The sequence below is a fragment of the Coleofasciculus sp. LEGE 07092 genome, assembly GCF_015207375.1.
Taxonomy (GTDB): Bacteria; Cyanobacteriota; Cyanobacteriia; order Cyanobacteriales; family Coleofasciculaceae; genus LEGE-07092.
Window position 1 is genome coordinate 1 of the sequence record NZ_JADEWY010000007.1, and the last position, 57,671, is coordinate 57,671.

A 57,671-nucleotide genomic window follows, 5' to 3' on the forward strand; every position below is an offset into this window, starting at 1 on the left:
GAGCTGGGGTGCTGGGGTGCTGGGGAGATGAAAAAACCTCAACAATCTCTTTGTTTCCGCATCTGTGCGTCCTTATCTCTTTCCCCACACCCCCCACACCCCCTATCCTTCCATCAGTCTGTTTGCTGCGGTTGAGGATTCTTTCGAGTCTTCTTCTTTTTCCTTTCCAATCCCCTTTCCTGAGTTGCTTTTTTCTCAATACCACTGATTCTCAGCACATCTGTGAAAGTGGCGCAGTAGGTTGGCAACCCAAACGTCTCTGGATTCACAGGGTTTTGATAAGTAAAATGTCGGTAGTTGAGGCAGAATCGATCCCAAGCCGCCATCTGAATCCGGAACAGTACAATCAAGAGATTGGCTAGCCCCATAGATAACGGTATTCGGAAATAGATTTTTTTATCTAAGAAAGCACAAACCTCATCCACAGCCTGGTTGACAGTCACTTGCGGATTGCCCAAGACTAGTCGTTCAGTAGAGTTTTCGTCACTCTCCTTGGTCAACCCTAAAAGAGGGGGATGCTCAATCAGGTATAGCACCACCTGAGCAATGTCACGGGCGTGGATAAAATGGAAACTGCCGTCTGCTTTGAACCACCGAATCAAGTCAACCCAGTTCACTACGTCAGCGATGCCAGAGGAAAGATGAGAATAAGGTTTATTCGTGTCTCCCCCCAAGACTAAGGTAGGAAACAGAGTGGTTACTTTATCTGCGATCGCTAACTTCGGTAATCGCTTCAAACAGTCATACTTAGAGCGGATATACTCTGTTCCTAGCTGACCTGCTTCCTTGAGTAATTGGTTGTTACGATCCAGAACGCTAGCGGTAGAGAAATAAATGACCTGCTCACAGACTTGAGGATCGAGCAACTCCATCAAGCGAATGGTTTTAACCACGTTGATGTCAAAAACTTCCTGCGCCCCTCCCCAAGTGGTTGCTGCCAGAATTGCGGCATCTATGGTTTTCAGCAGGTCACCCAAGTGTTCAATTTCTCGCAAATCTGCCTGTAAAATCGTCACACCGGAACGAGCTTCCCAGTCGATTTGCAGTTTATCAGGATTCCTAACCAAAAAGTACAGATCGTGGTCGGTTTCCTGAATCAGGGCTTCAGCAATGTAGTGACCAATGCAGCCACTGGCACCCGTCAAAAGAATCCGTTTGGGGGTCATGCTAGGCAGGGGTTTGAATTTACCAGAGGAATTCAAGGAACTCAGACACGAACGGACAGTAATTGATCGGCTTGTTTGGCAGTTTCAAAGAAAAACCTCACATTATCTTCCGGGGTTTGAGCTAAAACACCGTGACCAAGATTGAAAATATGACCTCGATTACCGGCTTTGCGAATGGTGTCGAGAATGCGATCGCGGATAAACTCCTGGGAGCCGAACAGCACCCCTGGGTCCATATTTCCCTGAACCTTCATCTCGGCACCCAGTTTTGCCCTTGCCTCTGCCATATCTACAGTCCAGTCTACACTGATCATATCGACGCCAGAGCGTCCCATCCGTTCCAGAACACCAGCACTACCGCTGATGTAAAGGATTAGAGGAGTATCGGGGTGAGTTTCTTTGACTTGTCGCACAACCCGCTGCTGATAGGGTAAAGCCAAGGTTTCGTAATCTTGAGGACTGAGCTGACCTGCCCAAGAGTCAAACAGTTGGATGACTTGAGCGCCACTGTCAATTTGGTAACAGGCGTAGCGAGCGATCGCATCTGCCAACTTACCCAAAAATTTGTGAAGCATACTGGGTTCTGAGAACGCCATGCTTTTGATGATCGAGTAATCTTTGGAACTTTTGCCCTCGATTGCATAAGCGGCTAGCGTCCAGGGAGCACCAACAAAACCCAGTACGGCAGCTTTATTATCGACTTCCCGTCGCAGCGTCTGCAAAATTTCCCCAACAAAGGTTAGTTTCTCTAGGTCTAGGGGATGCAGTTGGTCAATTTGTTCTTGAGTGCGGATGGGTGGGTCGATAATCGGTCCTTTACTCTCGATAATCTCAAAGGGAATGCCCAACCCTGGCAGGGGTGTCAGAATATCGGAAAACAGAATAACCCCATCCGGCTGAAAGGCTCTCCAGGGTTGCAGGGAAATTTCAATAGCAATTTCTGGAATTTCCGAGCGATCGCGGAAACTGGGATACTTCTCCCGCAAATCTCTATAGGCTTTCATATACCGACCTGCCTGCCGCATCATCCACACTGGCGGACGGTCTAACACTTCACCGCGAGTTGCCCGTAGTAAATAAGGAATCTGGGTTGACCCAGTCATATTTAAACCCACCCCACATAAGATTTTTTAGCGCATTTGCTAGCTTACCATTCCCTGATTACCTCTGTAGATTTCTTGGCTCTCTCCTTTCAACGAGTCCGTTAAGTTTTGCAAAACCTGATACGGATCTATCTAGGTGTAGATGCAAAGCGTCCCAGCTTTTGAGGAGATAGATAGGTGTAGTTCATTGGCAAACGTCTGCCAAGTGGGTCAACGACCCAAACTGCATCCAGAATCACAAAAAATAGGAGAAAGAACCTATGAAATCTATGCGTAACCTGTCTACTCTGTGGCGTCCCGTGCGTTTTTTGGTAGCTGTTTGTGTATGTGCTTTAATTTTGTTCTCGTATAGCTTGCCGGCTTACAGCCTTCCCAATCCGTTTAGCTCAAATACATCAACAGCCACTAGCTCCCCCACTGACGGCGAAGATAATCTTACCCAGATTGAAAAGGAAGCACAGGATATTACAGCTCGATCTGAAACGGCTACACCCAAGCAACAAGAAAGCATCAAGAAAACAAATCCGGGAATTAACGAAGTTCAAGGAACCGCTGATGCCGAGAAGATGAAGCGACCGGAAAATACAACATCAACTTCAGTAGAAGAGATGGTAGGAAAAGCGGTAGAAAACATGAAAGGCAAGGACTAAAATTCCAGAGTGCCTTGGTCAGCGTCGAGGTGAACGTTTTGTCCGACGGGTAGCGCTGCGTTGACACCATCGTGACCGAAGGGAAGGTTGCTGACAATCGGTATCTTTAAGTCACTAAAGCGATCGCGCAGCACTTCTTCCACCGTCCAGCTCGGCAGGTTTTGGGGTGGATCACAACGGCTAAAGCGTCCTAAAGCAATGCCTCGAATCTTCTGAAAAGCACCACTCATGCGCCACTGAGTCAGCATTCGATCAATGCGGTAAGGAGCTTCTGTAACATCTTCTAGAGCAAGAATGGTGCCGTCCAGTGAAGGCAGTACTGACGTACACAGTAAGTGAGTGGCTACGGTAAGATTTGCGGGTAACAGTCTGCCACTGATTTTGCCCCCACCCCAACCAACACCCGTCAACGGTGCAAGTGGGCGTCCTTCTACACAGTTAAATAACCGATCAAGCGACCACTCTGGCTCATCAGCCAGGGTGGTTAATACGGCTCCATGAACACCAGAAATCCCAAACTGAGCTAGACTCCAGAGCAAACCAGTAATGTCAGAAAAACCAATGAGCCACTTGGAAATTGGGGGTTGGAAATTCCACGTCCAATTTTCTAAAAGCCGAGCGCTGCCATAGCCACCTCTAGCACAAAGAATGCCTCGGCAGTTGGAGTCCTGCCACGCTCCTGCCAACTGCTGGCGTCGTTCTCTATCTGTACCGGCAAGGTAGCCTTCCTTAGTATTCCAATTGGCTGCCAGTTCAACCCTGTAGCCCCTGCGTCGCCAAATCTCTACGCCGTTTTGGAACGCTTCAAATTCTCGCACAGCACCGCTAGGAGCGATCGCTCGCAGTAAATCTCCCGGTTTTAACGGTGGCGGTAGCTGCGGCTGCCAATTATTGGTCATCGGTTATTGAGAATGGGTCATGGAGCAATAGCGAATTATCAGCGATCGCATCGACAAGGGGTATTCAGCTCAACCGCGTCGTACATTCGAGAATTAATTTTTGATTGATCAGGGCATAGGGTTGGATTTCTAGAGCTTTGCGAAACCCTTGAATCGCAGCAGTGTAATTTCCTAAGGCAGCATGGCACAATCCCAAGCCGTGGAGTGCACCAAAATGCACAGGATTAAGTTTGATAACTTGTTCGCAGTCGTCTCTTGACTTTTCGTACTGCTTGAGAGTGTAGTAAAGGACTGCCCGTCGGTTCCACGCTTCTGCGAAATCAGGCAAATCCTGAATAACTTTTGTTAGCAGGGCTTCTGCTTGTGCCATTTCTCCAAGTTCCAGCAAAAGTTGAGCGCGTTCGAGCAACTCCACCCCAGCGATACCCTTTTGATAAAACCAAATACGCCACAGTTGGGCAGTTGCCTGCTTGCGAACGGTCTCATCAGCATTTTTCAAGTTTTCTAGTAATGAATTGATAGATGGTTCACTCATGAAGATAGGGTTAGGGGGATCAGCACTATCCAAACTCAGCTCTTCTACTATTGTGTACTCTTCTAGCTGTCCTAGATGGCACTAGTACTCTGTCAAAGCTAGTTTGACGGGTTACTTTTATCTCCGTGTCCCTCCGCGTACCCGCGTCCCCAAGTCCCCACGTCCGTCTTAACCCGTCAATTTAAGGTTGACAGACCACTACAACGAAACAATAACAATTTCTCTTCTTGTGCTCTTGACTCCCTCTTTTTAAGAGAGAATTTTAACTAGGTGCAAATTTTCTCCATTAAAGATTCCGTAAACTATTCGGATATACCAGCTATCTCCCTGCATTCTGTACAATGGGCAGACTGATACCGACTTCTCTCACCTTCAAGTTTTTTGATGGGCAACAGACCTAGGACAGTGTTTCTAGGGAGCTGCACCAACTGGCTAGATGGTGTTGAACAAGCCGGAATTCGACAAGTCAGCCTTAACTCCCATACGGGAATGTGTCTCCGCCGCTAGGAGGTTATATGAGTCCTTCTGTGAATCGGTTTTCCGACTCACCCCAGTCTTCTGGCGAAACGCCGCCAGAAACATCCAGTGTGCATTCGCCACACCCAGCCGAGCCAATCGGTGATTCTCAAAACGCGACAAACTCAGCGATTACAGCTAATTCCACCGGGACAATGCCATTAGAGGTTCAGCGACAACAACCAATTCCGCCGCCAAGTGAACCCATGCAGTATCGAGCCATCGGCTTGATACAGGGACAGTATATGCCCTCCGCCGATCAATTAACGCGGGGCACCCTCCTCTCATCCGATGGGACATTGATTGATGCAGTTCTACTCGGTCGGGTGATGAGTCTGGTCAAGAACCACCTTGACTTAACTCAATCCCATCTCTGGGTAGTTTATCCCCGAACAAGGCAAGAAGACGGCAATCTGCACGTTCAAATTGTCGGTGTCTGGGAACCAGAAACACTCAATCGAGAGTCAACTGAGTCAACTTCACCCTCCGATTCTGAGGAAGCCCCGTTGAACTCAGACTCCGAGGAGTCCTCGAACGATTCTCAACCGGATGATTTATCGGTTCTTCAAACTGGTTATTTTTCTATTCGTGGTCAGGTAATCTACCAATCGCGGGAAAATGGAGAAGTAGTCGTAAAAATCAAGCAGTCTCCTCGTAAAGAGTCGGACAGGACAAAGTTTTTCAAGTTAACCCTCAAAGGTTTACTGGGAGATAAAGCCATTCGTCACTTTTGGGATCTGCACGTGAAACTTCTGGCGAATGACCTGCTGATTGAGCAAGGGAATGATATCGGTCCGGTTCCGATGCAGAAATTCTCGAAAAATAAATTTCAACCCCACAAGCGTTCAAAACCCAGAAATTTCAAAAATCAGCGACCTATTGGTAAAGGAGAGCCATCGTCACCATCACCCAAACGCTCAGAACCGCTACCCAAACCCATTAAGCGCAAGGAACAGCAGAGCAAGGGCGGTGCCTCTGGGAATTCTTCGTGACTGGGGAGCCGACGGAAAAGAAGTTGAACACTCAAACGTGTGGGAGATTGCTCTCGTCATCGTTTTGCCCAATTTTCATCCGTTATCCTTCACTGGGTTTTGGGTTGGTAATGGGAGAAATGAAAGCCTCTGTTGTTCACCCATGAGGAGACAATTTCTCCCTTGGGGTTTAACAACTGTTCATAACCCTATCGCAATTCCTTAATCAATCCAGCGTAATTTGAGAACCCCAGCGGTCTTGAGGCAGGAAGGATCGGTTTGTGGGAATGGGGGCTACGGGTTCAGTGAGGGTAAATTTCCCTTCCTCAATCCATTGCTTCAATTCCACAGCAACCTGCCTCGAAAGAAAAATACTCGCTAGGGGGGCTACCCGTACTGATTTGCCATCAATAACGATCCGACCTGCCTTCAGTTGAGCATAGCTGACTAAACCGAAGGTAGGGCGGACACGCCTGGGAATGGAGAAGTCTACGACAGGAGCAACGATGTCTTTATCCTGTACGGTACAGTGTTTAACCACCTCTTCGCTCAAAACGGGTAGAGGTATACCAACACCCAGCATTAGAGAAGCACCATAATTTTTGAAGTAGCAGCCCCGCACCCATTTTGGGTTCATTTGCTTGGCATCTCCTATTAAAGCTAGGGTTGCTGCCGGTCCGACAGGTGTCCGATTGGGAAGACGTTTTTGTAAAGGGAAATGCTGAGTACCTTCCCAAGCAATGTAGCCAATACCTCCACCTAGAAAAATTTGACTACCAATGCCAATTAGCTTAAGGTCGGGGTCATTCAGGAGCGGAGAAATTGCACCTGAACTGGAGTACACGGCGTTGGCAAGTCTCGGTTGTAGGGGACCGAGATAAGTGAATAAAGGGCGATCGCCACCGTTGACGCCTACAATAAAATTTTGATAGAGATTGCGAGGATTGTAGAGATAAAACTGGTTAATCGTCTTGCGGGTAATCGTTGTCTCAAAAGACGCTCTGGGATAACAGTCTGTGATTTGTCCGAGCGATCGCAACTGCACGGGCTTGCCAGCAATTAAATCTTCAATTACATGAGCACCACCACGCTCTCTAGATTCCTCAGCGTCGGGAACATCCCCTACGTCCGTGTAATCCACCATTTGGGTTGCCCCCAAATACAAATCCACCGCTCCAAAGCCAGCGTAAGCGGGTACACCATCCAACCAACACTTGCGAATCTTGATCGGGGGATCGGTGTGTCCCAAATTAATAATTGCTCCGGAAGACTCCATTGGCTCAAAGGTGCCTGTGGTAATCACGTCCACTTCTTTTGCTGCCCGAGTCACACCAATGTCTGCCACCCGTGCTTTTAGTTCCTCGACAGTGCATACCACTACACGACGATGGTGGATTTTCTCATTAATTTCTGCAATAGTTCGCACAGTAGATTGATTTTGGTAGTAGGAAATTTAATGATTCCAGCGATCAAGAACATCTTTAATTAAAACTTCTTTTAACCAAACCTGAACAACAACCGTCAGGGGTAGAGCCAGAAATAACCCTAAAAATCCAAAGATGGTTGCAAAAAACACTTGGGCTAGAAGCGTCACCGCTGGTAGCAGTGATACCTGTTGCGCCATAACATAGGGAGTCAGTAAGTTACTTTCAACCTGCTGAATCAAAATGTAGAGCAGTAATACGGTGATGGCTTTCCATGGGGAATCGAGCAGAGCGATGGCAATGGGTGGCACCACACTTAATGCAGGTCCAATATTGGGGATAAATGTGAAAATACCAGCTAACGTTGCTTGTGCTAGTGCCAGTGGAATTCTCAGGATTAGCAACCCGACAAAACTCAACAGGGCAATCACTGCCATATTGAACAAAACACCCCCTAACCAACCCCGCAGCGATTTGTTGCATTCGTCTAAAATCTCGTCCACTCGACGCCGATAGAACGAGGGGAAAAGGCGTATAAAGCTTTTCCGGTATGATTGGGGATCGGCGAGTAGCATCAGGGTTAAAATGATAACCAGCAGGCTGTTCAGCAGGACACCCAAAGCGTTATTAAAAAAAGAAAAGCCGCCACCTAATAGTCGATTGACAAAGGGTTGTAGCTGTTGAATGAGTTGGTTGATATCTGGAATATACCGATCCAGTAACTCGTCAGGAAGGTCAGCCTCCAACGCTTCGAGCCAATTGCTTAACTGTTCTATACCCTTAGGAACCAATTCACTCAGTTCTAAAAACTGCTTGGTAAAGGGTGGCACGATTATAAAGTAAAATCCCACAAAAATTGCCAACAAAAGAAAAATCGAGAGCAGGACAGCAAAAACTCGCTTGAGTCCTGATCGCTGAAACCGTTCCACTAGAATATTGAGGGCATTGGCAATCACAATGGCAGCAAAGACGAGCATGAGTATCTGCCGGATTTGCCACAGAACATAAAGGGAAACAATAAAGACAAGTAAGCCAATCCATTTACCTAGACTCACATCACACTCTCCTATCGGCTCTGGCTTGACAATGTATGAATTTTAATGTATAGCAAGTATTCATTGATGCTGCGGGCATAATCGAGCCAGCCTATCCTGATCAGAATAGTAATAACTGCTCTTAACTGAGCCGTGTTGGTTACTGCCCTATCTCTCTAGTCATCTGTACCAGATCGTCAACCCGAAAGGTTTTTCTTGAGAGTTTGTTTACAAAAATTGTTTTTAATTTATTTTTCTTCACACTATTCACTTCAGTGGCATCATCTTGTAAAACTACTGAATTGCCTTCAACAGAGGTGATAATTGCGACAAACACGCTTGCATATAGATGTCTGTGAAGTATTTTTTTCTCTCCGATGGCTGGACTGTAGGTCGGGTTTGGGAGTTTGGAGGGCTTTGGAATGTAAACGCTTGGCGGCGCGAACCCGAAATTTTATGTCAGAACCTCTGTATCTTGGAGCATGGGGAAAAGTTATGGCTCTATCGAGTTGAAGACGCTGTTCTAATGGTGGAAGTCAAACCGACGCCGAACGCTTCGCCTGAATCAGCGAAGACAATCGGTCAAGTTGTCCTCAAACGCCTCATTACTGCTGAACAGGTCATCGAACGATTGAAAACGGCGCAAACTGTCTTAAACCAATCGGCAGAGTAGTCGGGCTATCTCCTCAACAGAGGTAAAGTGCCGCTCATCTAGGCAAGCTTTGTCACCCTAGTTTTTGATTCTCCTGGCTGTTTTCTGGGATCGGAACTGCTCAAGTGGCTTGCAATCGGTTCTAACAAAAGTTACACTTCTTTAAACAATCTTTAGTTTCCAGGGACGCTGCGTCCTCTGAACTTTTTGTTTTCCTGCCAGATGTTCATCAATTAACTCAGGACGGATAACAGCAAGTTCTAGCAAATAAAAGAAGCGTCAAGTAGAAACTCTATTTCTAGGAGGAGCGTAGTCAATGGGACTACCTTGGTATCGAGTACATACAGTCGTTCTGAATGATCCAGGACGCCTGATAGCCGTGCATCTGATGCACACTGCCCTCGTAGCAGGTTGGGCTGGTTCTATGACCCTGTACGAACTGGCGACATTCGATCCCAGTGACCCAATTCTCAATCCCATATGGCGTCAGGGTATGTTTGTAATGCCCTTTATGGCACGTCTAGGGGTAACTGATTCTTGGGGTGGCTGGAGCATTACAGGGGAAACTGTAACAGATGTGGGATTGTGGTCATTTGAAGGTGTTGCCGCTACTCACATTATTCTTTCGGGTTTGTTATTCCTGGCTGCCTGCTGGCACTGGGTTTACTGGGATTTAGAACTGTTTAGAGACCCACGCACCGGCGAACCTGCCCTTGACTTGCCAAAAATGTTTGGCATTCACCTGTTTTTGTCCGGTCTTCTTTGCTTTGGCTTTGGTGCGTTTCACCTGACGGGGTTATTCGGTCCAGGAATGTGGGTGTCTGACGCCTACGGACTTACCGGTAGCGTTCAACCCGTAGCTCCTGCATGGGGTCCAGAAGGGTTTAACCCCTTTAACCCAGGTGGTATTGTGGCTCATCATATTGCTGCGGGTACGGTCGGTATTATTGCTGGCTTATTTCACTTAGCGGTTCGACCCCCAGAGCGGTTATTCAAAGCGCTGCGGATGGGGAATATAGAAACCGTACTCTCTAGCAGTATTGCTGCCGTATTCTTTGCCGCGTTTGTGGTCGCTGGAACCATGTGGTACGGTTCGGCTGCTACACCCATTGAACTGTTTGGTCCGACTCGCTATCAGTGGGATGCGGGTTATTTCCAACAGGAAATTAACAAACGGGTGCAAACATCGATGGCAACGGGAGCGAGCCAAGAGGAAGCTTGGTCAGAAATTCCTGAAAAGCTGGCGTTCTACGACTACATCGGTAACTCTCCTGCCAAAGGCGGTTTGTTCCGCACCGGTGCAATGGACAAAGGTGATGGTATCGCTCAGGCTTGGCTAGGTCATCCTGTGTTTACCGATAGCGAAGGTCGGGAGTTGTCCGTGCGTCGTATGCCCAACTTCTTTGAAAACTTCCCTGTTGTGTTGACTGATGCTAGCGGAGTGGTTCGCGCTGACATTCCTTTCCGTCGGGCTGAATCAAAATATAGCTTTGAGCAGACTGGGGTCACGGTTAAATTCTACGGTGGCGCTCTGGATGGTCAAACCTATGATGATTCTACCCTGGTGAAAAAGTATGCTCGTAAAGCCCAACTGGGTGAGCCTTTTGAATTTGACCGCGAAACCCTGAACTCTGACGGTGTATTCCGTACAAGTCCACGGGGTTGGTTTACGTTCGGTCATGCGGTGTTCGCCCTTTTATTCTTCTTCGGTCACATCTGGCACGGCTCTCGGACTCTTTTCCGAGATGTGTTTGCTGGTGTTGAGGCGGACTTGGAAGAGCAAGTTGAGTGGGGACTCTTCCAGAAGGTGGGCGACAAGACCACCCGACGGAAAGAGACTGTCTAGAATAGCAATTGTGTAAAAGTCAAAAGGCAAAAGAAGAAAAATTTTTCCTCTTGCCTTTTGGCTTTTTACTGTGCTTTGGCGAGGTAGACTGGTAGTTGAGCAGATAATCAGGAAATATTGACATGGAAAGCGTTGCTTATATCTTTATTTTGATCTGTGCATTGGGTGTTCTCTTTTTTGCGATCGCTTTCAGAGAACCGCCTCGAATCGGAAAGTAGTTCACCGAAATGGGGCAGTTCCGGCGAAGCCCATCGGCTTCGCAAGCCTTGGCTAACCTGATATGCATTGAGAGGGATGCTCCTCAACAAATTTATAGCTCTGGTTGAATGCTCTGAGCCGCCAAAGTCTATTCCAAGCCGAAACAGCAAGGACACTAGACGGACAAAAATCGGCTCAGATTTTCACGTTAATTAACATATCAGGTAGTCAGAGCTTTCCCTTCGACTGGTTACAGCCTTTGATTCCACATAAAGTTGGAAGAAAGGACTTTATACTTACTACTATGCTATGCCCTTACTGTCAGCACACCGACAGCCGCGTTTTAGAGTCCCGTTCAACAGAAGCAGGACAAAGCATTCGGCGGCGTCGAGAGTGTTTGCAATGCAAACATCGCTTCACCACTTACGAGCGCATTGAATTTGTGCCTGTCACCGTCATCAAACGGGATGGCAAGCGAGAATCCTTTGACTGCTCCAAATTATTGCGTGGAATTGTGCGTGCCTGCGAGAAAACTGGCATTCCTCAACAACGCCTTGAAGTCTTAGCTGATGAGATTGAAGCTGAGTTACAGCAACGGTTTAGGCGGGAAGTTAGTAGTAATGAAATTGGTGAGTTGGTACTGCGATACCTGCGCGATGAAAGTGAAGTGGCTTATGTGCGTTTTGCTTCTGTCTACCGCCAGTTTCAAGGTATCCGGGATTTTGTCGAAACCTTAGATCATCTTAAGAGTGATGCTGAGTTGATCGAAATGTCACAATCGTCGCAAACTGCCCCTGTTAAGTCAGGTGAACGAGAAAACTCAACATCTGTGATGACACCCTCGTAAAAGTTTGGACGGTTTCTAAGGTAGTTAGTTAGATCAGCTACCGAGACTATTCCCGCTGAAAGTCAGGCAGCACACCGAAAAACCAAAGGATTCCGATTAAGTTATAATTAACTGTCTGGACTTTATTAAATCTTTTAAAATAGGGTTTGGGACTAAGTAAACTCCCCCGCCCATGCTTAGTCATGGACGAGGTATTCAGTAGGTTAAAAAAGATGAATGTAGGTGTAGGTGGCACAATAACGACGTGCAAGTACATCGACAGGAGGCAAAGTTATTAAGGAGATCGAACAAGGAAACGCAACGCACATGGTCAGTCAGAAAACAAGCACGATAGATATTGGCTTCACTCACGACGATTTTGCCGCTCTTCTGGATAAGTATGATTATCACTTCAGTCCAGGAGATATCGTCGCTGGTACCGTATTCAGTCTGGAGCCAAGAGGTGCTCTGATTGACATTGGTGCTAAAACTGCCGCCTATATTCCGATTCAGGAGATGTCAATTAACCGAGTTGACGCTCCCGATGAAGTCTTACAGTCAAATGAGACGCGAGAATTTTTCATTCTGACGGACGAGAATGAAGATGGACAGCTTACTCTTTCCATTCGTCGCATTGAGTATATGCGAGCTTGGGAGCGGGTGCGGCAGCTACAAGCAGAAGACGCTACCGTGCGCTCTCTAGTCTTTGCTACCAACCGAGGTGGGGCGCTAGTACGCATTGAAGGATTGCGTGGCTTTATTCCTGGTTCTCATATCAGCACTCGCAAACCGAAGGAAGATTTAGTAGGGGAAGAACTGCCCCTGAAATTCCTAGAGGTAGACGAAGACCGTAACCGTTTGGTACTCTCTCATCGCCGTGCTCTGGTTGAGCGCAAGATGAACCGCCTAGAAGTTGGTGAAGTGGTTATCGGCTCGGTACGCGGGATCAAACCCTATGGTGCCTTCATTGATATTGGTGGGGTCAGCGGATTGCTGCACATCTCTGAAATTTCCCACGATCACATCGATACGCCCCACAGCGTTTTCAATGTCAACGATGAACTGAAAGTGATGATCATTGACTTGGATGCCGAGCGAGGTCGGATTTCGCTGTCAACCAAGCAGTTAGAGCCAGAACCGGGCGACATGATCAACAACCGCGATCGGGTCTATGAAAAAGCGGAAGAGATGGCTCAGAAATATCGGGAGAAAATGCTGGCACAACAGCAAGGTATTAGTCCTGAATCTGAAACGCCTGAAGAACCAGAACAAGAACCAGAACAAGAACCAGAACAAGAACCAGAAATCGCGTCCGCAACTGAGGAGTAATCCGTTCATTGATAGAGGGGAGTTATACACTCACCTCTTACAGAAAGAGGGACTTACCCTCTTTTTTTTATGTTGGAGCTATCTGCCTAGAGAGTCGAAGATAAGCAATAATACCTAAATTGCGCTAGAATGGCGGTAAATTAGGGGAACTCACGACACAAGAGTGTTAGAGAACTGGAGAAACTTCCCCTAAGACAATCAAGGAATACCAAAAATGTCGGGAGAAACAATCATGATGAAAGCTCAAGACATCATGACCCAAGAAGTGGTTAGCATTCGCGGTTCGGCTACCATAGCTGAAGCGGTGGATCGGATGAATGATATGGGTCTGCGGGCTTTAATTGTAGATCGCCGTCACGACCAAGATGCTTACGGTATCATCACTGAGACAGATATCGTTTATAAAGTAACGGCTTATGGAAAAGACCCCAAAAAAGTGCGCGTCTACGAGATTATGACCAAACCTTGCATTGTGGTCAATCCCGATCTGGGTGTGGAATACGTGGCTCGCTTGTTTGCTAATACGGGTATTCGCCGCGCCCCCGTGATCAAAGATACGCTGCTCGGCATTATTTCTGTCACTGATATCCTGACGAAAGGTGATTTCGTAGAACAACCGAAAAGTATTGTCCTTGAGGACGAAATTATCAAAGCTGTGGCAGAAGCCCGAGCTGTCTGTGCTGAAAAAGGTCCCACGTCCAAAGAATGTGCGGCTGCTTGGGATATTGTAGAGGAACTGCAAGCTGAGGCAGCTCATCAACGAGCCGAAAAGCCTGATCAAACGGCATTCGAGCAATATTGCGAAGAGTATCCAGAGGCGGCTGAATCCCGAATTTACGAAAGTTAAGCTCACAGTTGAGTTGGAGCTTTTCCTTATGTATTAATAAAAGTTGCTGCCGTGAGATATACTCTACCTCAATTGCCTCTATCCTTGAAATTTATCCAAGCTAAACGATAGTAAGGCGGCATCAATGGATATTAATGAACTACTACAGCGATACGCATCGGGAAAACGCGATTATCATTATCAAGATTTTGTCGGCTAATATTTGCACTGATGAAAAATCATGTGACACTCGAACATTGACCAGTAATTAAGCAATTGTGGGCAACTAACTGTGAGTGTCAACCGAAAAACTAACCGCGACCACGCCAAAAAGACAAACAAGCGCTATCTCAACGTTTCTTGACATTTCCCGCTTCCTTATTTGAGAAGGTCTTTAAAGATTTATTGCCACATTTAAGAGCAGCTTGGTACACCAGGAAGGGTCGTCCAATACCTGAAAGTGTGCAATTTACTCTCTCAAGGTTTGAGAAGATTTGGATAGAGGCTTTTATCATTTCAGCTTTTGGCTGTTGCTGATTGAACAAAAAGTTGATTTTATTACTCGCTTAAAGAAGGGGGCTTCCCTTCATGGCTATTTTATGCTATCTTGGTTGACTTGGGTGATGCTGTAGCGGACGAACTCTCTTTACCGTTTGAAGACATTTCTTTAGAGATGATTTATCGGGGTCTTTATCATTTTGGCTCTTCCGTACCTGTTATGCTAAATTGCCTCAGACGATACCCAAAATTATTGCGTAGCAATGATTTTGGGTATTAGTTCGAGTTAACTTAGGATGTTGAGGCATAAAATCCCGGTATAACTGGCTTTGGAGTCATTTTGACTAACCGTTTGGCATAGTAAGTCCGGAAGAACCAAAAATTCTTGATTGAACACTAAATTGTTAACCAATGTCTTATAAATTGGAGAATTAATTATGCTTGGTAATTTCAGAGACAAATTTGGCAAACTGGGAACACAAATTGGTGATATGACATTCACCAATTTACTTAGAGTTCAGCTACATGGGGTGCTAACCGGAAATCACTTTGATCAATACTACTTTGATGCAACAGCAGAGAATTATAGTAATTACAATGCTTATTCATTAGCACTAGCTAGTTTTTTAGCTTATTTGTTAAATAGTGAGCAGTCAGGAAAGCTCCAGCTAGACAAAAAAGCTATCGAAAAAGAAATAAAAAGAATAGACCAACAAAACTCACAACAAACCGAAGAAATCTATACCAAATTAGAGAATTGGTTGAAAAATTTTCCAGATAGCTACTTTATTACGGGCAACGAATTCGGGATAGCTGGAAAAAAGGGGCTGACTGTTCTTTGCTCAAATACTCAAGCTTTAATCCTCAAAAACGATGAAGTAATTATTGTCGCTTTTCGAGGGACTCACCAGGTAGCTGATTGCTTCACCGATCTTCAATTGATCCACTCTAGGGAATTTGCTGGTGGATTCGGTGTACATAACGGATTTTATGAATCTATGATGTCCGTTTGGCCTGAGGTGTGGGAACAGATTAAACCAGAAGCAAGGGGAGAAAGAACAGTCTGGTTTACAGGACATAGCTTAGGAGCAGCTCTAGCAAAACTGGCTACTGCTATGTGCCTCTTTGACGAAAAATACAATGGGAAGATTCCTAATGGTTTGTATACCTACGGGCAGCCCAAAGTTTGCGATCATAAATTTTGCACAGTATTTGACGAGAAGTTTAAACACCGAACATTCCGTTTTGTTAATAACAACGATATAGTGCCTTTTCTTCCCCTTGGCCCTTCAGATTTTGAGGTTAAGCTGCCCAATGTCTTCCATTCTATTCCCAAGTTCGACTATACACTACTCAATACTCTTTTCATCATTGACTACCACCACTCTGGACATTTCAAATTATTTGATGCTAATGGCGTTCTTCAAGATGAGAGCTTTGGGATTGTCGATAAGTGGTTAGACAGGGTGGCTGGACACCTCCTTAATTCATTTAAACTCGATCCAGCTTCTCTGAAGATCGTGCTTTCATTAAATCCTATTGAGATTGTGAAGAGTGTAATGTGGCGTGCAATAGAACGCCATGATGGCATATACGATCATTTTATAGCTCAATATGTTATCCATTTGAAAAAACATCTCGACAAGTGGGAAAAAGAACATCCATCAGCCGTTCCTAGTTCACCGAGGGAAAGATAGTTCACCAAAAGGAGGTTAAACTAGCGAAGTCTTGGTGATGTTAACATCACCTGCACCGGGATGTATACTGTGGCGTAAGCGTCCTCGGGCGCAACACATGCAAGGAGAAGTGATACTATGATGACATCAACGACCGATTACATTGCAGGCTTCAAGACTGTGCGCCATTTCGGCGTCGTGGACGTCATGTCAGTGAACGCTGTCGGAGCCGCCGGCAACATCATGGGCGGCATCAAAGCCCTGACGGGCGGCAAGCTCGACGCCTACTACGAGCTTAACGATAGCACGCGCAAGGAGGCCTTTGATAAAATGTGCGATAGTGCTGGCAAAATGGGTGCCAATGCGATCATTGGTGTGTGCATCCGAACACAAGGCTTCGAAGCGGGGGTTCTCGAAGTCCTCTGCTATGGCACTGCGGTGTTGGTCGAACCGCTGTAACCGGCTCTAGTAGCCATCATGGGTCGTGCGTCAAAAGACTGTGGGTGCTGTGAAAATATAACCCCGAAGCGGCAATAGCGAGCGCCCCCGGTAGGCTATCGCCAACGCAGTTCGTGAGTCCGGCATATGGATATTAGCATCAGTAGCTGTTAAGCCTCATGCACACAGAAAGCTCTAAAAACACAGCATCTGACATAATTTTTCTTAATGAATCATTGTCAACAAGCGGTAGTACAGTACCCTTTCTAATTCCCATCTAATTTCTCCTACATCATTGGTGACAAGTTAAGGTGGCGTAATTTTTGTCAATGAGTCAATGTGCTTAGTTTATTGCCTATAGAGAATGATAATCAAACGCTTAGAGTGGGGAGAAAGGCGAGCGCCGCTCGCCTTTCTCCCCCTTTATCGCGATTATCATTATCAAGATTTTGTCGGCTAATATTTGCACTGATGAAAAATCATGTGACACTACCTGTGGCGACAAGTAATTGAGGTACTGGGAGCAGAAAGCTTATGGGTGTCAACCGAAAAACTAACCGAGACCATGCCAAAAAGACGACCAGACCGATGGTGGAAGAGGAAGTCATTGCTGGTGAACTGGAAGCCGTACTGACACCAGCCATCACCGCACAAGAAAACTACTATGGTTCTGGCACAAAAAGAACGCCAGTTATTACCTTACGTCTGATTGAAGTTCGTTCAGGAAAGATTTGGCATTCTTATTTAACCAGCGTGCTTGATCCAACTATCTGCACCAGTAGTACCCTCTAGACAATTCCTTACCAAAGAAGTTTACCACAAACTACCTTGGCTGCCATTCCTTTTGCTGTGGCTGGGGTATTTTTTCTTTGGTCAGCTACTATCATTTCTCGAAGCTCCTTGGTGGGCTTGGCTAGTAGCTTGGGGGGGGTCTTTGATTTGGGTGCTGGATGACTCCCTGACTTGGTTTGTTCCCATAACTGGAGCGATCGCAGTCATGGGTTCCACAACAATATCAGTTTTTTCTATTATTATCGCTGGAGCAGTAACGCTCCTACTGATGGGCGTGATGATTTTCCTCCTCGATTTTGGTGTTCGTAAGGCTCTGAAAGATGGGCTTTGGGTTGGAGGGTTTGTGATGGCTGGGATGCTCATCGCCAACTGGCTGTTTGACGGCAGTAGCGCGTATAGTGGCGGTGGCATTGTCCTCACGGGTACATTTCCCCTCGCTTTAGCACTGTTGCTGGCAATTGTGACAACACTATTTGGGTCAATGGCTTGGATGGCAATGCGAGATGATGGGTTGGTAAAAAAGCAAATTATCCAAACTTTTGTGGGCGTAACTGGGCTAGGATTGTTTTGCGGTTGGATTGTAGAAATCCTGTTTTAAGCGCATCAGGTCTTAGGAGAGTCTTCGGCATGAGTAAGATAGTCAGGCGATCGCTAGTTATGGCGGCAATAGTTAGTGGTGTGTGGAGTGCCATGATTAGCCCCAGCAGGGCACAGAACATCAGCGATCGCAAAATCGCCCAACTGTTTTACCCTCAAGTCAGCGAACAAGCAACCCTACGAGTTATTGGTAAAGGGCGAGCCAGCCAACCGGCGGATCGGGCAAGCCTACAATTTAAATTCATAAGCAATATTCCCTTCGAGTCACCTCCTGAAGGGGTTCTATCCCAGTTTGATACACCGGGAGAACCCTTGTCTGAGGAGAGTTTGCAACCCATTGTTGACGCTTTAGTCGCCATTGGAGTCCCTGCTAATGCGATTGAGGTCAAAATCGTCGAACCGACTGGCAGTATTTTGCCATTTCCTTTCCCCTCTACAGCAACGGAAGGGGGCGCTGAAGTCGCCGTCATGGTGGAACAACCCACTCGCGATCGCTTAGACCAAATCGTCGATACAGCTAGTGATGCGGCGAATAACCTGGAAGATATTTTACTGAGTACCATCAACGTGCAGTACGCTGTGGATGATTGTCAGGCACTAGAACGAGCCGCTTATCAGTCAGCCGTGGAAGATTCTCAGAATCGAGCTAGAGCGATCGCTGAAGCGATGGGAGCCGACCTTAGGGGCGCACCATCTGTAGCGGAGCCATTTTACGGGATTTTTTTACCAGGGTGCAACTCGGAAGGGAATTTGCCCTTTGGGGGTAGTGCCGCAACTCCTTACGATCCAAATTCACCTGTGGAAGTTGAGGTAACGAAAGAGATTTTTACAAGTTACCCTGTTCGCTGACGTAGAATTAATCGTGTTAGGATGACTTGAATAAATTCAGGGGTAAATGACCATACATTTCATTAATACCCCCTTCAAATGAAGATTGGCAGGAGACTAAAACGCCGCGATGGTCGCCTGTGTAGGAGTCAATATAACACAATCCCGTGTTAGGGTTGAATTTGATATAAACTGAACCATCAATTGGGGTGAGGTCAAAGTTGGGTTGATACCCTAATGCTTCTGCATAGGTGGCTAGGGCAGATACCCCTTGAGCTGTTGTATCGGCGCAAATCCCCAAGATTTGGTAATCGGAATGTTCCGATAGTAACAGTAAAGCTTGACGAATTCGGGCTTTTTCAGATTCAGAGATTGCAGGTTGACTTTCAAGGCAGTTGAAAGGTTTGAGAACTTCTTGGGCTTCTTGAATGGTAAGGTTGGGAGAATTTAGAGGAGACATTGTTGATAATTGGGTTAAAAAATAAGAATTCCTAACTACTGAAATCGCGGCTAAACAACCATAGACGCGCTAGGGGCTTCCCTAGGAGAAGCCTGCCCAGACTCCACTATCTTTACCTCAACTACTGCTTCTTCAACCAGCTAAACATCGCCCGTAAATCTTTTCCAACTTCCTCAACCGGATGTTCAGCTTCCTGACGGCGCATTGCTGTAAATCCGGGCTTACCCGCCTGATTTTCTAACACGAACTCGCGAGCAAATTGACCACTTTGGATTTCTTGAAGAATCTTCCGCATTTCAGCGCGGGTTTGGTCGTTAATAATTCGAGAACCGCGAGTATAATCCCCATATTCAGCCGTGTTAGAGATGCTGTCCCGCATCTTTGCCAAACCACCTTCTACGATTAAATCAACAATTAGCTTGACTTCGTGGAGGCATTCAAAATAAGCCAGTTCCGGCTGATAGCCAGCAGCTACTAACGTTTCAAATCCAGCTTTAATTAATGCACTCAAGCCGCCGCACAAAACTGCTTGTTCGCCAAATAAATCTGTTTCTGTTTCTTCCCGGAATGTCGTTTCCAAAATGCCAGCGCGGGTTCCACCAATACCCTTAGCGTAAGCCATGGCGCGATCGCGAGCTTGACCCGTAGCATCCTGAAACACCGCAAACAAGCAAGGGACACCTTCTCCCTGTTCGTAAGTTCGCCGCACTAAATGCCCCGGTCCTTTGGGTGCCACCATCATTACATCCACCTCCGGCGGGGGAACTACTTGACCGAAGTGAATATTAAAACCGTGGGCAAAAGCAAGGGCGTCGCCTTCTTTCAGATTCGGTTCGATTTCGTCTTTGTAAACTGATTTTTGCACCTCATCCGGCAGCAGAATCATAATCAAGTCGGCAGCTTTGGCAGCATCGGCAACCCCGTGAACTTTTAAACCTTCTGCCTCAGCCTTACCAGCAGATTTACTGCCCGGATACAAGCCGACAATGACTTCCATGCCACTGTCTTTCAAATTGAGGGCGTGGGCATGACCTTGAGAACCATAGCCGATAATTGCGATCGTTTTACCGGACAATAGGTCTAGGTTAGCATCCGCGTCATAATACATCCGGGCCATAAAAGCATCTCCTTGGTACAAGCATCGCGATTAACTGCAAGTCCTTGATTTTACCCCAAAATTTGTACCAATCTAAAACACCTTTGGCGTCCAGCTACCATGCAAACCATAAGGGATGTGATGTTTTAAGTGTAGTCGCGCTACGGGTTCTAAACAGCGACCGTCTAAAACAACAACATCTGAACGGTGGTTATTGGAATCGTAGACTAACACAAGTACCCAGCCATCATCTTCTTGAACCCCATCCGGTCGGGGAACGAAAATAGGTTCGCTGACAAAACCGTGAGGTGCTGCACTCCAAAGTCGCTCATCACCGTTTGTCAAGTCCAGTTTGATAATGGCTTGTAGCGGTGCGTTACCCGTCGGGTTGTGGGCAGCGCCCATGAATACATAGCGGTAAGGGCGTCCGACGTGATTGGGATGGACGCTAGGAAACTCGCAGCAGCGCTCTAGCAACAACCGACGTTTTACGGTTGACTCTCTCAAATTTACTGTAAACCGCCAGAGTTGCCCTGGTGCGATCGCATCAAAATCAATTTCACGAAAATCTTTACCGGATTCAACTTGATTCAAAGAAGCATAGCAAATCGAATCGATACAAATCTCATCCCCTTGTTCAAAAGCATTCGCGTGGTGGAAAATAAATCCCGCTTGGGTTTCCAGCACCCTTGTGGGTTCGTTCCCATACCGGGGAATCACCACGATTCGAGTCGGCTTGTTTGATTGAAACTGCACGCATTCACCAGCACCCTGCAATCCTAGTGCAAAAGGAATCGGATTGAAGCTGACGGCATTTTGGAAAAAGATGCAGTAGTTGGGCGTAATCGCAAAATCGTGAATGAATGCAAAACCCGGAATGGTATGAGCGTGACGCCGTAGGAGTTTGCCTGCTGGGTTGAACTCGTAGAGGGTAATCGTACTGGAAAGACCCGCTTTGATATGAAAGTTTACCAGACAGGGAAGACCTTCATCTCGTGCGCTACTGGGGTCAATCCGAGGATGGGCGGAAAAAGCATCACCCTCCGCCAAAACACCATTCAGATAGTCTTTCCCAAGGGTATCCAGGGTTTTTGGGTCTAGGCGATAGGGTTCGGCAGCTTCCCACAGCGCTAGGAGTTTGTCTCCCCAGTAAATGACGTTGGTGTTAGCAATGTTTTTAATATTCAAATCGAAAAGATTAGCCAGCCAACCCCCAGGCTTTTGGGTGCCGAAAACGCCACGATAGAGAATACTTCCCGCCTCTTGTTCGCGGAGGAAGCCTTCGGTACGCACAAATCGATTGCGAAAGTGGGCGCGACCTTCATCTAGTGCGATCGCACAAATCATACCATCACCGTCAAAGGGATGGTGAAGTGGCTGACCGTTAATATCCAGCAAACCCGGACCGTTGCGATACAACGTGCCGCGCAGTTCTACTGGAATCTCTCCTTCAACGTCATCAATCCAATAGGCATATTCGTTGGGCTGGGATAGATATCCTTTTTTCCAACCTTCACGGTCATAAGATACCGAGGAACTAGATACTGATGTGCCTTCTATCGTTATCATTTTTGTTATTTGCTATGTATTATTTGTCCTTTGTCTTTTGTGAAAAACCAATGACAAAAAATTAAGGTTCTTCAACAGCCTTTGACCCAACCGGAGTCCGCAAGAACTCTGGCATCAGGTCAGGTAGGAACGGTTGTTCGGTTTGAGTACCGGGGGTATGATGTTCAAAAATTTCGACTGGAGGCAATGGTCTAGAAGTGCCTTCGCCTTGGAATTCTTTTTGGGGGTCATCTGCTGGTAGCCAGTGTAAGAATGGCAGGGGCAGCAAGCTGGAGAGGTTTGTGATGATGACCAATAGCCAAAGCTTGTCAAAGTTGTGTTCAGTAACGCCCAGCCAATGAGTCAGTAAAGCTCCCAGTTCGTGAGATAAAAGCCCTGACAAGTTCCAAATCGACATTAACAGGGCAAACAAGCTGGCTTCCACTCCCGGTGGGCAGAGTCGCGCTGACAGAACCAGCACGGGCATAAAGGCAATTTGTCCCATCACGGTGAGAATCAAGCTATCTCCCAGGCTGAACCAATGGTCATCAATACCCAGCGTGCGATTGGCATGGGTAACGAGGAGCAAAGCACTCATCCCCAAGACGGCAGAAAGTAGCGTCGTCCAACCCATAATGGTGCGGAAAGGAATGCTCTTTAAAAAGCGCTGGAATAGCCAGATACCAACTAACGAGGCAATGCTAGTGACTAGGCGTACCCGTCCTAAAAATTCTGGCTGAAACCCTAACTCGTTGGTTGTAAAAAAGAAAAATGCCGAATCTGCAGTCGGAGTGGCTTGCCAGAGGAAGATAAACGCTGTGGGCAACCAAATTGCTTTCTGAGTAATTGCACCCCGCAGTTGCTTGATTTGGAACTTAATGGTAGCTGTGTTGGGTTTTGCTGTTGTGTGTTCTTCAGCAATCAACCAAGCCACAACCGAGACAAGTAACGGAAACGTTGCCGTAATGCCAAAAACGGTTTGAGTGCTGAAGTGTTCGAGGAGCCAACCACTTAGGTACGCCGTAATCAAGCCTCCTAGGGCTGAAGTTCCCCAGGTTAGAGACTGCAAAGAACCTGAGTTGCTCAGGGATTCCTGCCGCGCCCGTTCTACCACTAGAGAATCTACAATCACGTCACTGATAGCAACGGAAAGGGAACTGAGGAGGATAGCACCCATCGCTGCCCAAGCAGTAGTGACAACAGTTGCCAAACTCAACCAAGCCACCGTTCCTATTAGTCCAGATAGGATTAAATAGGGGCGGCGGCGGTAACCGAATAGGGGGAGTCCATCGGAAAGAAAACCAAACACCGGTTTCACAACCCAAGGCAATGCCGCAACACCAACTAGTGCCGCCACCTGAGCCGGACTTAACCCCAGTTCATCCTTGAGGAAGAAACTAACTGCCAGTCGCGCCAGCCCTAGGATTCCCTGGACAAAATAGACGGTTAAGATGCCAATCAGCTCGGGAGTGGGTTCGTTCCCAAAAAATACTTTTTCTTTGAAAGATTCTTTAAACTTCTCCAAGCCCCAGTCGGAAACAATCATGAATATTTTTTAAGAATTGTCGCTTTTTATATCTTACACATACCTTCTGAAGTGGGGAGAATAGCCAGAAGTAACACCAATAGGGAAAAAGTTGGGGTAAAATCTCCATTTTTCTTGTACCCCTACACTCCCTTAAAAACTTGGGGGTATTGCCCCTCATCCTAAAAATGCAATAATGTGGTCAGCTTTTTACCGAATCTGCCTTAAAACCTTGACTACTTGTCTTTGCCCTAGTGAGTCGTGCATTAAGTGAATACCCAAAAATCCCAACATTATCCGGATATTGATGAGTACGCCACGATAGGGATTTGTAGAGATTTTTCACCAGACGCATCTAGCACCAGTACCTTGATAATCTCCTGTTTAAAAAATGGGAACGTTTAAACGTCCCGTTTTTGCTTGTAAAAATTCTCCTCGCTCCCCTCTAGCTTTGTAGCTGGAATGGACGTCTGAGATGCTAAAACATCTACCTCACTTCTATGAGATTCAGCATTGCTCGAAAGTTCGGTATCTCTCGACCCGATTTAGCAAGCCTGCGAGTTGTGGCAATCTCGACTATTGCCGTTACCGCTACCGTGCTGGGAGTGCGGTATATGGGCGGCTTGGAGCCTCTGGAACTGGCTGGGTTTGACCAGCTCATGCGCTGGCAACCCATAGAACTAGAACCCGATTCCCGGCTTCTGGTGGTAGCCATCACCGAAGAAGACATTGAAGCTCAGGGGCAGTGGCCTATTTCCGACCAAGTTTTAGCCCAGCTATTGCAGAAACTGCAAGCCAATCAACCCGCTGTTATTGGTCTGGATTTGTATCGCAACCTCCCCGTAGCACCTGGTTACGAGCAACTGGTCGATCAACTCCAGCAATCTAACCTGATTGGCGTTCAAAGTATCGATACCCGTGCCGGAGTGCCTGCACCTCCTGACATACCCCCCGAGCGAATTGGGTTTAACGACGTACCCACTGATCTAGATAGTGTAGTTCGCCGCAATAATTTATTTGCTGAAGTAGTCGTTGAGGGTGAAACAGACGTTCTCTACTCGTTTTCACTGCGTTTAGCCCTTACCTATCTGGAGTCGAAAGGAATCTCGCCGTCTCCAGATAGCTATTACCTCAAATTGGGCAATTGGGAGTTTTTGCCCTTAGCAGAAAATTCGGGCGGGTATCAAAAGGTGGATGCGAATGGCTACCAAATTTTGCTCAACTACCGTTTGTCTCACACTGTTGCGCGACAAGTTACCTTTAGCGAAGTCTTGAACGGAGAAGTCGATCCAAGTTGGGTAAAGGACAAAATCGTACTCATTGGCTCAATAGCCCCCAGTCTGAAAGACCTGTTTGCTACACCTTACAGTCCCGCTCTCGAGGTAAACCCCAAGATGTCAGGGGTTTTAATTCATGCTCAGATGGTGAGTCAATTACTGGATGCTGCCACTGGCAAGCGAACCTTGTTCTGGTTTTGGTCTGAATGGGCAGAAGTCTTTTGGATTGTGGGCTGGATTTCAACGGGTATTATCTTGGGGCGGGTTACTTATCATCCCGTAGCGTTGAGTATCAGCGTTGTTGGCAGCCTGAGTGTTTTATCTAGCGCCTGCTTCTATTTTTTTAGCCAGGGTGGATGGGTGCCACTAGCTGCGCCAGCCTTAGGATTTGTCTTGGCAGTCGGCACTGTGGTTAGCTATCGGTCTTATCACGAACACAAAAAGCAAGAAATTGTGATGCGGCTGTTGGGACAAAACACATCCCCCAAGATTGCTCAAGCACTTTGGCAAGAACACGATCGCCTGCTCAAATCGGGCAAGCTACCGGGCATTAGCCTGACGGCAACCATGCTGTTTGCCGACATCAAAAACTTTAGCACTATTTCTGAAACAATGTCTCCTGAAGCTTTGCTGGGGTGGTTAAACGAACTCCTAGAGGTGATCACCCGTGAAGTTCTACAACACCAAGGCATTGTCAATAAGTTTACCGGTGATGGTGTGATGGCAGCCTTTGGAGTGCCAACTGCTCGCTTAGAAATGAGAGAAGTATCAGAGGACGCCAAAGCCGCTGTAGATTGTGCCATGACAATTAGCGAACACATTGAGGAGATGAACCAGAATTGGCAGCGTTTGGGTTTACCCATCATTCAGATGCGCATCGGCATTTTTACTGGAGGCGTTGTCGCTGGGAGTGTGGGGGGTAAAGACCGCTTGGAATACGGTATTATCGGCGATACCGTCAATACGGCTTCCCGCCTGGAAAGTTACGACAAAGAGCGTCAACCCACCAACTGCCGCGTCCTCATCGGTGACGCCACCTGGACTCACATTCGAGGGCAATTTGAGGTGGAAGATTGGGGAGAGTTATCTCTCAAAGGCAAGCAGCAAAAAGTAAAAGTACTTCACGTCTTAAGGCGCTTATCGGATAAGCATTCTAAAGTTATCGCGTCTAAGACGAGGCAGGAGCCAGGAATCAGGAGTCAGGAGTCAGAAGTCAGAAGATAGAAGTGATTTAGACTGACTATAGATAAATGAGATTTAGAAAGGCTCTTTTTTCCTAGTCTCGATTCCCTACTTCCCACTGCGAAAGGGTAGGGTCAGGTAATAAATTGTCAAATTTCGAGAGCAACATCGCCAGTATCCTTATTCTTGGAAGGCTAAAAACCTCTAACCCTTAAAGGACTGCCGCATTGATAGGGGACTGTTACTCTGGGGGCTTGAGGAATTCCCCCTGAAGCTCTCTGTTTTCCCCAAGTTGCGTAAGTCTTCAATTTCTTTGAAAGCGGATAGAAAAACATGATTGAAAAAATTTTGCTCGCTGTTGCCGGTCGGGGATTGTGTGAAGAAATGTTCAATATGTTGACGGAAATCCCCGTCATGCAAAAGGCATCCGTCACTGTCCTGCACGTTGTCACTCCCCAAGTCACTGCCGAAGCCATGTCCGCTAAGTTGGAAGAGGGGGGCAAGATTTTGGCAGATGCCGTTAAATCCTTACGAGTAGACCCTGAAAAAATCACCCCCAGACTCAAACAGGGAGACCCCAAAGACGTAGTTCTGCAAGTCGCACAAGAAGAGCAAGCTGACCTGATTATTATGGGTTCAAGAGGGCTCAAGCGTATCGAATCAATTTTGGAAAACTCAGTCAGCCAATATGTTTTCCAATTATCCTCTCGCCCCATGCTGTTGGTTAAGGATGAAATTTACGTCAAGCGAGTTAACCGTATCATGGTGGCAATGGATAAATCTGATTCCGCCAAACAGAGTTTAGATATAGCTCTGTCACTCCTGCGAGATATTAAAGGCAGTCAGCTTTATCTGGTACGTGTGAATCCTGACAAACAAAAGCCATCGGGTGAAGTGATAGACAATCCCGAACTAGATCCTGTTCTGGCATCAGCCGCAACTGAAGCGAAAAAGCAAGGCGTTGCGTATCGCTGTATCAACAGTACGGGTGAAGCTGGACGGGAGATTTGCCGTTTAGCTGATGAAATGAGTGTTGACTTGTTGATACTCGGCTCTCCCGAACGCCGCCCCAGTATTGCCAAGGCTCTACCCGATTTGGATCGGTTACTGGGGACTTCCCTATCTGATTATGTCCGGGTGTACGCTAACTGCCCTGTTTTGCTATCACGCACACCGGGTTGAAGACTTCCAGGGGGTGTAGGGAGAAGTGTTGTATTCAAGAAGATTTCTATTTTATTCTTTCACCACACCCCACTTTAAGGAAACCCCCACTTCGCGTCTGCAAGGTGGGGGCTAGAAACGGTTTGATAGACAGCCACTCTTAGGTATTTTTGTTACCTTCGCGGCTAGCTGTCTGGATGTACAGAATCAAAAGAAAAACAGTGGGAACCAGCACAAACAAAATGATGGCGATGAATCCTAGCTCGTTAACTTGCATTGAACTTAGTGCCTCTACGTTGTATTGAACCCGCTACTTTAAGAATATCATCGGGGTTTCTCCCTGGATACCTACCCGATCCAGAGAGTACTGTTTCACGGCTGAACCATAACCGCTCAAAGTATAACTAGACTCAAGGCACTCAGGGTTTAGTTTTGACGCTGATCGGTCCGTTTACTAGAGTTTGGCAGGCTAATCGGTAAGTATCCGGCTTTTTCTTCAGTTTTCGCTTTTCTGCATCAGTTCGAGGAGAGAGATTTTCTATGCCTTCGACTACTTCCACAATACAGGTGCCGCATTGACCGTAGCCTCCACAGTTCATCAACTTCCCCTTAAACGTGTAGAGTTCAATGGCATTTTGCAGGGCTTTCTCCCTGAGATTAGCCCCATCAGCCGCTACTACTTCCTGATTTTCCTTGACAAATTTGATATTAGCCATCTAGTCCTCCGCTAGGTAACTCCTGCTACATCCTAGAGCAATTAGCAGTACGGGCAATTATTACACCCTCTTGAATCATCCCCAGAGATTGCAACTGAGTTGTTTTTCCTTTCTTCTAGGCTAACGAATGGGGATTTAACCTAATTAGACATGACCTTTTGAATGCGTTTAGGATCGCCGAGGAGGGGAGGAGATTGAGCTGTATTGACGTTGAGAACGGCTGAATTGCCCCACTTTTGGGATAGCTGTTCGAGGATCTGGTCTTGCTGTTCCCGAAATTCCCAGATATTACTACTGCCGCCATTAATGATGGCAAACCAAACCCGCCCGCGATCGCTTGTGGGCATGACTCCAGCTAGGGCACTCACCTGCCGTAGGGTTCCAGTTTTAATGGCAGTACCTAACGGAATTTTTCGAGCGAACAGGGTGCCGTGGCGATCGCGTCCCGATTGGGGAAACACATCTTCTACACCCATTTGGTGGGGTTCTAGAACACGTTCAATTGCCATCAGCATGGCAGTCACGGCACGGGGGGAAATGCGATTTTCTACCCCCAATCCAGAACCATTAATTAATTGAATCTCGTTTTGGGGGACATCGGCAGACTCGGCGGCTTGTTTTGCAACCACCCCAGCACCGCCGACGGACTTCGCCAGCATTTCTGCCATGGGGTTGTTGCTGTAAACGTTCATGTGCCAGAGGATTTGAGCTAGAGGCAGGGATTGATGACGCAAGAGTAAGGTTGTGTTGGCAGGGGCTGTGGTTGGCACCTTCACCTGACCTGCGATCGCTACTTGGGGTTTGGGCGTCCTGGGTGGCATAGCGCGATGTTGGGTAGCAGCTTGGGGCGACCACCTGCTGGCATTGAGGGCTTGGTGGAGTAGCTTCCCTGCAATTATTGGGTCTTCTTCAAAGTTCATGTAGAAATCGCCGACGATGACTAAACTCCCCGTGACGCGGCGGATTCCGAGCTGATTGAGGCTATTTCCAATAGCGATCGCTTCTTCCCAAACAAATAAGGGATCACTACTACCTGTAACAACTAAGTCACCCTGCAACACTCCATTCTTGATCGATCCGGTGGTACTCACTAGGGTTTCAAACTGATGAGAGGGTTCCCATTTTTTCAAGCTTGCCAGAGTCGTGGCAATTTTCGTTAAAGAAGCGGCTGGCAGGGGAATGTTACCTTGGTGATCTGCTAAAATATTTTGCTCTGATTCCATCCATATACCTTGATAGGCGTTTTGCCCCCCTTTATCCTTCCAGGTTTTCAGGTATTGGCGCACGACTGCTTCTGCGGCTGGGTCTAGCTTTGACCAGGTAAATAATGGCATATCTTGCCAGGTCAGCATTTGAGCCGTACCCAGGGGGGTCGCAGGCGTTCCTGCCATCTTTACCAGTAGAGCCGCTAAACTAGAAGCAATCAATCCAGCACCAATTCGTTGTAACATTAACATCCCTCCTACATGGAGCATTATTGTAAAGACACGGGTGGCATTCTGAAAAGTTTTCTTCAAGTCTTTTTACCGGATGTCAGGCAGATCACATCAAGCTTTATGATGCATGGAGGGGTTCTGTTAAAATTTTTAAGGTTTCTATCATTTTGAGCAATGGCATCTCGCGAACGGATCGCAATCGACGCTATGGGAGGGGACTATGCCCCCGGTGAAATCGTTGCTGGAGCTATTCGGGCACAAGAGGAGTTGGGTGTAGAGGTTCTGTTGGTTGGCGATCCTCATGCCATTGAATCCTCCCTAAAGCAACACAGCAATTCATCTCAGTTGGAAATTGTTCCGGCTGAGGATGTAGTTGGCATGGATGAAGAGCCTTTAGTCAGCTTGAAGCGCAAGCCTAAGGCTTCAATCAATGTGGCGATGGATTTAGTCAAGCAAAAGCGTGCCGAAGGTGTGGTTTCTGCGGGTCATTCTGGGGCAGCAATGGCGGCAGCTTTACTGCGCTTGGGACGACTTAAGGGTATCGACCGTCCGGCAATTGGCGCAGTGTTTCCCACGATGGTGGCGGGTAAGCCTGTACTCGTCTTGGATGTGGGTGCTAATGTGGATTGTCGCCCTAAGTATTTGGAGCAGTTTGCGGTAATGGGTTCGGTCTACAGTCAATACGTGCTGGGGATACCGGAACCGAAAGTTGGACTGCTCAATATTGGGGAAGAAGAACGTAAGGGTAATGATTTAGCCGTCCGTACCTATCAGCTACTGCAAGAGAATCCTAGAGTGGCATTCATCGGCAATGCAGAAGGTAGAGATGTGCTGTCGGGTAATTTTGATGTCATTGTTTGCGATGGTTTTGTAGGCAATGTCTTGCTGAAGTTTGCTGAAGCTGTGGGTGAGATCGTGCTGCAAATCCTGCGAGAGGAATTGCCCCAAGGGTTACACGGTCAGATCGGTACAGCAATTTTAAAACCTAATTTGAAGCGGATCAAGCAGCGGATCGACCATGCCGAACATGGGGGAGGATTGCTGTTGGGGGTGGATGGAGTTTGTATTATCAGCCACGGTAGTTCTCAAGCTCCTTCCATTTTTAATGCGATTCGCTTGGCAAAAGAAGCGGTTGATAACCAGGTATTGGAGCGAATTCAGTCGAGTGATTTCAAGCGTTCTCGGCAAGCCGCTAGTAGTCAAAGCACAGAGGAGGGAGGCGTTTAGGGACTTGCGGCTTAATAATGTACCAATCAAGCTTGGCTAAATTAATGAATGCAGCTTTCCTGAATAGCAGTGGACACATATCTTAGGACAAACTCTGGTAGAGACGTTCCGGCGGAACGTCTCTACTAAATTCATATATGTCCTAACCGTCTTGGCAGTTGCTATAGTTTTCAAACTGTCGAGCCAGAGGTTATTACAGGCAACCTTAATGTACTGAGAACCCATGCCTTAATTGAAGCTCAGACTCAAGATTACCGCTTGCCTAACACAGTTGCCTGTCATCTGCATTTGTCGGGAGTTTAATGATTGGTGGACAGTAGGTATTCAGGAAGGGGTAGAATTGATTGGGTTTGGGAGCTGGAAAGATATCATAAGGTAGCATTCTTTGTTGATTCATTCTTCAGCTTCTGTTTGTCCCAGCCATTGATGGAGAATAGCTTTGAATCAATTCGGGGTAGGTATTGCCATTACCGGAAGTGGTTCTGCCACACCAGAAGTCGCTCTCTCTAACCATCAACTCAGTCAGATGGTTGAGACATCCGATGAGTGGATAGCAACTCGGACAGGAATCCGGGAACGACATCTAGCAGATGCCCAATCTAGTTTGAGCGAACTCGCTGTAGAAGCCTCCAAGGGTGCGATCGCTATGGCAGGAATTACAGCTAGCGAGTTAGATCTAATTATCCTGGCAACTTCAACACCGGATGACTTGTTTGGTAGTGCTAGCCAAATTCAGGCGCTGCTGGGAGCCTCGAAAGCAGTTGCCTTCGATATAACAGCCGCTTGCTCTGGCTTTGTCTTTGGTTTGGTTACAGCATCCCAGTTTATCCGCACTGGTGTTTATAAGAATGTTTTGCTCATCGGTGCCGATATTCTATCCCGTTGGGTAGATTGGTCAGATCGCAATACCTGCGTATTATTTGGGGATGGGGCTGGGGCTGTTGTCATGCAGGCAAACGAGAGCGATCGCTTGTTGGGGTTTGAACTGCGTAGCGATGGCACCCAGAATAAATCTCTTCAGCTTTCTTACATACCACAAAATAAAGAATTTGTCAATGGCATTGAGGTAGGTCAAGGTAATTTTCAGCCGATTACCATGAATGGCAAAGAAGTCTATCGGTTTGCCGTGCAAAAGGTGCCAGAAGTCATTGAAAAAGCCCTATTTCAAGCAAATCTTACCACTGAAGATGTAGACTGGCTGCTGTTGCACCAAGCGAATCAACGAATTCTTGACGCGGTTGCCCAGCGGTTGAAGATTAGCAACCATAAAGTTTTGAGCAATCTTGCCAAATATGGCAATACTTCAGCCGCTTCCATTCCCCTGATTCTGGATGAATCGGTGCGGCAGGGGAAAATTAAACCGGGTGATGTGATTGCTAGTTCAGGCTTTGGGGCTGGATTGACTTGGGGGGCGGCTGTCTTTCAGTGGGGTAGGTGAGAAGGGTTTTGTGGGAGTTGAATAGCGATCGCACTTTATTACAACTCACATCTTGCACCCGTCTCACTAACCGCCAGTGGTTTAAACCACTGGCTAATAGCTAAAGTCCTCTTAAGAGGACTGGATAAGAGTTTTATTCCACTTAAGCTATTAGCCCGGCGTTTGAACTCTGGGCTGATTTTCGGGCTTATCGACAATGGTGCAAGATGTCAGTTACAACCCATTCCCAATTAAAATAAACGATGCCTAGTAGTAGGGAGCGATCGCTAATTCTGGTGGGTTTTGTGCCTCTAAGAGAAAACCAATATTGCTGAGGTTGGTTCCTTCTACTGACTTGTCGCTAATTTCCCTAACAATAAAGCGTTCAGCGAGAGTTGGTAGCTAGGGCAAGAAGCGAGATTTCGAGTTCAAGTTGGTAACAAGGGGAGAGAGCTGAGATAATTTTTGAAAATTGGATTAATTTTCAGTAAAGCAGAGCGATAATTTTCTACATACGTCGCGCCAAGGAAGTTTGGCGTATCTTCTAATAAACAACGTCTTTTTAAAGATTGTATGGCTTTTAATAACTCTGTAGGAGGATGAGATATTTCCTGTAAAATCTGGCTCAAATTAACTGCATCTTCTTGTGTGGCTAAATAATTCATTACCTGTTTTTCTGACTCGGATAATCTGAGCCATAAACGACTAAGTTGAAATGTGATCGCATTACTTAATATCAAGTCAGGATAAGCTAAATATTCTGTGACTTTGCCAGCGAATAATTCTTGAATCATGGTTGCTGTCATTTCTAACCATAAGGGATGACTTTGATACTTTTCAATTAAGGTATCCCACATCTGTTCGTCTGACAGTTGTTTATCCATTAATATTTGTTTAGCAGACTCTCCCAAACCAGGAAGCTTTAAGCAGCGGGTGAATTTATGGCGAGTAGCAATTGTATCTTCTGGTTGTTCGCTAGTAATCAATAATAAACTACTTGCATGAGATAATTCGGCAATTTGTTTAAATAAATGATAATATCCGTCAAATTCTGCTTGATATTGACTAGCATATTGTCTTGACTGAAATAACATCTGTAAATCATCAATAATAATTAAACAGCGATGTTTGCGTAAAAATTTAAGCAATACATTGACTTGGCGATCAAGAGTACTGGGAATAATGGACGAAATAAAGCTTTGCAGTAAGTCCGTTAAAAAATTCTCGATAGTTGGACAATACCGAAGTCTGCGATAAACAATATAGTCAAATTGGGTTTGGATTTGTTCAATTAGTTTTATAGCTAGCGTCGTTTTGCCAATTCCGATAATGCCAACTAAGTTAACAAGGCGAACACAATCTTGGACTAACCAGGCTTTTAGAGTGTTTAATTCATCAGTTCGTCCGTAAAATTCGGTGAGTTCTGGGGCGGTATCTATGTCTAAGCAGGTTATTTTTTTATTTGGCTTGGATAGAGGAGAAGATTTAGGCGATCGCTTTTGTTTTGCACAAATAGTTACTTTATTACCATTTACTAAATATTCTATTGAACCACTGTTAGAGATAATGATTTTCTCTAAAATATTCCGTGCATTTAATTTATTAACATCTTCTCCTAAAACATCGGATAAAGCTTTCCATAATTCGTATGCACTATCTCGAACATGACCTTCACTTAAATTGTTTTCTGAGGCAATTTTGGCGTATTTCTGACCTTGTAGTGTACCTTTAAGAATTGCTTCTTGCAGATGGTCTAAGTGTTCGCCTGTATGAGTAAAGAGCAGTTCATCAGCGAGTTTCAAGGCTTCTGCAATGTCCATAAATGAGTTAGATGGGCGGGTTTTTCCGATTTCATCCGATCTTTCCGACATTTTCCCGACATTTTTGGGAGTTTTTGGGAAAAAGTTCCGATCTCCTTCCGATTGATAAAGGGCTTGGTATTGGGTTTTGATGGAGTTAAGCCAAAAGTTAAGAGTAATTTTAGACGGCTCAGGGTTAAACCGCAAATGTGCGGTATAAACCAACCCAAAATAGCATTGTACTCCAACTGCGAGCTAAGTAATAATTAGTTGGCTTAGTTTTTTTTTATGAAAGAAATTACGGTGATTGTGTTTTTTTTGATGAAGTTTTTATAGAGGGACTTGTATCAGATGTTGAGATAAAATAGAATATTTTCTATGTAAGGTTAAGCAGGATGATTCCTCGACTGACTCTCAGTTTCATATTTATATTTAGGAGATTTCTAATAATGCCTGATCAATTACCATCTCAATCATTACTGTCGAAAATCTTACCGAGTTTTGCTGCGATCGCTTCACTTGGGGTTGGGGTTACTGTCGCTGCTCAGCTACCTGCATCGGCGGCAATGCTTACCCCAGTGAATGTTGAGTTATCACTATTGGTCGATGCCTCTGGCAGTATTGACAGGAATGAGTATGCGTTGCAGATGGGAGGCTACCGAGATGCTTTCATCAAGTTATCCCCACTGTTTGGTTCAGGTGATTTTGGATCTGTCGCGGTTAATCTTATTCAGTGGACAGGCGCAAACCAGCAGGAGCAATCGATTCCTTGGATGTTGCTGAACAATCAAGCTAGCGCCCTCGAGTTTGCCAACCTAATTGGCACGCTTGTCAGACCTCGTTCAACTGGCACAGCTCCTGGTTCTGCGATTCAATTTGCCGCTCCCTTGTTTAGCAGTAATGATTATGAGGGGCAGCGTTGGGTAATTGATATATCAGGAGATGACCCCGCAGAGTCCGGTGTCTCGACCAGTGTGGCTAGAGACAACGCCTTAGCAGCAGGGGTATCAGCCATTAATGGATTGCCCATTCTTCCTAATAGAGCTGACACTAGATTAGAAACTTGGTACAGAAACAATATTCAGGGTGGGGTCGGATCTTTTACCATCTCTGCCTATGGATTTGAAGATGTTGAACGGGCGCTTGAGGAAAAATTACGTCGGGAGTTAACTGTCCCACCAACGGATGTCCCACCAACGGATGTTCCATCAACGGATTTTCCATCAACAGATGTTCCATCAACGGCTGTACCAGAACCGACAACAATTCTGGGAATATTACTAGCTGGTGGTGGATTGGCTTGTCTCAAGCGCCGCCAGCGAGCAATTTAAACGGTTAGCTTTTTAGAAGGTGTTACTAGTAGCCTTGTCGGTTGGATTGAAGCATGTAGGCGAAGCCTTCTCGAAGAGTAACCCAACACCTAAGACGCTATCGCGCCAATTGATGTTGGATTTTGCCGGATTCGATGAATGACAGACAACAGGCTCAAATCTACAGCAAATGCGATCTGAAGAGCAGCAGCGCTGGCGCGATCGCATCTTACTTTTTATCGATGAGCGATCGCGCTTTTTGTAGAGAATCAATCGCATTTTCATCAAAAATACCAAGGAGAAATACAGCATGATTAAGGCACTTCCGCTTTTCGCCTCCGTAGCGATGGTTGCTTTCAGTGGTAGCTCCGCTATGGGGGCTACCCTGGTTGGGTCAGAACTGAAACTTCGTCTTGAGCTACAACGCACTCCAACCAGTGAACTCTTAGTCAGTCCCTTTCCTGCGTCTGCAATTGTGAGCGAATCGGCAGTGGAGTTTCCAAACGCGCAGAGCTTAGGTTCAGTTCCAGGATTCTCCATTGTAAATGTTGCGATCGATGCAGGCGCAGATTACCTGGAGTTAGATTACCCTAATGCAGGATTTGGTCGATTTTCCAACACATTTAAGAACACCTACGTATTCACATTCTCTGCACCCGTTGCCTTGCAAATTACTGAGGTGTTGATTGACCCAAGCACCACGTTGGGTTTAACACCCGATCACGTCACTTTTGACGGCAACGAATTATCTGTGAATGTCCGAGGGCTATCCTACAATCGAAACTCGTTTGTTCGTCTCAACCTGAGTACTGTTGCTGCTTCTGAACCAGATGGTAGTCCCGTGCCGGACTCAGGTGTAGCAGTTCCCGAACCTAGCTCTGTCCTCTCGCTGGGCATCTTGGCATTGGCTGGAAGCATTCTCAAATGGCGTACCAAGCGTAACGCTCTTCAATAGACCTCTTGCATAAATTCTGAGATGCCCCCTAAATCCCCCAATTCTGGGGGACTTTTAATTCCTGTTCCCCCCAAGTTGGGGGGCTAGGGGGGCGAGAATCCAATGCGAGCAAGAGGTCTAATAATACCAAGTTGCGTTCAAACGTATAAGTTTCAAAGAAAATAGTAAAGTAAGGTCTGTAAATATGCCTGAGTCTATTGCTAGAAAAGTACCTCCGAGTTGGTTGGGATTCCACAGAGATGGGTTAATTACTGTATTAATCCTTGACTGTCTATGGATGTTTATAGAAGTATCTGCGGCAGCATCCATTGTTGGAATTCCTGCAATTCCCTTTATAGCGTTTGTGCTTTTTGGATTAACCTCCTACATTGTTTTCTCTAAGCAACGCATTTTGGGTAATAGTTATGTTGAAGCAAGTTGGATATCCCTATTTCTTGGTGTCATTGCAGGAGTTCCGATTCCTGTTTTTTTTACAATAGGATTTATGGTGATTGGAATAGTGAATAAAATATTGCCGAAAACTAAAGGAATAGAAGTCAAATTACCCACTCTAGATCAGCAAAATATGGGCAAATTCATCAGTGACTTTAAGGTAGTAGAAGAGTTGCTGAAACTAGCTGTACAAGAAGTTGATGCTTCACAAGTAAGCTCCAAAGTCTCTGAAAACATTAAGTTCTTGCAGGACAGAGGGATGATTCCAGCAGATCTGGTTAAATCACTAGATAAAATCAGGGGCACCAGAAACAATGTTACCCACTCAACTACAGAGATGCCTAGTGTGAGTGACCTGAGAGAGCTAAAAAAAGTCAAGGACGAAGTTGAAACAATTTTTAAGAGGTAGACAAAGTTTACTTTGGTAGAGCTAGCTAACACGTCGCGGTAGTAGACACCGAGAGATTACTGGGTTTGTTAACGTCTGATTAAGGAAAGCACAGTGATTGTGTTTTTTTTATGAAGTTTTTATAGAAGGGGTTGAATCAGATATTGAGAGAAAAGTTGAAGCATGAAATCTAACACCTAAGACGCAATCAAGCAAATAGATGCATCCACAAAGTCCATCCGTTAGTCCAAAGAGTAAAGGTAAGTCAAATCTCGTCCACAAGGCGCAAAACATTGTTATATAGAGGCTCGGCAACCCAAAATCCAGCTTCATTGACTAGAGCATCTAATAAAGGCTTTACCTCAGCAATCAAGCCTTGACTTTTCGCTTCGACCAGGATTCCCAAAATACCTGTGTATCGGAGGTTTAGTCTGGCTGCTACTAACCGACCCCGACGTTCATCAATCAAAACTTGATCGGCTTGAATCTCGACTGCTAGGGCGATCGCCTCCGCTTCTCCAAGGTCAAGTTCACCGCTCAGTGCTTCGACAAGAGTGCGATCGCTAACAGCACGAGTTTGAATCCAGTTAAGGGTTTGCACTTCAGTTGCACCCGCAACAGGAAAGTTGGGATCAGTCAGTTCTCGATAAACGGCTTCGGGCATGAGAACCGTTCCATACAGTTGATGAAGGAGATGAAGTTGGTTAATTGCAGCGAGATTGTTGATGGGTGATGTATCACTGACAATAATCACAACCTACCCATCTCTCGCAGGTTTTGAATGTCTTGTTCAAAATCTTCTACCCCGTAATGCACTGAAATACGGCGACTGGCGAGTAGGTGTTGAAATGCGACGCGGTGCATTCCTGCAAATCGGCTAGCTTGAGCAAGGGTAAGCTTTTCTCGCTGAAAGAGCATGACAGCGATTTCTTGACGCATTTCAGCCTCAGTCATGCGAGTTACGGTTAAAATTTCGTCAGAAACAACAACACTCATGGCTAAATTCCTCGCTACCCTCACTATTTTATGCCACTGAGCTAGTAAATGCCTGTGTGCTGTCCGAGCATTCGATGAATGACATCTACAGCAAATGCGATCGCATTTTACTTGATCGACGAGTGATCGCGCTTTTTGTAGAGAGTCAATCGCATTTTGCATCAAAAATACCAAGGAGAAATACAGCATGATTAAGGCACTTCCGCTTACTCTGGTATATAATCAGCATTGAGGATATCCTCTAAACTAAATTCAGGTTCCCTAGGAAATAGTTCTGCATCTAATTCGTATTTTTTCAGGATATCTTTCCTGGCATTAATATAACATTCGCTCCATAGCTCTGCTAACAATCCTCTGAGACTGGGGCTATCTTCCAATAAATATTCTATTTGCCTTCTTTGTTCAACAATAGTTTGACGCCATCCTCTAGCATTATTAGCTTTTTCAGCTTGCCAATACTTAATCTTTAAAAGATGTTCTATTAAAGTTGTAAATCGACTTTTTAATTCTTTTCTTTCGCTTCTGCCCATGCTTTCAATTTCTTCTATCAAACTATCAAAATCCACAAGCTCTAGCTGCCGCTCTTTTAATAATTTTGCTGTCGTTTGCAACCACAAATAGAAATCTTGTTCGTAAAGTTCTGATAGATTTGAGATAGATTGAACCTTTAAATCTGGATTCATATTGTCCTTACTTAATTATCAAATTTTATCTACCTAAAGTTGTTGTAATAGCTTGAGTCGTCGAATTACTGCTAGATTATAAATCACCAATTTTAGCTAAATTCACATAATAACACGCTTGTGCGATCGCGCTCCACTTAATTTTGTCAGCCTGTGTTAGAAGCACATAACATACCCTATTTTTGTGTAGAGATTTGGAGTAGTAAAACCGCCGATCAGAGGATGCTGTAGAGTCCCGTAAAACATCTTCTTTTATTGATGTTGGATTTCGCCTGATTCGGTGAATGATAGGAGCGAAGCCGAAGCCTTGACCAGAACTCTTGAGGCTTCCCTTCTTTGATTATTGGGAAGGCAGTCTAACTTTGCCGTTATCTGGCTTCTTACTAAATATACCGGACTTGATTTTGCATCTCGTCAGAGGTTACTTGATTGAGAATGGCGAGTAATCGTTGTGCGATCTCTTGAGGAGAACGACGGACAGCAAAAATTACTCCATAGTGCATCTGACCTGAATCAAAGTAATTCTGTACAAGTTCTTCAAAGTCAGTTCTATTGTGAGAAACCAGAGTTCTTGCTTGACTTACAGCATACGCAAGTTGCTCCGCATCAGTTGCGTGCAGTCGCCCCGCATCTCGTGCGGTAATGACATCAAAACCTCTCGCTTGAAGCAAATTGGCTACCAGTACATTGACATCTTCATCCAAATACAGGCAAATAAATACGCTGCTCACAAATCTCTAACCAATGGATCAATTAATTCATCAGGAATGCGGTTTTTTTCAATATACTGATTAATTTCGTCTTGGTGGTCACTGTAGTAAGTTAATGCTCCAAAGACTTGTCCCAAAGTAAGGTGTGGCATTCCTTTGGGGATTTCCTCCGGTGCAATGCCCATCCGCCAAGTTTCAACGATTGCTCGGACGGGCGTACGAGTTCCTCGGATGATTGGTTCTCCATGTAGAATCTCATCATCCCGGACAACATAAAGATATTCCGTCGCTTGAACCATGCTTACCCTTCAAGTCGGCTACTCTTCATTGTATCGTTAGTATTTAAAGCAATAGCTGTTTTCGTTCGCTTCTACCCATAGAGTTGAGGCGATCGCCCGTTGATTATCCTAGCAAGATCCCCGACTTCTTAGAGAAGTCGGGGATCTGGAGTACCTCACTTAACTTAAAAAGTGCTTTAATTAATCATTTCCACAGGTAATCTATCCATTACGTCTGTTATCTCCTTCGCTGGCTTTTGCGCCAAAAACTCCGCCAACTGCCCCTCAATTTGCTCCCTCACAATCTGACGATACTCTAAAAAATGCTCATTGTGCGCGCAAACCGTCAGGTAATGCTCCCAAACCGCCGGATTTCGCTTAATCATGCTAAATAAGTGATGCCAAAACTTCCAACGAGTTTTGCGCTTAACTCCCTGTCGCCAACAGACAATTAACAATGCTTTTAAATCAACCCAACTGGGTAACTTAAACGGCGGTTGGCACTTCGGTTCGCCCAACTTCAGAAAATACCGATAAACCCGATCTAAATATTGCTCCGACTCGTACAACTGCCAGAATGCCTCAACGTATTCCCTCGCAATCTCTTCTAAAGGACGAGTCGGAATAAAATTCATTAAGGTTGTTTGGTTAATATTCCCACCTCTGCCCCGCAACCGTCCCTCTTTCTCTAACCGATACCACAAAGCAGTATTGGGTAAAGCTTGCAACATCGCAAAGGTTGTGGTAGGAATTCCGGTTTGTTCCGCAAACCGCACAATGCGATCGCCTGCTCCCGACTTTTCCCCATCAAAACCGACAATAAAGCCAGCTATCACCCGCAATCCCGCCCTCGTAATTGTTTCTACCGAGTCAGCCAGGGAACTGCGAATATTTTGGAATTTTTTAGTTAATTGCAAGCTATCTTCATCGGGTGTTTCAATCCCCAAGAATACTGCATCAAAATAACACTCTACCATCAGTTCCATTAATTCCGAGTCTTGAGCCAAATCAATCGAGGCTTCAGTATTAAATCGGAACGGATACTGGTGTTCAGCTTGCCAAACTTTTAAGTCTTTCAGTAACAACTTAACATTGCGCTTATTGCCAATGAAGTTGTCATCCACCATAAACACGCCGCGCCGCCATCCCAGTTCGTAGAGGTAATCCAATTCTGCTAATAACTGGGCGGGAGTTTTGGTGCGGGGTTTGCGACCGTAGAGGACAATAATATCGCAAAATTCACACTGGAAGGGACACCCCCGCGAAAACTGCACCGACATCGAATCGTAAGCGTCGAACTCTAACAACTCAAAGCGAGGAATCGGTGTTTCTGTCACATTAGGTTTTTCGCCATTAGAGCGAAAAATTCCCGCCTTGTCCCCTCGTTGGATTGCCTCAATAAACATGGGTAGGGTAATTTCCCCTTCATCCAAAATCAGGTAATCTACCCCCACATCTTGGACTTCCTCCGGAACCGAAGTCGGGTAAGGACCCCCCACCGCGACTCGCTTACCGCGTCGTTTTGCCTCCCGAATTTGATCCAACAAATCTGGTTTCTGGACAATCATCGCCGAGAGAATCACGACATCTGCCCATTCCCATTCCTCCTCCGTTACTGCCCGGATATTCCGGTCTACTAGTTTAAACTCCCAATCTTGTGGTAGGATTGCCGCTACCGTCACTAACCCTAAGGGCGGCAGGAGTACTTTGCGATCGACTAATTCCAAGATTTTTTCGTAAGACCAAAAGGTTTTAGGAAACAGGGGATAGACGAGTAAAACTCTCATATAATTGCTAACCTCCTAAAGCTAGTCGCGGATTAACCCATTAGTTGCCAAGATTTATAGTTGTTACTACTATCTCAGCTTACCGTTTTGTTTTTTATTCTGAAAAAAGCAGTCAGTCTCAGTCAGGAAGACTGCCCAAAAAGTTAGACATATCACAGTACTCTAACAGTTCCCACCCGTTTTAACACTCTCCCTGAGTCAGCAATGCCAAAAGTAGGAGCGTTATCGGCAACACTCCTACTCAGGATGGGAATTTTCTGTCAGTCTGCTAATCAGTCCTTCAGCATGATTTATTCTTGTTCTGTGGGTTGTAGATAAATCACTGGGTCTTTGAAATTCGGATCATCTACGATGAAGATCGTACCCGTGCCATCTTCCCGTCCGATGATAATCGAGCTAAAGCCATCGATTAAGCGGCTGATCTCTTCACTGGTGAGATCCAAGATACTCGCGCCTGTATCAGATGCGCCATTAACTCGGATATCTTGAGCAATCGAGAACGGTCGAAACTTCAATTCAGCGCCATTGCTTTGGACTGCACTACCATCAGCAATATTCGTTTCATCCCCCGTAAAGATAATATCACCGCCCACTACTCCACCAGAAGCGTTGACACTGGTAACGTTAATCACATCCGATTTCAGCTCAACCTTGCCACCATCACCATCAGCCGAACTCGAATCTAAAATCGGAGCGTCCCCATTACTCGTATCAATACTACCTGCTTCATTCGTCGTCATGGTAATACTTCCACCCAAACCAACGCCATTGGAGAAGGAAAGAATACTGCTGGTTTGAATATTACCGTCAGCCGTTGTCAGCGTGACATCACCCCCACTGCCAGACTCCGAGCTAGAATCGACAATGGCAGTACTCAGGTCAATATCCCCTGTACCCGCACTGATTTCGGCACTAATTGCTCCGCCATTACCAGAACCTGTTGAGCTAGAGTCTAAATCGTCGGCACTAATATTGCCTTCATTGGTACTCAGAGCAATATCTCCACCCGTAGCCGGACTGTTACCAGAGGTTAACGTGCCTGTGGTGGCGTCAATGGAACCAATTCCATCCTCGATAGTCAGAGAAATATTACCACCAACACCCCCTGTCGTATCGGAGAAGGAATTAATACTGCTGGTGCTAATATTGCCTTCTGCTGTTGTCAGGGAGACATCACCGCCATCACCACCAGCCGCACTGGAATCTAACGTACCTGCTGTTGTATCAATTTGTCCAATTCTTTCGTCACTGGCAGCAATATCAAAGGTAATTTTACCCCCATCTCCGTCACCACCGGAGCTAGAATTTACGTCTGCGGTGCTAATACCCCCACCCGCCGTATCAATGGTAATGGCACCACCATCACCATTAGCTGAACTGGAATCTAACGTACTGCTGCTGGTATCGATAATTCCGGGAATATCTTTCGCTGTTAAATTAATTGCACCGCCAGTACCGCTACCATTAACACTGGAATCAAGATCGTCGGTTAAAATTTGTCCTTCATTAACGGTAAGGGAAATTGCGCCACCATTGCCATCTTCTGAGGTTGCATTCAACGTACCAACGGTAGTATCAATATCACCCGTTTGACCCGTTTTCAGAGTAATATCACCACCATTCCCGCCGCCCGTGGAACTCGTATTCACTGTTGCAGTTTGAAGGTTGCCGTTGGTGCTAGTGGCAGTCGTATCCAGGGTTACATTACCCCCATTCGCCACCGTTGAGCCAGTAGTTATTGTGCCGCCTGTGGCATCAATCGCTCCTTCTGTGCCATTCACAGTCAGGGAAATGCTTCCCCCCGTACTGCCAGCATTACTGGAGAAACTATCTAAGTTGGCAGTCGCAATACTACCTTCAAACGTATCTAAATCAATATCGCCACCATTGCCACCCTCGGAGGTAGAGTCTAACGTACCGTTGGTGACATCAATTGAACCTTCTCCGCCTTCAATTTTGAGGGTAATATTACCCCCAGTTCCTGCACCGTTTGAGAATGAATTGACATCGGCGGTGTCAATATTGCCTTCTGCGGTTGTGAGGGAGATACTTCCACCGTTACCTGCCTCAGAGGTAGCAAATAACGTACCACCCGCCGTATCAATGGCTCCAGTTACTTCTGAATTCGCCGCAATATCCATGCGAATCCTACCAGCATCCCCGTCACCACCAGAACGGGTATCCACATCAGCGGTGTTAATATTGCCACCACCCGTGGTGAGGGTGACATCATTGCCATTACCACCAGCCGAACTTGCGTTGATTGTACCGCTGGTAGCGTTAATTAATCCGGGCGAACCATTAACAGTGAGGCTAACTGCGCCTGCTGTTCCTTCATCGCTGGCACTCGCGTCAATAGTAGCCGTTTGGATATTGCCATCCTCGGTGGTTAGCTTAATGTCACCCGCATTACCGTCAACTGTCGTTGAGTCTAATGTGCCATTGGTAGTATCAATATCGCCACCGCCACCTGCATCAATATCAATTTTGCCGCCATTTCCCGTACCTGTGGCGCTGGAGTCGAGGTTATCGGTTTGAATATTACCATCACTGGTCGTGAGTTCAATTTTACCACCATCGGCGACAGTGGAACCAGAAGTTAACGTCCCACCCGTGGTATCAATGGAGCCTTCAATATCTTCAACCTTTAATTCAATTGTTCCACCAACACTATCAGCATCCTCGGAAAAGGTATTGATATCGGCGGTACTGATACTACCTTGAAACGTCTTCAACTCAACATTCCCGCCGTCTCCGGTTGCGGAGGTTGAGTCGAGTGTACCCGTTGTCGTATTAATTGAGCCAGTTCCGGCGGCAACATCCAGGGTAATTTCTGCACCAACACCACCATTGCTGGAGAAGGAATCAATAGTACTGGCGCTAATATTACCTTCATTCGTGGAAAGCTTAATTTCACCTCCGTCACCCTCCACAGACGTTGAGCGTAACGTTCCATTGGTGGCATCAATCGAACCCACTCCGCCATTAATTGTCAGGAAGATTTCGCCACCTTCCCCGTCATCACCAGAGGAGGTATCCACATCCGCCGTATCAATATTGCCAGCCGCAGTGGTGAGGGTTATTTTACCACCGTCTCCAGTCGCAGAACTCGCATCTAACGTCCCACTACTGGTATCAATTTGTCCCGTTCCTTCTGAATTAGCAGCAATATCAAAGTCAATATCACCGGCTGTACCGTCACCATTAACGCTGGTATCCACATCCAGAGTCGTAATATCGCCACCTGCGGTAGAGAATGTAACATTCCCGCCATCCCCAGACTCAGACGTAGAAGCCACTCTGACACCACTACTGCTAATATTAATAGCACCGAGTCCAGCGGTAACATCCAGGTTAATTGTGCCACCTGTACCCGAACCTGTAGAACTGGCATTTAATCCGCCATTGACTTTAATATCACCACCGGATGAAGTCAGGTCAATCGTGCCGCCGTCTCCAGATGTAGACGTATCGATATAACCGACTAATAGACTAGCACCTGAAATGTCAATACTCCTACCTTCAGCGCGGATAACGTCAGCCGAATCATTCATAATAAACGCACCTGAACCATCATCATCCGCATCGGCGGTAAAGGTTAGTGACCCACTCCCCGGCTTAAATAGTAATTCATCATCCGGCAAATCATTAACGGAAATATTATTCGTCGCTTCCAGAATAATATTAGTATCCCCGGACATTCCTTCTAGTTCTGATTCGTAGATTTGGAAGGTTCCACCCGTGGGAGGTTCAGAAGCAAGAACTTCAGCCGTCGCCGCATTTGGATCAGTTCCCAAGGCGTTTTCTAAACTGCCATCATCATCCCCATCATCAGGACTACCATCACCGATAATGGCGATATTCTTCGGGTCAAGTAGCAGCGTACCAAAGTTCCCATTAGCGGCGGATGTATTAACAGTTCCGTCAAAAATCAAACTGTCTTTACCCGATACCTCCACAAAACCACCATCGCCAGAATATTCACCGCCACGAGCCGTAATGTTACCGTTAAAACTGGTAATTTGGTTTGACCAGACAACGGCTTGACCACCAGTGCCGTTATCCGTAGCATTAACATTAATCAGGGAATCAGAACTTACAAAAGTACGAGAAGCCGTTGGCAGAGTTCCTTCACCTTTAAAATCACCTCCAACTGATACCCGACCACCACCGTTTGTACCAGAAGCATCAATAGTAGCATCAACTAGAGCAACGCGATCGCCTAAAATATTCACACCACCCCCCGTCTGGGAACTCGCTGTATTCAGAGTACCAGCAACAATTGCCGTACCAGAATTTACAGGAACAGTAGTTGCTGATTCCGTTAGTTGCACCGTGCCATCTGAATTCGCGGCTACCCCGGTGGTACTTTCGTTCCCCGTCAGTAATTCGGGTATAGACAGAGGAGAAATGCCAGCAGCACTGGGTAAACTACTATTATTAGCGATCGCAGTTGACTCAACTTCCAAACTCAGAATCATCCCTTCTTGGGAGATGCGCACTCGATTCTCGCCCGGTACTGCCGTAACCGTAATATTACCCCCCGGTGTCGAGATAGTTCCGGTATTAATAACAGTGCCACCCAGCAGCGTTAAATTCTGCCCTTCACTCACTGCCAAATCGCCAGCATTAATAATACCTCCTGGCTCATTCATCGTAAAGGCAAAGCCATTGGGAGAACCCACTAAAGCTTGATAGTTGTTATCCCCAACAGCATAAAACCAACCGCCTTCAAAACTGATACCATTCGCCGTCGTCGCTGTAAACGCTGCTGGCACATTTAAGCTCGCATTCTCACCAAAAACAATCCCGGCTGGATTCATTAGGTAAAGGTTCGAGTTACCTCCTGTCACCTGAATTAAACCATTAATTAATGAAGCATCACTAAGGTTGTTGATAACAGAGTGGTGAAAAATTTAGGCTCAAACATCAATCTTTTTTTAGTTGTCAGCAAGTGCTAACCCCTGAAGAGCAAATCTGGTTAATCACCGAGCATTGCAACATTAAGTTTCAATGACATGAAGCGCTTTCTCCGGTAACTCTAAAACCGGATTTGTCTGACATCCTCTATTTAGTATTTAGATGTCCTCTAGGGATCGCCGCTTTATAGTAGTGGATTGATGATCCATTATTTCTCTGCTGAAAGATAGATAAAAATAGATTAAAACTACTAAAAAATCTACTCTAAGATAGAAGAAATGGGCAGGCTTTTTGTGTGTCTACTACAGAATGATTTTTTTGGGAAGTTCCCTTACTTCCGCCAACTTCCCGAGGTGCGCTCGTAATAACTCCAGTAGAGCAACTCTAACTTGCCGCCATACTCCTGAATCATGGCAAGCTGACGGCGATACAACCCCCGAAAGGTGTTGGCAAACACCAATGTAAAGATTGCCACGCACAAACCCGCAACCGTTGTGATTAATGCCTCACTGATGCCTCCCGTGACGCCTTGAGTAACTTGACCGCCAATATCACCGATTCTCAAGGCAGAAAAAGCGTTGATCAACCCCAGAATCGTACCTAAAAGACCGAGTAGGGGTGAAACACTGATAATTGTCTCAAATGCCGTATTGAAGCGCTTCAGGACAGGTAACTCCGCTTGCGTCGCCGTTTCTAATGCCAGTCGAAATTTTTCTGGGGTGGGAGATTGGAGTTCTAAAGCCGCTAGAAAAATTCGCGCGATCGGCAAATCGCTATTTTTTTCCAGCTTGAGAAACGCTTCGGGGGGATTTTGCTCGTAGAGGCGGATAACATCCCGCACGAGGCGCTGCTGGCGTTCGGTGATTCGCATCCAAAAGTTCGCCCGCTCTAAAATGAGAGCGATCGCTAAAAGCGATAGAGCCAGCAGGGGCAACATGACTACCCCACCCAATGAAAAAAAAGCGCTGATTGGCATTATTGCTTCACTGTAATACAAATACTGATGATTTAGAACACTTTAATGCTGATTCAGAAAAAGCGATCGCGCAAATTTCAGAAGGTGTCTCACAACTCCATCGCTGAACACCCATGTAGTCATCCTCAAGTGAATGGCACTAACTTAAGGGATAAGAAGAAAATTGTCTACAGTGAAACTAGATCTGCGGTATAAATGCTCCTATGACTTCTACTGCCAACCCAGCATCCCTCACTACAGCCCTACCTGACCATACCCAGTTACCAGAATCCGATGGTACTTTTGTGAAAAATTTCCAGGAGCATCCGCAAAGCATTCTCTTAACAGACTCAATTGAATCCCTACTGCAACAGCGTCACCCTGATAGGCAATATTGTATTGGTCAAGATTGCGGGATTTACTGGCGTTTTACTGATCCACCAGAACGGGGAGCAGAAGCACCTGATTGGTTTTATGTACCCAATGTACCGCCCACTCTTAATGGTCAAATTCGCCGTTCTTATGTATTGTGGCAAGAGTTGATTCCACCTTTCATTGTCATAGAGTTTGCTTCAGGAGACGGTTCGGAGGAACGAGACAAAACCCCTCTATCTCTAACTAACCGAGAAACACAACAGAAGCCAGGTAAATTTTGGATTTATGAACAAGTCATTCGTCCAGCCTATTACGGAATTTACGAAGTTAGTCGCCCTAGTGTTGAGGTGTATTGCTTAGTGGCAGGTCAGTATCAGTTACTAACAGCAAATGAGAGGGGTCATTATCCTATTTCACCCTTGGGGGTTGAGTTAGGAATTTGGCAAGGTCGATATCAGAATTCAGAACTTCCTTGGTTACGCTGGTGGGATGAGCAAGGGAATTTATTGTTAACAGGTCATGAACAAGCCGAACTGGAACGCCACCGAGCAGAACAAGCTGAATCGCAGTTAGAGCAGGAACGTCAAAGAGCAGAACGGTTGGCAGCCCAGTTGCGAGCAGCAGGAATTGAACCGGAGGCGTGAGCGTCGCCTTAACGTTACTATTGACTCATTCTGTCTACGGATTATTGGGAATCCGCTCGATTTGAGCATATCCACTGAAGATGAGCTTTTTCCCCTGAGTTTCCAAGCGATTGATCCGCATCGTCACGCCATCTAGGTTGAAGCGATCTAAATCCACCATATTATTCAAAATCTCATCCAGTGCGGTACTCAAGGTTTGAGAAATCTCGCGCAATGACTCCGGTATATCATCGGGTTCAAACTGGGAATCCTTAAAGAGAATACGACGCCGCCGCTCAACTGCCAGGGTTGATGTCATGCTAATCGGCACTAACTCCCGATTGGGCAGGTTAACTTTGGCAAAAAGCTTGATGCGGTTGTTGGGTTGCAACTGTAGGTGTACGTCTGTGAAGGAAATGGGGTTGCCTTCGGAAAGTTCGCTCAAAGCGGGAATAGACAGGTTTTCTAAGCGCTTCCTCACCAGTTCCGCTTTGAAAGATTGATTGATATCCGCTTCTGTTAACACAACTTGGGCAACGGCTTGAGTGGGTTGCTTAAGACTAATCTTACCCTTGAGTACCGAGCTAAAGTCCAGTGAAACTGCGTCGGTTTCAAAGGACATCTCCTCACTCCGGAAATCCCGGCGAATGACCAAGCCACGACCGCTCATCTTGAAGCTATCAATGCTACCTTGTAATAACTTACTGGAAGGGTAGCATCGTACCGAGACATCGATAGACTCGCTCCGAGTAAAGAGGTGGCGAATTGTGTTGCTGGCAACGGTATTGAGCATTTGCTCACCCCAGTCAGTGCCAGATTGATTGGTTGTACCAAGAAAGCCACCGAGCATATCCTTTGCAGATCCACAAGAGTCCTCTCTATCTTTGTAACAAAATGTGAATAACTCGGCAATCCACCTCTAGACTTACCAAGAGGAATAAAATAGCGTGGAAATAGCTTGCCGCAACGGATTCGCGTTTCTCACTTGACCTCGGGAACAAAATTTCTGAGTTCAACTATCAGTTTTACTAAAGTGAAGCGTGCATCGTCTCTACCATCAGGAATGTCTAAATTCTGGCTCTCTCCTAGGGAATTCTCTAGAGGAAGAGAGAGCCTCAGCATTCCCCAATCGTTAAATATGCCAAAACTAATGAACCAGGTCACTACCTCACCTAATCGTGGGTACTCTCTCAGGAAGGTGATTCAGAGAGTCTTGACGCCAACTCAAAAGCTCCTGACAGCTTGCTTGTTACCGCTTGCCGCCTGTTTTTTGCCTTCGATTGCCGCGTCTCAATCAATAAGCTCAGATAATAGCACAGATACGGTTATTAATCAAAGTAGCCCTTCAATTTACGATATTAGCGGCGGCAAACTCAGTGAAAATGGGGCAAATTTATTCCACAGCTTCAGTCAGTTTGGATTGAGTGCTGGTGAAATTGCTAATTTTCTTTCTGATCCGTCCATTCAGAATATTTTAGGGCGAGTTACCGGAGGCAACTCCTCGCTGATTAACGGTTTGATTCAAGTTACAGGGGGTACGTCTAACTTATTCCTGATGAATCCCGCCGGAATTATCTTGGGTGCTAATGCTCAACTCAATGTTTCCGGTGACTTTACCGCCACCACCGCCAGCCGTATAGGTTTTGGCAACGATAGCTGGTTCAACGCCTTCGGAGCTAATGACTATGCCGCCTTAGTCGGAAATCCCAGTTTATTTGATTTTGGGATATCTGGAACCCCTGGCGCGATCGCCAATGCGGGTAATTTAACCGTTGCAGATGGGCAGACTCTAACCTTACTCGGCGGTACGGTAGTGAATAGCGGTCAGCTAACTGCACCAGGGGGCAATATTAACATTGTCGCCGTGCCAGGAGAAAATTTAGTCCGCATTTCTCAAACGGGTCATATACTCACTTTAGAAATTCAACCCAGTCAAGCTCTTACCTCTGGGTTCAATCCCCTCTCTCTACCCGAATTACTAACCGGTTCGCCTGAGTTGCAAACCGCAACCGGATTGGCAGTTAACCCAACAACGGGTGAAGCGATTCTCTCGAGTTCGGGTTTAACCGTACCGAATTCAGCCGGTACAGTGTTGGCATCTGGCACCCTGGATGCTTCAGTCACCTCGTCCTCTCAACTAGGCGGCGGCGTCCAGATTTTAGGCTATTCCGTTGGTTTTTGGGGTGATATCTTAGCTAGAGGGGGTCTTAGTGGTGGTTTTGTACAGGTTTTAGGAATTGACAATCTAACCTTTGAGGGCAAAGTAGACACATCGGCAGCAAACGGGAATAATGGTGAGCTATTAATCAACGCGGCAAATTTAACCCTGATTGATGCCCCAACCCTAACTAGCACACTCAATTCTGACGAATCGCCATCACCCTTTAACCCAAACCGTCCGAGTAACACCCTAGCTTGGGGAGAACTTGCCGATTTAGCCCTCAAAAATAATTTGGTTGTGCAAGGGCGGGGGGAAATTGCGATCGCAGATATCATGGGTAATACACCAGGTGTAACTCAGAACAATCTGGCAACCTTGGGTTCAAATGCAGGTAATCTAACAATTCGCTCTACAGAAGGTTCGATTACGTTTCAAGATATCAACGACACCCTGCAAAGCTTTGGCAGTGCCATTACCCTAGAGGCATTTGACAGTATAACTGCCGGAAATTTTCTCACCGGAGGCGGCACAGTCACGCTGAATGCTCAAACAGGCAGTCTGAGTGCAGGCGAGATTAATACCCGTTCGACCGATGGAGATGGCGGTAAGGTGTTATTAAATGCGGAGCAGGATATCACCCTGGGTTCAATTAATACCCAAAGCCTGGGGAATGGGCTTGGGGGTTCGATGGATATTAACGCGGGCAGATTTTTTAGCGCAACCGATACCTTTAGCGATCGCAACAGTAACACAACTAGTCTTTCCAGTGCAGGCGGGGCTGGTGGGGGTTCCATCCTCATCCGACATGGAGTTAACTATCCCGGCACGGCTTTTACCGTGGGGCAACAGTTTGATGGGGTAAATGGTACGGCGGGGACAATTTCCACAGGGAATGATAACCAAATTTCTTCGGGAGTCTATCTAGGTTCCTACAGCCAGGGAACTCCTCCCAGGGATATCCAAATTATTACTTCTGAAAATGAGCCATTCCTACAGGACAATCCCTTACCCCAAGAAATCCTGCCTTCACTCCTACAGAAAACTATCCCCTTCACTACGGATACGTCAGCCTCAGACAGTCCGCTCCAATCCCAAAGCGATATCGTATTTCAGCAACTTGAAGAGCATTTCACCCGCCAGTTCGAGCAATACCTTGGCAGTGGGATTGAACCAACCAACGTTACTCTCAGCGAAGCTCAAGATACTCTAGAGCAAATAGAAACGGAAACCGGCGTTAAACCTGCCCTAATCTACGCTATTTTCATACCCGCTACCCTCAGTTTAGAGGCAATCGATGGAACTCAACCCAAGCTAGATAGCGACCAACTAGAACTAGTAGCGATTACAGCACAAGGGCAACCGATTCGCAAGCGCTTGGAAGGAGTAACCCGCCAAGACGTTCTCAAGGTTGCTCAACAGTTTCGGGCAACGATTACAAATCCCAATAATCGTCGCGGTTATCTTTCTCCGGGCAAACAGCTATATGATTGGCTCGTTGCTCCCCTAGAAGCTGATTTACAAGAGCAGGGAATTAAGAACCTAAGCTTTATTTTAGATAACGGCTTGCGATCAATACCCCTTGCCGCTCTTCACAATAGTCAAGAGTTTTTGATCGAACGCTATAGCATCAGTTTAATGCCCAGTCTCAGATTCACCGATACTCGCTACCAAGATATCCGCTACTCTCAAGTTTTGGCGATGGGAGCCGAAACATTTGCGGATCAAAACCCCCTACCCGCAGTTCCCCTTGAATTATCTCTGATCACAAGTCAGCTCTGGCAAGGGAAATCATTCCTCAACGATGCCTTTACCCTAAACAATCTCAAAACCCAGCGGCAGCAAACTCCATTTGGGATTATTCACCTGGCAACCCACGCTGACTTTGAACCTGGAACGCCGGAAAACACTTACATTCAACTGTCCAACGGCAAGCTGCGATTGAAGCAACTTCGCGAACTGGGTTGGAGTAATCCCCCCGTAGAGCTGTTGGTACTGAGTGCCTGTCGGACAGCGCTGGGAGATGAACAGGTGGAGTTGGGCTTTGGGGGGTTGGCAGTACAGGCAGGTGTTAAGTCCGCCTTAGCCAGTTTGTGGTATGTCAGTGATCAAGCCACCTTGGGACTGATGACTGAATTTTATCAGCAACTCAAGCAAACCTCTATTAAGACAGAGGCACTCAGACAGGCGCAGTTAGCTATGTTGAAGGGAGAGGTACGCCTGGAATCGGGGTATTTGTACAATACTCAAGGGAACGTAGTATTGCCGTCAGCTTTAGCTGAACTGGGAAACCAATCATTGAAGCATCCTTACTACTGGGCAGCGTTTACCATGATTGGCAACCCTTGGTAAACTCAACTTCTTCTTGGGAAGTGAGAAAGAAAACCCGCCTGTATAGGAGAATAAGGCAGTAGCCAGACCAACCAATTTATGAGGTTACTGTGACAGCATTTTTATTGGTGACAGACTTAGATAATACCCTGGTAGGTGATGACGAAGCGATGAGCGTACTCAATCAGCGGTTGAGTCAGCATCGCCAAGAACACGGGACAAAGATAGTTTACTCGACTGGGCGATCGCCTGCCCTCTATCGACAACTGACTACCGAAAAGTCTCTCTTACAACCCGATGCCCTCGTTACCTCAGTCGGGACGGAAATTTGCTTTAATCCTGTTGAGGAAGTCTTTGACTCAAATTGGGCGCAAATGCTCTCTAATGGCTGGAACCGAGAAGAAGTCGTCGCTACTGCTGCCCATTATGCCGATCTCACTCCCCAACCCGAATCCGAACAGCGTCCTTTCAAAGTCAGCTATTTCCTCGGCGAACAAATCGCGACAGAAGTGCTGCCCCGCTTGGAATCGGCTTTAAAAGAGAAGGGTTTAGATGTCAAGTTAGTTTACAGTGGCAGTCAAGACTTAGACATTCTGCCTCGCCAAGGCGATAAGGGTTTGGCAGTTCAGTTTCTACGGCAAAAGTGGGGTATTGATGCCGCACAAACCGTAGTATGCGGTGATTCTGGCAATGATATTGCTTTGTTTAGTGTCGGAGAGGAACGAGGCATCATTGTTGGCAACGCTAAAGCAGAACTTTGCCAGTGGTACAACTCTCACAAAACGGATAACCATTACCTAGCTCAGGCACACTGTGCTGGTGGTATTCTAGAAGGCTTGCACCATTTTGGTTTTCTTGGTAATTAGCGATTATAGCGGTTCTCAGTTGCATGGAATACAGCGGGTTTCAGAAGACACCAGACAGGAGTCAGAAGTATAGATGAGTGTATTCCACTCAGCGGAGAACCGCGATATAAAAGATAACTATCATCAGTTAGATTCGCTACATTCATCCGTTGCCACCAATGACCCAGGATTAATGAATAATGATTGGTTATCTTAAAGGCACAGTTGCTAACATTCACAAAAGCAGTGGCAATCGGGTTACTTTGATTCTGGACGTTAACCAGATTGGGTATGAAGTACAAATTCCCCGTCGCTTATCCCAGGAACTTCAGCTAAATTCAGAAAAAATAGTACAAATTTTTACCCACCTGCAAACTCGAGAAGACCAACAAGTATTATACGGCTTTGCCTCGGCTGCTGAACGGGATTTGTTTCGGCAGTTGGTGAGTGTGAGTGGAATTGGCACCCAATTAGCGATCGCACTCATCGACACCCTTGGGCTGCAAAACTTAGTGCAAGCAATTGTTACAGGTAATATCCGCGCCTTATCCAAAACTCCTGGTGTTGGCACTAAAACCGCTGAACGCATTGCCCTAGAACTGAAAACAAAGCTGGCAGAATGGCGGCAGCTTGCTGGAGTTGGCACCCCCGCTTCCTCAAAAAGTCCAGCCCCAGCCATTTTAGAAGATGTAGAAATGACCCTACTAGCTTTGGGGTATGAAAATCAAGAAATTACCCAAGCGCTAGACGCCATTAGCCAGGATGAACTGCTGGCGAAGAACAGGAATGCAGAGGAATGGATTAGAAGTGCGATCGCTTGGTTGAGTCAGTAAAACTTATTTACTAGGACTTGTAGCAGTCAATCTAACAACTGTTTTAAAAAGTATTTTTCTCCTGACTTGACTCTCCAGCCAACTGGAGGGTCAATAATAAACTTAGGTCTAGAGTCTCGATATAAATCATTTAAGGCTATGACACTACAACTGAAAGTCCCCAAAATTGCTTGTTCTGCTTGTGTCAATACCGTCACCAAAGCCGTTCAGTCAGTAGATCCGGCAGCAACAGTAGCTGCTGACACGAAAACTAAGATCGTCAGGATTGAAACAAATAAATCTGAAGCGGTAATTAAAGACGCGATCGCCAAAGCTGGCTATCCCGCCGCTTAAGTATTTCCTAAATTCAAGGGATAAGAATCTGAACCAATGACTAGTGACTAATAACCATGGATACAATAACACTCAAACTGCGAGGCATGAGCTGTGCCTCTTGCGCTAGCAATATTGAAGAAGCTATTCGCTCTGTACCAGGAGTAAATGAATGCAACGTTAACTTTGGTGCAGAGCAAGCCAGTGTAAAATATGACCCCCAAAAGACGAATATAGAAGCAATCCAAAACGCTGTTGAAGAGACAGGCTATTCAGCTTACTCCCTCCAGGAACAAGAAATGATCACTGGAGAAGATGATACTGAAAAAGCTGCCCGAAAAGCAGAATCCCGCGACCTTTTAATTAAAGTTATTGTCGGAAGTGTAATTAGTGTCATCCTAATTGTGGGTTCTCTACCCATGATGACGGGGTTGCAGTTACCCTGGATTCCTGCATGGTTGCATAACTCTTGGTTTCAGTTAATCCTGACAGCACCCGTGCAGTTTTGGTGTGGTTATGGGTTCTATATCAATGCTTGGAAAGCCTTTAAACGCCATACCGCAACCATGGATACGCTGATTGCATTGGGTACGAGTGCGGCGTATTTTTACTCGGTGTTTGCCACTCTATTTCCTGACTTTTTCATTAATCAAGGTTTGATGCCAGAGGTATACTATGAAACCGCCGCTGTTGTTATTACCTTAATTCTGTTGGGGCGGTTTCTGGAAAATCGCGCCAAAGGTCAAACATCAGAAGCGATTCGCAAGCTTATCGGTTTACAAGCGAGAGATGCTCGTGTGATTCGAGATGGGCAAGAAATCGATATTCCTATCGAAGAAGTCCAAATTGATGATGTAATCTTAGTACGTCCGGGAGAAAAAATTCCCGTTGATGGTGAATTGACAGAAGGCAATTCAACGGTAGATGAAGCGATGGTGACGGGGGAAAGTTTACCTGTTGGCAAGCAGCCTGGAGATGAAATAATTGGCGCTACTATTAATAAAACAGGTAGCTTTAAATTCCGGGCAACGCGAGTTGGTAAGGATACGGTTTTGGCACAAATTGTCCAACTCGTGCAGCAAGCACAAGGTTCTAAAGCGCCCATTCAACGATTAGCTGATCAGGTGACGGGATGGTTTGTGCCTGTGGTGATTGCTATTGCGATCGCTACTTTTATTATTTGGTTCGATGTTATGGGAAATTTAACCCTGGCACTAATTACTACAGTCGGTGTTTTAATCATTGCCTGTCCTTGTGCTTTGGGTTTAGCTACTCCTACTTCGGTAATGGTAGGAACGGGTAAAGGTGCAGAAAATGGTATTCTAATTAAAGGTGCAGACAGTTTAGAGCTTGCACATAAAATTAGGACAATTGTTTTAGATAAAACAGGAACTTTGACAGAGGGAAAACCCACAGTTACAGACTTTATCACCGTACTGGGTACTAGGGACGGTAACGAATTAAAACTTCTGGGTTTGGCAGCCTCTGTAGAACGCAATTCTGAACATCCTTTAGCAGAAGCAGTGGTTAGATATGCTCAATCTCAAGAAGTTAAATTAACAGATGCTAGCAATTTTGAAGCTATTGCTGGAAGTGGTGTTCAAGGAACTGTCTCAGAGCATTTAGTGCAAATTGGTACGCAGCGTTGGATGGAGGAACTTGATATTGATATCAATGTTTTCCAAGAGCATAAAAATAGGTGGGAAATAGCAGGAAAAACAGTGATTTGGATTGCTGTTGATCGGGAAATTCAGGGGTTGATGGGAATTGCCGATACTCTTAAATCGTCTTCACCTGCTGCGGTTATAACACTGCGGCGGATGGGTTTGGAGGTGGTGATGCTAACAGGAGATAATCGACCAACCGCAGAAGCGATCGCATCAGAAGCTGGCATTACCCGCGTCTTTGCCGAAGTGCGACCTGACCAAAAAGCAGACAAGGTGAAAGAATTGCAGTCAGAAGGCAAAATTGTGGCAATGGTGGGGGATGGGATTAATGATGCGCCTGCCTTGGCACAGGCAGATGTGGGGATTGCGATTGGGACAGGAACGGATGTGGCGATCGCAGCTTCTGACATCACCCTGATTTCTGGAGACTTGCAGGGTATCGTCACTGCCATTCAACTCTCCCACGCCACGATGCGAAACATTCGCCAAAATCTCTTCTTTGCCTTCATTTACAACGTTGCTGGAATTCCGATTGCTGCTGGAATTTTGTTTCCTATCTTTGGCTGGTTACTGAATCCAATTATTGCAGGCGGAGCGATGGCGTTTAGTTCTGTCTCTGTCGTGACTAATGCTCTGCGTTTACGAAATTTCCAGCAAAAAAACACCTAAAAATTATTTCAATGGTTTAGCACAATGGTCAACAAAAATAATATTTTGGGAAGTTTAGCGGGTATTGGATTTCTGCTTTCAATTGTCTCAAATGCCGCAGTGGCTGAGATGCCACTTGAAATGCCAGCATCCTCAACAGAACAAACAAGTCAATTCCGCCGTATCGAGCAACCTTTAGCGTTGAAACTTGCTGTCACCTTAAGTGGCTTAGGTTTAATTGGACTAGAACTATGGTGGTTTCGTTTCAGTAAAACAAAAGCGGCTCAAGCTGATGTTAATCAAGAAATGCAGGAGATGACAATTGCAGTAGACGGGGGTTATGAACCGAATCGAGTAGTTGTCAAGGCAGGTAAACCTGTACGGCTCAATTTCTTACGCCGCGACCCCAGTAGTTGTTTAGAAAAGGTCTTATTACCTGATTTTCATATTGCTAGAGATTTGGAGCTGAATCATACTACCCCAGTTGAATTTACCCCCGAACAACCAGGGGAATATCAATTTACTTGTGGGATGAATATGTTTCGGGGAGTTGTGGAAGTGGAAAAGTAACAAAAAATAAATATTTTCTGAAACAGAAGTTTTATCCAAACGAGCTTAACTGGAAATTTCGGAATAATAATTTGTAGGAACGGGTTTAACCAAGATATTGGTTTTTTCACCTAGATATCGGTAAACCCGCCCCTACAACAACCTGCCATTACCAGCCTTGATGCATCCTACCCATTCCCGGACGACGAGGACTGCCATCTCTACCGCCGTGCATACCTCCCGGCATTCCAGCGACACCGAACCAATC

The 57,671-nt window shown here is 46.1% G+C and carries 53 protein-coding genes and 1 pseudogene (1 of these 54 running past the window's edge); 28 read left to right on the forward strand and 26 right to left on the reverse strand.

Features of this window, described 5'->3' with window-relative positions:
• Positions 1-113 precede the first annotated feature (113 nt).
• Positions 114-1,166: an NAD-dependent epimerase/dehydratase family protein gene (locus IQ257_RS02875; protein WP_193873971.1), complete on the reverse strand. Its 1,053-nt coding sequence runs from the start codon at positions 1,164-1,166 to the stop codon at positions 114-116.
• Positions 1,167-1,207: 41 nt separating this feature from the next.
• Positions 1,208-2,269, reverse strand: a complete 1,062-nt coding sequence (gene hemE / locus IQ257_RS02880; protein ID WP_193873970.1) for a uroporphyrinogen decarboxylase — start codon at positions 2,267-2,269, stop codon at positions 1,208-1,210.
• Positions 2,270-2,529: 260 nt separating this feature from the next.
• Between hemE and IQ257_RS02885 the strand changes: the two genes are divergently transcribed.
• Positions 2,530-2,919, forward strand: coding sequence for a low temperature-induced protein (locus tag IQ257_RS02885; protein ID WP_193873969.1), 390 nt, complete (start codon positions 2,530-2,532; stop codon positions 2,917-2,919).
• Here the strand turns inward: IQ257_RS02885 and IQ257_RS02890 are convergent.
• Together IQ257_RS02890 and IQ257_RS02895 are read right to left on the reverse strand one after the other, a co-directional pair.
• Positions 2,916-3,818 (reverse strand): S66 peptidase family protein, encoded by a 903-nt coding sequence (locus tag IQ257_RS02890; RefSeq protein WP_193873968.1) that lies wholly within the window; start codon positions 3,816-3,818, stop codon positions 2,916-2,918. The genes IQ257_RS02885 and IQ257_RS02890 overlap by 4 nt on opposite strands.
• 64 nt (positions 3,819-3,882) lie before the next feature.
• Positions 3,883-4,353, reverse strand: a complete 471-nt coding sequence (locus IQ257_RS02895) for a tetratricopeptide repeat protein (RefSeq protein ID WP_193873967.1) — start codon at positions 4,351-4,353, stop codon at positions 3,883-3,885.
• Between the two features lie 515 nt (positions 4,354-4,868).
• Between IQ257_RS02895 and IQ257_RS02900 the strand changes: the two genes are divergently transcribed.
• Positions 4,869-5,861, forward strand: coding sequence for a hypothetical protein (locus tag IQ257_RS02900; RefSeq protein ID WP_193873966.1), 993 nt, complete (start codon positions 4,869-4,871; stop codon positions 5,859-5,861).
• Between the two features lie 205 nt (positions 5,862-6,066).
• On the opposite strand, the gene IQ257_RS02905 is transcribed toward IQ257_RS02900, so the two are convergent.
• The 3 genes from IQ257_RS02905 to IQ257_RS02915 form a co-directional block, all read right to left on the reverse strand.
• Entirely contained in the window at positions 6,067-7,266 is a 1,200-nt protein-coding gene (locus IQ257_RS02905) for a homocysteine biosynthesis protein (protein WP_193873965.1), read from the reverse strand.
• A 27-nt stretch (positions 7,267-7,293) separates the two neighbouring features.
• On the reverse strand, positions 7,294-8,319 hold the full coding sequence (locus IQ257_RS02910) for an AI-2E family transporter (RefSeq protein ID WP_193873964.1): 1,026 nt from the start codon (positions 8,317-8,319) through the stop codon (positions 7,294-7,296).
• Positions 8,320-8,458: 139 nt separating this feature from the next.
• Complete coding sequence (locus IQ257_RS02915; protein ID WP_193873963.1) at positions 8,459-8,635, reverse strand: hypothetical protein; 177 nt, start codon at positions 8,633-8,635, stop codon at positions 8,459-8,461.
• Between the two features lie 18 nt (positions 8,636-8,653).
• On the opposite strand from IQ257_RS02915, the gene IQ257_RS02920 reads away from it, so the two are divergent.
• From IQ257_RS02920 to IQ257_RS02975, 12 genes and pseudogenes are all read left to right on the forward strand, one after another.
• Positions 8,654-8,971, forward strand: a complete 318-nt coding sequence (locus IQ257_RS02920; RefSeq protein WP_193873962.1) for a hypothetical protein — start codon at positions 8,654-8,656, stop codon at positions 8,969-8,971.
• Positions 8,972-9,266: 295 nt separating this feature from the next.
• Positions 9,267-10,796: a photosystem II chlorophyll-binding protein CP47 gene (psbB, locus tag IQ257_RS02925; RefSeq protein WP_193873961.1), complete on the forward strand. Its 1,530-nt coding sequence runs from the start codon at positions 9,267-9,269 to the stop codon at positions 10,794-10,796.
• A 122-nt stretch (positions 10,797-10,918) separates the two neighbouring features.
• Positions 10,919-11,014 carry a photosystem II reaction center protein T gene (locus IQ257_RS02930; protein WP_193873960.1) on the forward strand — a complete coding sequence of 32 codons (96 nt, stop codon included), beginning with the start codon at positions 10,919-10,921 and terminating at the stop codon, positions 11,012-11,014.
• A gap of 284 nt (positions 11,015-11,298) precedes the next feature.
• The gene (nrdR, locus tag IQ257_RS02935) at positions 11,299-11,841 is read left to right on the forward strand and encodes a transcriptional regulator NrdR (RefSeq protein WP_193873959.1); all 543 of its coding nucleotides are present in this window, start codon (positions 11,299-11,301) and stop codon (positions 11,839-11,841) included.
• A gap of 306 nt (positions 11,842-12,147) precedes the next feature.
• Positions 12,148-13,149 (forward strand): 30S ribosomal protein S1, encoded by a 1,002-nt coding sequence (locus IQ257_RS02940; RefSeq protein ID WP_193873958.1) that lies wholly within the window; start codon positions 12,148-12,150, stop codon positions 13,147-13,149.
• Between the two features lie 232 nt (positions 13,150-13,381).
• Positions 13,382-13,996, forward strand: a complete 615-nt coding sequence (locus IQ257_RS02945) for a CP12 domain-containing protein (RefSeq protein ID WP_193873974.1) — start codon at positions 13,382-13,384, stop codon at positions 13,994-13,996.
• A 297-nt stretch (positions 13,997-14,293) separates the two neighbouring features.
• Positions 14,294-14,675: pseudogene (locus tag IQ257_RS02950) on the forward strand (hypothetical protein); the annotation flags it as partial.
• Between the two features lie 235 nt (positions 14,676-14,910).
• A complete protein-coding gene (locus IQ257_RS02955) occupies positions 14,911-16,170 on the forward strand; it encodes a lipase family protein (protein WP_193873957.1) in 1,260 nt (419 codons plus the stop codon).
• 117 nt (positions 16,171-16,287) lie between these two features.
• A complete protein-coding gene (locus IQ257_RS02960; protein WP_193873956.1) occupies positions 16,288-16,608 on the forward strand; it encodes a YbjQ family protein in 321 nt (106 codons plus the stop codon).
• Between the two features lie 513 nt (positions 16,609-17,121).
• A complete protein-coding gene (locus tag IQ257_RS02965; protein ID WP_193873975.1) occupies positions 17,122-17,379 on the forward strand; it encodes a hypothetical protein in 258 nt (85 codons plus the stop codon).
• Positions 17,345-17,977: a hypothetical protein gene (locus IQ257_RS02970; RefSeq protein WP_193873955.1), complete on the forward strand. Its 633-nt coding sequence runs from the start codon at positions 17,345-17,347 to the stop codon at positions 17,975-17,977. The genes IQ257_RS02965 and IQ257_RS02970 overlap by 35 nt, the downstream gene beginning before the upstream one ends.
• Before the next feature lie 29 nt (positions 17,978-18,006).
• Entirely contained in the window at positions 18,007-18,825 is an 819-nt protein-coding gene (locus IQ257_RS02975; protein ID WP_193873954.1) for an SIMPL domain-containing protein, read from the forward strand.
• A 16-nt stretch (positions 18,826-18,841) separates the two neighbouring features.
• On the opposite strand, the gene IQ257_RS02980 is transcribed toward IQ257_RS02975, so the two are convergent.
• From IQ257_RS02980 to IQ257_RS02995, 4 genes are all read right to left on the reverse strand, one after another.
• Positions 18,842-19,264 (reverse strand): DUF1824 family protein, encoded by a 423-nt coding sequence (locus IQ257_RS02980; RefSeq protein ID WP_193873953.1) that lies wholly within the window; start codon positions 19,262-19,264, stop codon positions 18,842-18,844.
• A 121-nt stretch (positions 19,265-19,385) separates the two neighbouring features.
• Positions 19,386-20,381, reverse strand: coding sequence for a ketol-acid reductoisomerase (gene ilvC, locus IQ257_RS02985; protein ID WP_193873952.1), 996 nt, complete (start codon positions 20,379-20,381; stop codon positions 19,386-19,388).
• A gap of 72 nt (positions 20,382-20,453) precedes the next feature.
• Positions 20,454-21,929 carry a carotenoid oxygenase family protein gene (locus IQ257_RS02990; protein WP_193873951.1) on the reverse strand — a complete coding sequence of 492 codons (1,476 nt, stop codon included), beginning with the start codon at positions 21,927-21,929 and terminating at the stop codon, positions 20,454-20,456.
• Positions 21,930-21,990: 61 nt separating this feature from the next.
• On the reverse strand, positions 21,991-23,454 hold the full coding sequence (locus IQ257_RS02995; protein ID WP_193873950.1) for a folate/biopterin family MFS transporter: 1,464 nt from the start codon (positions 23,452-23,454) through the stop codon (positions 21,991-21,993).
• Positions 23,455-23,933: 479 nt separating this feature from the next.
• Between IQ257_RS02995 and IQ257_RS03000 the strand changes: the two genes are divergently transcribed.
• Both IQ257_RS03000 and IQ257_RS03005 read left to right on the forward strand, forming a co-directional pair.
• Positions 23,934-25,934 (forward strand): CHASE2 domain-containing protein, encoded by a 2,001-nt coding sequence (locus IQ257_RS03000; RefSeq protein WP_193873949.1) that lies wholly within the window; start codon positions 23,934-23,936, stop codon positions 25,932-25,934.
• Between the two features lie 291 nt (positions 25,935-26,225).
• The gene (locus IQ257_RS03005; RefSeq protein ID WP_193873948.1) at positions 26,226-27,074 is read left to right on the forward strand and encodes a universal stress protein; all 849 of its coding nucleotides are present in this window, start codon (positions 26,226-26,228) and stop codon (positions 27,072-27,074) included.
• 139 nt (positions 27,075-27,213) lie between these two features.
• Here the strand turns inward: IQ257_RS03005 and psbM are convergent, their stop codons facing one another.
• The 3 genes from psbM to IQ257_RS03020 form a co-directional block, all read right to left on the reverse strand.
• Positions 27,214-27,330, reverse strand: coding sequence for a photosystem II reaction center protein PsbM (gene psbM, locus IQ257_RS03010; protein WP_193873947.1), 117 nt, complete (start codon positions 27,328-27,330; stop codon positions 27,214-27,216).
• Between the two features lie 142 nt (positions 27,331-27,472).
• On the reverse strand, positions 27,473-27,769 hold the full coding sequence (locus tag IQ257_RS03015; RefSeq protein ID WP_193873946.1) for a 2Fe-2S iron-sulfur cluster-binding protein: 297 nt from the start codon (positions 27,767-27,769) through the stop codon (positions 27,473-27,475).
• Positions 27,770-27,909: 140 nt separating this feature from the next.
• Entirely contained in the window at positions 27,910-29,220 is a 1,311-nt protein-coding gene (locus IQ257_RS03020; RefSeq protein ID WP_193873945.1) for a D-alanyl-D-alanine carboxypeptidase, read from the reverse strand.
• Between the two features lie 159 nt (positions 29,221-29,379).
• On the opposite strand from IQ257_RS03020, the gene plsX reads away from it, so the two are divergent.
• Positions 29,380-30,432 (forward strand): phosphate acyltransferase PlsX, encoded by a 1,053-nt coding sequence (plsX, locus tag IQ257_RS03025; RefSeq protein WP_193873944.1) that lies wholly within the window; start codon positions 29,380-29,382, stop codon positions 30,430-30,432.
• Between the two features lie 439 nt (positions 30,433-30,871).
• The gene (locus tag IQ257_RS03030) at positions 30,872-31,870 is read left to right on the forward strand and encodes a beta-ketoacyl-ACP synthase III (RefSeq protein ID WP_193873943.1); all 999 of its coding nucleotides are present in this window, start codon (positions 30,872-30,874) and stop codon (positions 31,868-31,870) included.
• 407 nt (positions 31,871-32,277) lie between these two features.
• Here the strand turns inward: IQ257_RS03030 and IQ257_RS03035 are convergent, their stop codons facing one another.
• On the reverse strand, positions 32,278-33,873 hold the full coding sequence (locus tag IQ257_RS03035) for an NACHT domain-containing protein (RefSeq protein ID WP_228060371.1): 1,596 nt from the start codon (positions 33,871-33,873) through the stop codon (positions 32,278-32,280).
• A 224-nt stretch (positions 33,874-34,097) separates the two neighbouring features.
• Here IQ257_RS03035 and IQ257_RS03040 point away from each other — a divergent pair, with 224 nt between their 5' ends.
• A complete protein-coding gene (locus tag IQ257_RS03040; RefSeq protein ID WP_193873942.1) occupies positions 34,098-34,979 on the forward strand; it encodes a PEP-CTERM sorting domain-containing protein in 882 nt (293 codons plus the stop codon).
• 12 nt (positions 34,980-34,991) lie between these two features.
• On the opposite strand, the gene IQ257_RS03045 is transcribed toward IQ257_RS03040, so the two are convergent.
• A complete protein-coding gene (locus IQ257_RS03045; protein WP_193873941.1) occupies positions 34,992-35,270 on the reverse strand; it encodes a hypothetical protein in 279 nt (92 codons plus the stop codon).
• Between IQ257_RS03045 and IQ257_RS03050 the strand changes: the two genes are divergently transcribed.
• Together IQ257_RS03050 and IQ257_RS03055 are read left to right on the forward strand one after the other, a co-directional pair.
• On the forward strand, positions 35,269-35,913 hold the full coding sequence (locus IQ257_RS03050) for a PEP-CTERM sorting domain-containing protein (RefSeq protein WP_193873940.1): 645 nt from the start codon (positions 35,269-35,271) through the stop codon (positions 35,911-35,913). The genes IQ257_RS03045 and IQ257_RS03050 overlap by 2 nt on opposite strands.
• 184 nt (positions 35,914-36,097) lie before the next feature.
• Positions 36,098-36,754: a hypothetical protein gene (locus IQ257_RS03055; protein ID WP_193873939.1), complete on the forward strand. Its 657-nt coding sequence runs from the start codon at positions 36,098-36,100 to the stop codon at positions 36,752-36,754.
• A 244-nt stretch (positions 36,755-36,998) separates the two neighbouring features.
• Here the strand turns inward: IQ257_RS03055 and IQ257_RS03060 are convergent, their stop codons facing one another.
• The 8 genes from IQ257_RS03060 to IQ257_RS03095 all read right to left on the reverse strand — a co-directional run bounded on the left by IQ257_RS03060 (position 36,999) and on the right by IQ257_RS03095 (position 47,083).
• Positions 36,999-37,487: a DUF3368 domain-containing protein gene (locus tag IQ257_RS03060; protein WP_193873938.1), complete on the reverse strand. Its 489-nt coding sequence runs from the start codon at positions 37,485-37,487 to the stop codon at positions 36,999-37,001.
• Complete coding sequence (locus IQ257_RS31345; RefSeq protein WP_193873972.1) at positions 37,484-37,729, reverse strand: UPF0175 family protein; 246 nt, start codon at positions 37,727-37,729, stop codon at positions 37,484-37,486. Before IQ257_RS31345 ends, IQ257_RS03060 begins: the two co-directional genes overlap by 4 nt.
• Before the next feature lie 206 nt (positions 37,730-37,935).
• Positions 37,936-38,412 (reverse strand): DUF29 domain-containing protein, encoded by a 477-nt coding sequence (locus tag IQ257_RS03070; protein WP_193873937.1) that lies wholly within the window; start codon positions 38,410-38,412, stop codon positions 37,936-37,938.
• A gap of 383 nt (positions 38,413-38,795) precedes the next feature.
• Positions 38,796-39,143 (reverse strand): DUF5615 family PIN-like protein, encoded by a 348-nt coding sequence (locus tag IQ257_RS03075; RefSeq protein WP_193873936.1) that lies wholly within the window; start codon positions 39,141-39,143, stop codon positions 38,796-38,798.
• Entirely contained in the window at positions 39,140-39,421 is a 282-nt protein-coding gene (locus IQ257_RS03080) for a DUF433 domain-containing protein (protein ID WP_193873935.1), read from the reverse strand. The genes IQ257_RS03075 and IQ257_RS03080 overlap by 4 nt, the downstream gene beginning before the upstream one ends.
• A 176-nt stretch (positions 39,422-39,597) precedes the next feature.
• The gene (locus tag IQ257_RS03085) at positions 39,598-41,187 is read right to left on the reverse strand and encodes a B12-binding domain-containing radical SAM protein (RefSeq protein ID WP_193932924.1); all 1,590 of its coding nucleotides are present in this window, start codon (positions 41,185-41,187) and stop codon (positions 39,598-39,600) included.
• A 290-nt stretch (positions 41,188-41,477) separates the two neighbouring features.
• Complete coding sequence (locus IQ257_RS03090) at positions 41,478-46,103, reverse strand: filamentous hemagglutinin N-terminal domain-containing protein (RefSeq protein WP_322744163.1); 4,626 nt, start codon at positions 46,101-46,103, stop codon at positions 41,478-41,480.
• A 335-nt stretch (positions 46,104-46,438) separates the two neighbouring features.
• Positions 46,439-47,083 (reverse strand): MotA/TolQ/ExbB proton channel family protein, encoded by a 645-nt coding sequence (locus IQ257_RS03095; RefSeq protein WP_193873754.1) that lies wholly within the window; start codon positions 47,081-47,083, stop codon positions 46,439-46,441.
• Between the two features lie 203 nt (positions 47,084-47,286).
• Between IQ257_RS03095 and IQ257_RS03100 the strand changes: the two genes are divergently transcribed.
• Entirely contained in the window at positions 47,287-48,081 is a 795-nt protein-coding gene (locus IQ257_RS03100; RefSeq protein ID WP_193873753.1) for a Uma2 family endonuclease, read from the forward strand.
• A gap of 34 nt (positions 48,082-48,115) precedes the next feature.
• On the opposite strand, the gene IQ257_RS03105 is transcribed toward IQ257_RS03100, so the two are convergent.
• On the reverse strand, positions 48,116-48,910 hold the full coding sequence (locus tag IQ257_RS03105) for a DUF2993 domain-containing protein (RefSeq protein ID WP_193873752.1): 795 nt from the start codon (positions 48,908-48,910) through the stop codon (positions 48,116-48,118).
• A 300-nt stretch (positions 48,911-49,210) separates the two neighbouring features.
• On the opposite strand from IQ257_RS03105, the gene IQ257_RS03110 reads away from it, so the two are divergent.
• The 6 genes from IQ257_RS03110 to IQ257_RS03135 all read left to right on the forward strand — a co-directional run bounded on the left by IQ257_RS03110 (position 49,211) and on the right by IQ257_RS03135 (position 57,424).
• Entirely contained in the window at positions 49,211-52,570 is a 3,360-nt protein-coding gene (locus IQ257_RS03110) for a CHAT domain-containing protein (RefSeq protein ID WP_193873751.1), read from the forward strand.
• 89 nt (positions 52,571-52,659) lie between these two features.
• A complete protein-coding gene (locus IQ257_RS03115) occupies positions 52,660-53,415 on the forward strand; it encodes a sucrose-phosphate phosphatase (RefSeq protein WP_193873750.1) in 756 nt (251 codons plus the stop codon).
• A 179-nt stretch (positions 53,416-53,594) separates the two neighbouring features.
• Positions 53,595-54,227, forward strand: a complete 633-nt coding sequence (ruvA, locus tag IQ257_RS03120) for a Holliday junction branch migration protein RuvA (RefSeq protein WP_193873749.1) — start codon at positions 53,595-53,597, stop codon at positions 54,225-54,227.
• A gap of 138 nt (positions 54,228-54,365) precedes the next feature.
• Positions 54,366-54,560: a heavy-metal-associated domain-containing protein gene (locus tag IQ257_RS03125; protein WP_193873748.1), complete on the forward strand. Its 195-nt coding sequence runs from the start codon at positions 54,366-54,368 to the stop codon at positions 54,558-54,560.
• A 56-nt stretch (positions 54,561-54,616) separates the two neighbouring features.
• Positions 54,617-56,875: a heavy metal translocating P-type ATPase gene (locus IQ257_RS03130; protein WP_193873747.1), complete on the forward strand. Its 2,259-nt coding sequence runs from the start codon at positions 54,617-54,619 to the stop codon at positions 56,873-56,875.
• Between the two features lie 24 nt (positions 56,876-56,899).
• On the forward strand, positions 56,900-57,424 hold the full coding sequence (locus tag IQ257_RS03135) for a cupredoxin domain-containing protein (protein ID WP_193873746.1): 525 nt from the start codon (positions 56,900-56,902) through the stop codon (positions 57,422-57,424).
• 148 nt (positions 57,425-57,572) lie between these two features.
• On the opposite strand, the gene IQ257_RS03140 is transcribed toward IQ257_RS03135, so the two are convergent.
• Positions 57,573-57,671, reverse strand: the final stretch of a protein-coding gene (locus tag IQ257_RS03140; protein WP_193873745.1) for a DUF305 domain-containing protein. The gene runs 606 nt beyond the window's last position; only the last 99 of its 705 coding nucleotides appear in the window; its start codon lies off the right edge, out of view — the gene reads right to left on this strand; the stop codon is at positions 57,573-57,575.

Excerpts from the sequence above, each read along its gene's own strand:
- IQ257_RS31345 (WP_193873972.1), bottom strand. The coding sequence starts at position 37,729 with ATGAGTGTTGTTGTTTCTGACGAAATTTTAACCGTAACTCGCATGACT.
- IQ257_RS03110 (WP_193873751.1), top strand. The coding sequence starts at position 49,211 with ATGAACCAGGTCACTACCTCACCTAATCGTGGGTACTCTCTCAGGAAG.
- IQ257_RS03135 (WP_193873746.1), top strand. The coding sequence starts at position 56,900 with ATGGTCAACAAAAATAATATTTTGGGAAGTTTAGCGGGTATTGGATTT.
- IQ257_RS03085 (WP_193932924.1), bottom strand. The coding sequence starts at position 41,187 with ATGAGAGTTTTACTCGTCTATCCCCTGTTTCCTAAAACCTTTTGGTCT.
- ruvA (WP_193873749.1), top strand. The coding sequence starts at position 53,595 with ATGATTGGTTATCTTAAAGGCACAGTTGCTAACATTCACAAAAGCAGT.
- IQ257_RS02995 (WP_193873950.1), bottom strand. The coding sequence starts at position 23,454 with ATGATTGTTTCCGACTGGGGCTTGGAGAAGTTTAAAGAATCTTTCAAA.
- nrdR (WP_193873959.1), top strand. The coding sequence starts at position 11,299 with ATGCTATGCCCTTACTGTCAGCACACCGACAGCCGCGTTTTAGAGTCC.
- IQ257_RS02895 (WP_193873967.1), bottom strand. The coding sequence starts at position 4,353 with ATGAGTGAACCATCTATCAATTCATTACTAGAAAACTTGAAAAATGCT.
- IQ257_RS02975 (WP_193873954.1), top strand. The coding sequence starts at position 18,007 with ATGAGTAAGATAGTCAGGCGATCGCTAGTTATGGCGGCAATAGTTAGT.
- IQ257_RS03070 (WP_193873937.1), bottom strand. The coding sequence starts at position 38,412 with ATGAATCCAGATTTAAAGGTTCAATCTATCTCAAATCTATCAGAACTT.
- IQ257_RS02990 (WP_193873951.1), bottom strand. The coding sequence starts at position 21,929 with ATGATAACGATAGAAGGCACATCAGTATCTAGTTCCTCGGTATCTTAT.
- IQ257_RS03130 (WP_193873747.1), top strand. The coding sequence starts at position 54,617 with ATGGATACAATAACACTCAAACTGCGAGGCATGAGCTGTGCCTCTTGC.
- IQ257_RS03020 (WP_193873945.1), bottom strand. The coding sequence starts at position 29,220 with ATGTTACAACGAATTGGTGCTGGATTGATTGCTTCTAGTTTAGCGGCT.
- IQ257_RS03055 (WP_193873939.1), top strand. The coding sequence starts at position 36,098 with ATGCCTGAGTCTATTGCTAGAAAAGTACCTCCGAGTTGGTTGGGATTC.
- hemE (WP_193873970.1), bottom strand. The coding sequence starts at position 2,269 with ATGACTGGGTCAACCCAGATTCCTTATTTACTACGGGCAACTCGCGGT.
- IQ257_RS03095 (WP_193873754.1), bottom strand. The coding sequence starts at position 47,083 with ATGCCAATCAGCGCTTTTTTTTCATTGGGTGGGGTAGTCATGTTGCCC.
- plsX (WP_193873944.1), top strand. The coding sequence starts at position 29,380 with ATGGCATCTCGCGAACGGATCGCAATCGACGCTATGGGAGGGGACTAT.
- IQ257_RS03105 (WP_193873752.1), bottom strand. The coding sequence starts at position 48,910 with ATGCTCGGTGGCTTTCTTGGTACAACCAATCAATCTGGCACTGACTGG.
- IQ257_RS03080 (WP_193873935.1), bottom strand. The coding sequence starts at position 39,421 with ATGGTTCAAGCGACGGAATATCTTTATGTTGTCCGGGATGATGAGATT.
- IQ257_RS02960 (WP_193873956.1), top strand. The coding sequence starts at position 16,288 with ATGATGACATCAACGACCGATTACATTGCAGGCTTCAAGACTGTGCGC.
- IQ257_RS03100 (WP_193873753.1), top strand. The coding sequence starts at position 47,287 with ATGACTTCTACTGCCAACCCAGCATCCCTCACTACAGCCCTACCTGAC.
- IQ257_RS02930 (WP_193873960.1), top strand. The coding sequence starts at position 10,919 with ATGGAAAGCGTTGCTTATATCTTTATTTTGATCTGTGCATTGGGTGTT.
- IQ257_RS03005 (WP_193873948.1), top strand. The coding sequence starts at position 26,226 with ATGATTGAAAAAATTTTGCTCGCTGTTGCCGGTCGGGGATTGTGTGAA.
- IQ257_RS02890 (WP_193873968.1), bottom strand. The coding sequence starts at position 3,818 with ATGACCAATAATTGGCAGCCGCAGCTACCGCCACCGTTAAAACCGGGA.
- IQ257_RS02945 (WP_193873974.1), top strand. The coding sequence starts at position 13,382 with ATGATGAAAGCTCAAGACATCATGACCCAAGAAGTGGTTAGCATTCGC.
- psbM (WP_193873947.1), bottom strand. The coding sequence starts at position 27,330 with ATGCAAGTTAACGAGCTAGGATTCATCGCCATCATTTTGTTTGTGCTG.
- ilvC (WP_193873952.1), bottom strand. The coding sequence starts at position 20,381 with ATGGCCCGGATGTATTATGACGCGGATGCTAACCTAGACCTATTGTCC.
- IQ257_RS03045 (WP_193873941.1), bottom strand. The coding sequence starts at position 35,270 with ATGCTGTATTTCTCCTTGGTATTTTTGATGAAAATGCGATTGATTCTC.
- IQ257_RS02955 (WP_193873957.1), top strand. The coding sequence starts at position 14,911 with ATGCTTGGTAATTTCAGAGACAAATTTGGCAAACTGGGAACACAAATT.
- IQ257_RS03050 (WP_193873940.1), top strand. The coding sequence starts at position 35,269 with ATGATTAAGGCACTTCCGCTTTTCGCCTCCGTAGCGATGGTTGCTTTC.
- psbB (WP_193873961.1), top strand. The coding sequence starts at position 9,267 with ATGGGACTACCTTGGTATCGAGTACATACAGTCGTTCTGAATGATCCA.
- IQ257_RS03015 (WP_193873946.1), bottom strand. The coding sequence starts at position 27,769 with ATGGCTAATATCAAATTTGTCAAGGAAAATCAGGAAGTAGTAGCGGCT.
- IQ257_RS02940 (WP_193873958.1), top strand. The coding sequence starts at position 12,148 with ATGGTCAGTCAGAAAACAAGCACGATAGATATTGGCTTCACTCACGAC.
- IQ257_RS03000 (WP_193873949.1), top strand. The coding sequence starts at position 23,934 with ATGAGATTCAGCATTGCTCGAAAGTTCGGTATCTCTCGACCCGATTTA.
- IQ257_RS02965 (WP_193873975.1), top strand. The coding sequence starts at position 17,122 with ATGGGTGTCAACCGAAAAACTAACCGAGACCATGCCAAAAAGACGACC.
- IQ257_RS02885 (WP_193873969.1), top strand. The coding sequence starts at position 2,530 with ATGAAATCTATGCGTAACCTGTCTACTCTGTGGCGTCCCGTGCGTTTT.
- IQ257_RS02875 (WP_193873971.1), bottom strand. The coding sequence starts at position 1,166 with ATGACCCCCAAACGGATTCTTTTGACGGGTGCCAGTGGCTGCATTGGT.
- IQ257_RS03125 (WP_193873748.1), top strand. The coding sequence starts at position 54,366 with ATGACACTACAACTGAAAGTCCCCAAAATTGCTTGTTCTGCTTGTGTC.
- IQ257_RS02980 (WP_193873953.1), bottom strand. The coding sequence starts at position 19,264 with ATGTCTCCTCTAAATTCTCCCAACCTTACCATTCAAGAAGCCCAAGAA.
- IQ257_RS02900 (WP_193873966.1), top strand. The coding sequence starts at position 4,869 with ATGAGTCCTTCTGTGAATCGGTTTTCCGACTCACCCCAGTCTTCTGGC.
- IQ257_RS03040 (WP_193873942.1), top strand. The coding sequence starts at position 34,098 with ATGCCTGATCAATTACCATCTCAATCATTACTGTCGAAAATCTTACCG.